45 protein-coding genes (1 of these 45 cut by a window edge) are annotated in these 57671 nt (G+C 44.3%); 32 read left to right on the top strand and 13 right to left on the bottom strand.

Features of this window, described 5'->3' with window-relative positions; all coding sequences use genetic code 11:
• The 3 genes from htpG to G633_RS0115965 form a co-directional block, all read left to right on the top strand.
• Nucleotides 1-1817, top strand: the 3' portion of a protein-coding gene (gene htpG, locus G633_RS0115975; RefSeq protein WP_022768573.1) for a molecular chaperone HtpG. Its footprint begins 334 nt before the window's first position; 1817 of the gene's 2151 nt are visible here — the last part of the coding sequence; the start codon falls outside the window, past its left edge; it ends in the stop codon at nt 1815-1817.
• A gap of 65 nt (nt 1818-1882) precedes the next feature.
• Nucleotides 1883-2899: a hypothetical protein gene (locus tag G633_RS0115970; protein WP_022768572.1), complete on the top strand. Its 1017-nt coding sequence runs from the start codon at nt 1883-1885 to the stop codon at nt 2897-2899.
• Entirely contained in the window at nt 2884-4071 is a 1188-nt protein-coding gene (locus tag G633_RS0115965) for a hypothetical protein (RefSeq protein WP_026520535.1), read from the top strand. The genes G633_RS0115970 and G633_RS0115965 overlap by 16 nt, the downstream gene beginning before the upstream one ends.
• Before the next feature lie 59 nt (nt 4072-4130).
• Here G633_RS0115965 and G633_RS0115960 read toward each other — a convergent pair whose 3' ends face one another.
• Nucleotides 4131-4313 carry a DUF4250 domain-containing protein gene (locus G633_RS0115960; RefSeq protein WP_026520534.1) on the bottom strand — a complete coding sequence of 61 codons (183 nt, stop codon included), beginning with the start codon at nt 4311-4313 and terminating at the stop codon, nt 4131-4133.
• A gap of 180 nt (nt 4314-4493) precedes the next feature.
• On the opposite strand from G633_RS0115960, the gene G633_RS0115955 reads away from it, so the two are divergent.
• The 13 genes from G633_RS0115955 (at nt 4494) to G633_RS18810 (ending at nt 19011) form a co-directional block, all read left to right on the top strand.
• Nucleotides 4494-5228 carry a CpsB/CapC family capsule biosynthesis tyrosine phosphatase gene (locus G633_RS0115955; RefSeq protein WP_026520533.1) on the top strand — a complete coding sequence of 245 codons (735 nt, stop codon included), beginning with the start codon at nt 4494-4496 and terminating at the stop codon, nt 5226-5228.
• An 11-nt stretch (nt 5229-5239) separates the two neighbouring features.
• Nucleotides 5240-5971: a YveK family protein gene (locus G633_RS0115950; protein ID WP_022768568.1), complete on the top strand. Its 732-nt coding sequence runs from the start codon at nt 5240-5242 to the stop codon at nt 5969-5971.
• A 9-nt stretch (nt 5972-5980) separates the two neighbouring features.
• Nucleotides 5981-6814 carry a polysaccharide biosynthesis tyrosine autokinase gene (locus G633_RS0115945; RefSeq protein ID WP_022768567.1) on the top strand — a complete coding sequence of 278 codons (834 nt, stop codon included), beginning with the start codon at nt 5981-5983 and terminating at the stop codon, nt 6812-6814.
• Nucleotides 6815-6825: 11 nt separating this feature from the next.
• Nucleotides 6826-7329 (top strand): hypothetical protein, encoded by a 504-nt coding sequence (locus G633_RS18820; RefSeq protein ID WP_022768566.1) that lies wholly within the window; start codon nt 6826-6828, stop codon nt 7327-7329.
• A 2-nt stretch (nt 7330-7331) separates the two neighbouring features.
• Nucleotides 7332-8390, top strand: a complete 1059-nt coding sequence (locus G633_RS0115935; protein ID WP_026520532.1) for an LCP family protein — start codon at nt 7332-7334, stop codon at nt 8388-8390.
• 70 nt (nt 8391-8460) lie between these two features.
• Nucleotides 8461-9171 carry a class B sortase gene (locus G633_RS18815; RefSeq protein ID WP_051200319.1) on the top strand — a complete coding sequence of 237 codons (711 nt, stop codon included), beginning with the start codon at nt 8461-8463 and terminating at the stop codon, nt 9169-9171.
• A gap of 53 nt (nt 9172-9224) precedes the next feature.
• On the top strand, nt 9225-9875 hold the full coding sequence (locus G633_RS0115925) for a hypothetical protein (RefSeq protein WP_026520531.1): 651 nt from the start codon (nt 9225-9227) through the stop codon (nt 9873-9875).
• Between the two features lie 123 nt (nt 9876-9998).
• Nucleotides 9999-11048: a LacI family DNA-binding transcriptional regulator gene (locus tag G633_RS0115920; RefSeq protein WP_022768562.1), complete on the top strand. Its 1050-nt coding sequence runs from the start codon at nt 9999-10001 to the stop codon at nt 11046-11048.
• A 229-nt stretch (nt 11049-11277) separates the two neighbouring features.
• The gene (locus tag G633_RS0115915) at nt 11278-12231 is read left to right on the top strand and encodes an ABC transporter permease (protein WP_026520530.1); all 954 of its coding nucleotides are present in this window, start codon (nt 11278-11280) and stop codon (nt 12229-12231) included.
• Between the two features lie 21 nt (nt 12232-12252).
• A complete protein-coding gene (locus G633_RS0115910; RefSeq protein WP_026520529.1) occupies nt 12253-13179 on the top strand; it encodes a carbohydrate ABC transporter permease in 927 nt (308 codons plus the stop codon).
• Between the two features lie 79 nt (nt 13180-13258).
• Nucleotides 13259-14923, top strand: a complete 1665-nt coding sequence (locus G633_RS0115905; RefSeq protein WP_026520528.1) for an ABC transporter substrate-binding protein — start codon at nt 13259-13261, stop codon at nt 14921-14923.
• 91 nt (nt 14924-15014) lie between these two features.
• On the top strand, nt 15015-16883 hold the full coding sequence (locus G633_RS0115900; protein WP_026520527.1) for a glycoside hydrolase family 35 protein: 1869 nt from the start codon (nt 15015-15017) through the stop codon (nt 16881-16883).
• Nucleotides 16884-16887: 4 nt separating this feature from the next.
• Nucleotides 16888-19011 carry a glycoside hydrolase family 2 TIM barrel-domain containing protein gene (locus G633_RS18810; RefSeq protein WP_051200317.1) on the top strand — a complete coding sequence of 708 codons (2124 nt, stop codon included), beginning with the start codon at nt 16888-16890 and terminating at the stop codon, nt 19009-19011.
• Nucleotides 19012-19511: 500 nt separating this feature from the next.
• On the opposite strand, the gene G633_RS0115885 is transcribed toward G633_RS18810, so the two are convergent.
• The 4 genes from G633_RS0115885 to G633_RS0115870 form a co-directional block, all read right to left on the bottom strand.
• Nucleotides 19512-20381: a carbohydrate ABC transporter permease gene (locus G633_RS0115885; RefSeq protein ID WP_051200316.1), complete on the bottom strand. Its 870-nt coding sequence runs from the start codon at nt 20379-20381 to the stop codon at nt 19512-19514.
• The gene (locus G633_RS0115880) at nt 20381-21478 is read right to left on the bottom strand and encodes a carbohydrate ABC transporter permease (protein ID WP_022768555.1); all 1098 of its coding nucleotides are present in this window, start codon (nt 21476-21478) and stop codon (nt 20381-20383) included. Before G633_RS0115880 ends, G633_RS0115885 begins: the two co-directional genes overlap by 1 nt.
• A 127-nt stretch (nt 21479-21605) precedes the next feature.
• Nucleotides 21606-22961 carry an ABC transporter substrate-binding protein gene (locus G633_RS0115875; RefSeq protein WP_022768554.1) on the bottom strand — a complete coding sequence of 452 codons (1356 nt, stop codon included), beginning with the start codon at nt 22959-22961 and terminating at the stop codon, nt 21606-21608.
• 306 nt (nt 22962-23267) lie between these two features.
• Nucleotides 23268-24281: a LacI family DNA-binding transcriptional regulator gene (locus G633_RS0115870; protein WP_026520524.1), complete on the bottom strand. Its 1014-nt coding sequence runs from the start codon at nt 24279-24281 to the stop codon at nt 23268-23270.
• Between the two features lie 149 nt (nt 24282-24430).
• On the opposite strand from G633_RS0115870, the gene G633_RS0115865 reads away from it, so the two are divergent.
• Both G633_RS0115865 and G633_RS0115860 read left to right on the top strand, forming a co-directional pair.
• Nucleotides 24431-25405 carry an adenylylsulfate kinase gene (locus tag G633_RS0115865; protein ID WP_196804284.1) on the top strand — a complete coding sequence of 325 codons (975 nt, stop codon included), beginning with the start codon at nt 24431-24433 and terminating at the stop codon, nt 25403-25405.
• Between the two features lie 73 nt (nt 25406-25478).
• Nucleotides 25479-27137 carry a glycosidase gene (locus G633_RS0115860; RefSeq protein ID WP_026520522.1) on the top strand — a complete coding sequence of 553 codons (1659 nt, stop codon included), beginning with the start codon at nt 25479-25481 and terminating at the stop codon, nt 27135-27137.
• Here the strand turns inward: G633_RS0115860 and G633_RS0115855 are convergent.
• From G633_RS0115855 to G633_RS18805, 4 genes are all read right to left on the bottom strand, one after another.
• Nucleotides 27124-28296, bottom strand: a complete 1173-nt coding sequence (locus tag G633_RS0115855; RefSeq protein ID WP_026520521.1) for a hypothetical protein — start codon at nt 28294-28296, stop codon at nt 27124-27126. The genes G633_RS0115860 and G633_RS0115855 overlap by 14 nt on opposite strands.
• 10 nt (nt 28297-28306) lie before the next feature.
• A complete protein-coding gene (locus G633_RS0115850) occupies nt 28307-29089 on the bottom strand; it encodes a formate/nitrite transporter family protein (RefSeq protein ID WP_026520520.1) in 783 nt (260 codons plus the stop codon).
• Between the two features lie 196 nt (nt 29090-29285).
• Nucleotides 29286-30629, bottom strand: a complete 1344-nt coding sequence (locus G633_RS0115845) for an MATE family efflux transporter (RefSeq protein WP_026520519.1) — start codon at nt 30627-30629, stop codon at nt 29286-29288.
• Nucleotides 30630-30649: 20 nt separating this feature from the next.
• Complete coding sequence (locus G633_RS18805; protein WP_051200314.1) at nt 30650-31105, bottom strand: MerR family transcriptional regulator; 456 nt, start codon at nt 31103-31105, stop codon at nt 30650-30652.
• Nucleotides 31106-31233: 128 nt separating this feature from the next.
• Here G633_RS18805 and G633_RS0115835 point away from each other — a divergent pair, with 128 nt between their 5' ends.
• Entirely contained in the window at nt 31234-32226 is a 993-nt protein-coding gene (locus G633_RS0115835) for an aldo/keto reductase (RefSeq protein WP_026520518.1), read from the top strand.
• Nucleotides 32227-33104: 878 nt separating this feature from the next.
• Here G633_RS0115835 and G633_RS19585 read toward each other — a convergent pair.
• On the bottom strand, nt 33105-34223 hold the full coding sequence (locus G633_RS19585) for a helix-turn-helix domain-containing protein (RefSeq protein WP_051200312.1): 1119 nt from the start codon (nt 34221-34223) through the stop codon (nt 33105-33107).
• 11 nt (nt 34224-34234) lie between these two features.
• Nucleotides 34235-34378, bottom strand: a complete 144-nt coding sequence (locus tag G633_RS20015) for a hypothetical protein (protein ID WP_155834983.1) — start codon at nt 34376-34378, stop codon at nt 34235-34237.
• Between the two features lie 237 nt (nt 34379-34615).
• Here G633_RS20015 and G633_RS0115820 point away from each other — a divergent pair, with 237 nt between their 5' ends.
• The 10 genes from G633_RS0115820 (at nt 34616) to G633_RS19575 (ending at nt 50667) form a co-directional block, all read left to right on the top strand.
• The gene (locus G633_RS0115820; RefSeq protein ID WP_022768543.1) at nt 34616-35320 is read left to right on the top strand and encodes an ABC transporter ATP-binding protein; all 705 of its coding nucleotides are present in this window, start codon (nt 34616-34618) and stop codon (nt 35318-35320) included.
• 44 nt (nt 35321-35364) lie between these two features.
• Nucleotides 35365-36927: an efflux RND transporter periplasmic adaptor subunit gene (locus G633_RS0115815; RefSeq protein WP_026520517.1), complete on the top strand. Its 1563-nt coding sequence runs from the start codon at nt 35365-35367 to the stop codon at nt 36925-36927.
• 4 nt (nt 36928-36931) lie between these two features.
• Nucleotides 36932-38140 (top strand): ABC transporter permease, encoded by a 1209-nt coding sequence (locus G633_RS0115810; RefSeq protein ID WP_026520516.1) that lies wholly within the window; start codon nt 36932-36934, stop codon nt 38138-38140.
• A gap of 25 nt (nt 38141-38165) precedes the next feature.
• Nucleotides 38166-39383: an ABC transporter permease gene (locus G633_RS0115805; RefSeq protein ID WP_026520515.1), complete on the top strand. Its 1218-nt coding sequence runs from the start codon at nt 38166-38168 to the stop codon at nt 39381-39383.
• Between the two features lie 46 nt (nt 39384-39429).
• On the top strand, nt 39430-43020 hold the full coding sequence (locus tag G633_RS0115800; protein WP_155834982.1) for a DUF5717 family protein: 3591 nt from the start codon (nt 39430-39432) through the stop codon (nt 43018-43020).
• A gap of 6 nt (nt 43021-43026) precedes the next feature.
• A complete protein-coding gene (locus G633_RS0115795; RefSeq protein WP_026520513.1) occupies nt 43027-44325 on the top strand; it encodes a DUF5716 family protein in 1299 nt (432 codons plus the stop codon).
• Between the two features lie 6 nt (nt 44326-44331).
• Nucleotides 44332-45174: a hypothetical protein gene (locus G633_RS0115790; protein WP_026520512.1), complete on the top strand. Its 843-nt coding sequence runs from the start codon at nt 44332-44334 to the stop codon at nt 45172-45174.
• Entirely contained in the window at nt 45174-46352 is a 1179-nt protein-coding gene (locus G633_RS0115785) for a hypothetical protein (protein ID WP_026520511.1), read from the top strand. The genes G633_RS0115790 and G633_RS0115785 overlap by 1 nt, the downstream gene beginning before the upstream one ends.
• A gap of 239 nt (nt 46353-46591) precedes the next feature.
• Entirely contained in the window at nt 46592-46939 is a 348-nt protein-coding gene (locus G633_RS19580) for a PepSY domain-containing protein (RefSeq protein ID WP_022768535.1), read from the top strand.
• A gap of 248 nt (nt 46940-47187) precedes the next feature.
• Nucleotides 47188-50667 (top strand): sensor domain-containing diguanylate cyclase, encoded by a 3480-nt coding sequence (locus tag G633_RS19575; protein ID WP_022768534.1) that lies wholly within the window; start codon nt 47188-47190, stop codon nt 50665-50667.
• A 17-nt stretch (nt 50668-50684) separates the two neighbouring features.
• On the opposite strand, the gene G633_RS0115770 is transcribed toward G633_RS19575, so the two are convergent.
• Nucleotides 50685-52526: a diguanylate cyclase gene (locus G633_RS0115770; protein ID WP_022768533.1), complete on the bottom strand. Its 1842-nt coding sequence runs from the start codon at nt 52524-52526 to the stop codon at nt 50685-50687.
• 71 nt (nt 52527-52597) lie between these two features.
• Nucleotides 52598-53779, bottom strand: coding sequence for an aldo/keto reductase (locus tag G633_RS0115765; RefSeq protein WP_026520510.1), 1182 nt, complete (start codon nt 53777-53779; stop codon nt 52598-52600).
• A 132-nt stretch (nt 53780-53911) separates the two neighbouring features.
• On the opposite strand from G633_RS0115765, the gene G633_RS0115760 reads away from it, so the two are divergent.
• From G633_RS0115760 to G633_RS18785, 3 genes are all read left to right on the top strand, one after another.
• Entirely contained in the window at nt 53912-55033 is a 1122-nt protein-coding gene (locus tag G633_RS0115760; protein WP_026520509.1) for an aldo/keto reductase, read from the top strand.
• Nucleotides 55034-55160: 127 nt separating this feature from the next.
• On the top strand, nt 55161-56690 hold the full coding sequence (locus G633_RS0115755; RefSeq protein ID WP_035771682.1) for a Na+/H+ antiporter NhaC family protein: 1530 nt from the start codon (nt 55161-55163) through the stop codon (nt 56688-56690).
• A 10-nt stretch (nt 56691-56700) separates the two neighbouring features.
• Nucleotides 56701-57651: a GTP-binding protein gene (locus tag G633_RS18785; RefSeq protein ID WP_051200311.1), complete on the top strand. Its 951-nt coding sequence runs from the start codon at nt 56701-56703 to the stop codon at nt 57649-57651.
• The last annotated feature ends 20 nt before the right edge of the window (nt 57652-57671 follow it).

Raw genomic sequence — 57671 nt, 5'->3', positions numbered from 1 at the left:
CCAATGCCGATCAGATCATCGGTCATTTCGGACTCGGTTTTTACTCAACCTTCATGGTTTCTGATTCAGTAGATATCGATACTCTTTCATACAAGGGTGGCACACCTGTGCACTGGACCTGCGATGGCGGTTCGGACTTTGAGATGGATGACGGCACCAAGGCAGAAGTTGGTACAACAGTAACACTTCACCTCTCAGAGGATTGCCTTGAGTTCTGCAATGAGTACAAGGCAAGAGAAGTTATCCAGAAATACTGCTCATTCATGCCTTACGAGATCTATCTGTCAAAAGAGAATGAAGAGGGAACACAGACTATCAAGGCTTCAGAGAAGCTTGATTCAGATACTGTGATCGAAGAGGTTCATCCCGAGAAGAAGGAAGGCGAGACTGAGGAGCCTGAACTTCAGTACAAGATAAAGAGAAGACCTGAGCTTTTGAACGATATCCATCCTCTTTGGGCTAAGACCCCCAAGGACTGCACAGACGAGGAGTACAAGGAGTTCTACAGAAAGGTCTTCAGAGACTACAAGGAGCCACTTTTCTGGATCCACCTCAACATGGATTATCCTTTCAACTTAAAGGGTATCCTGTACTTCCCTAAGATCAACATGGAGTTTGAATCCATCGAGGGAACAATCAAGCTCTACAACAACCAGGTATTTATCGCAGATAACATCAAGGAAGTAATTCCTGAGTATCTGATGCTCCTTAAGGGTGTTATCGATTGTCCTGACCTTCCTCTTAACGTATCAAGATCAGCTCTTCAGAACGATGGTTTTGTCAAGAAGATCTCTGAGTACATTTCAAAGAAGGTTGCAGAGAAGCTTGCAGGTCTTTGCAAGACTGATAAAGAGAACTATGACAAGTACTGGGATGACATCAGCCCATTCATCAAGTATGGTTGCCTTCGCGATGACAAGTTCTGCGAGAAGATGACAGACTACATCCTCTTTAAGAACCTGGATGGCAAGTACCTTACAACTCCTGAGGCTCTTCAGATCAACAAAGAGGCTGAGGATGGAGCGACATCCGACGATCCAGAGGGAGTCGCTGATGGCGCCCATGCCAATGATTCCGAAGAGTCAAGCCAGAATGGCGCAGACGATTCGCTGAATCAGACGGCTAGAGGCGAAAACGGAGAAAAGATTGAAGCTGAGGTTGTAGACGATGGCAAGAAGGTTGAATCAGTAAAAGAGATCAAGGAGCCTCGCACCATCTACTACGTAACAGATGAGCAGCAGCAGAGCCAGTACATCAACATGTTCAAGGCTCAGAAGATGGAAGCTTTTGTTATGAAGCACAACATCGATGTTCCTTTCATGGAGCAGCTTGAGCGCAAGAACGAGGGCATCCGCTTCAAGAGGATCGATGCTGACCTTACAGATACCTTTAAGTCCAGAACTTCCAAGAAGGCAGCAGCTGAGCTTGAAGAGAAGGAGAAAGAGCTCTCAGAGAAGATCAAGAAAGCTCTTAAGAACGACAAGCTCACTGTTAAGCTTGAGAAGCTTAAAGATAAGAAGGTTTCATCAATGCTTACTGTATCAGAGGAATCCCGTCGTATGGCAGAGATGATGAAGATGTATGCCATGAACGGTATGGGAATGGGCGACTTCGGAGCAGAGGGACAGACCCTTATCTTAAATGCTAATCATCCTCTTGTTCAGTATGTGATGGAGCATGAAGACGGCGAGAACACCAAGACCATCTGCGAGCAGCTCTATGATCTTGCACGCATCCAGAATGCACCTCTTGAGGGCGAAGCAATGACCAAGTTTGTACAGAGAAGCAACGAGATCATGATGATCCTTGCTAAATAAGATTTAGATATTTAGGGAAACGCTCTCTAAAGCGTTTCCCTTATTTGCGTTAGATAGGATTTTTTATGTGGAATTATATTAAAGGTCTTTTAACCATTTTGTCATCCTTTAGAATTGCATCGCCGGTTCCTTACTGGGGAAAGCTCTTTGGTCTGGATGCGATTTTTAAGCTCCTTGCTGAGGATAAGTTTTCGCCTTATATAACGAAAGACGGCTATAAGTGCAATGATGTTCTGGTAAGTGAAAGCGGAAGATGGGTCATGATCGTGGGAGAAATTTATCCGATACCCCTTATTAAGGGACTTTCCGGACTTGAAAATGAGTTTGAAATGATAGACGGCGAATCGGTTATGATAAATGTCAAGACGCTCAGGCCGGGACTTGTCAAAATGGCTCTCAGAGAGCTCTTTCCACCACTGGCACTTAGAATTGATGATACTACCTATGATGATCTTCCGAGTAATCGCGCCAAAGCTTTTAAGAAAGTATGGCCCGGAGATTACAAAGAACTGGCCTATGCTGACTGGTTTGAAGTAAGATACCTTTGGGAGAGGGAGTATTCAAAGCTTCTTAGTGGAAAGGCCACTGATGAGGAAATAGAAGAATCCCTTAAAGAGATTACCGAGGAACACATCGTCTACAAGCAGATGTTTCGAAGAGTCCTTCTTGATGATGAGCTCAAGACCATTGCAAAGGCTATCAAAAATGGCGAGATAGAAAGGCCGTATGCTCTTTTTGACATAACAAACTATTCCGATGAGTACTGTGTATGTAATGGAATAAATGTCCTCAAAAGGATCGGATATCCTGCAAATAAGGAATGGATGGGATTTCTTTTTGATTGCCTTAAGGATATTAAGAAGTCATACTTTAATGATGCGATTGCTGTTCTTAAGAATATGTTTCCTAAGGATGAACTTATCGCTCGTATTGATGCGGATATAGTAAAGGCCCATGATGCCGACGATCTTGTCTGGGCAGCAGGACTCATAAGCTTGTCAAAAGAGATCGGATATGAGATAACTCTTAAAGAAGCAGATAAAGAAAAGGAAAAAGCAGTAAGCACATGTGGAACTATTTAAAAGGGTATTTCAGGAGCGGAGAATTATTCAAAAAGATTTACTGGGTATTTGTAACTCTTCTTTGTTCCTTTATAGCATTGGCATCAATGCCGATCGGACTTCTGATATTTGGTGCTCCGGCAGTTCTTTTAATAAAACATACAGCAGAGAGATTTGCTCATGACCAGGTGGTACCTTACTGGGGAGATAAGTTCCTTAAGAGTGAGATATACAGACTTCTCGCAGGAGAGAAATTTCGCCCCTACGTGACAAGTAAAGGCAAGAAAGTTAAGGATGTACAAGTAAGCAGCAGCGGAAGGTGGGTATACATCAAAGGAAAGTACTATCCGCTTGCATTGGTCAAGAGATTTGATTTTAGAAGCAATGATAATAAATGTTTTGTTTACATGATTGATGGAGTATATGGCGGTGAGCAGGAGTGGTCCGGAAACAAAATGATAACAGAAGCTCTGAAGGAACTTATGGGTACTGTATCAGACTATCCGAAAGAAATATGCAAAGAGGCTTTTGACGCTGTCAAGGCAGACATGCGCCTTTCAACTTCCAGATTTGCTACCGCGGACTGGAATGAATTCAGGTATCAGTGGGAACAGAAGTGCCGTGCGAAATTTAATGGCATTGAAAAAGATAACCTTGGGAAGAAGCGAATAAAAACGCTGATATCCCCGGATAATATCAAACCGGTATTTTTCAAGAAGACTCTGACCGATCTTGAAATTGCATCAATATGTGAAGGAATAAAATCCGGCAAGGTCAACAATGGTGATGCTTTTGCGGATTTAGGCAGATATACCAAGGATATCTATGTTCTCAACGGAGTAAAGCTCTATGAAAAGCTGGGTTATCCTGACAACTTAAAGGCGGAAGATTTCCTCTTTGACTGTATTAGGAACATTGAGAAGCCCTACTTTGATGATGCTATCAGGGTGCTTTCGGAATTTCCTAGAGAACACCTTATTGCAAGTATAGAAAGATATGTGAAAAAGGCCCATGATGATGGGGACTACGTTTTCGGCGCAGGACTTATCGCCCTCGCAAGAGCAATAGACTATGAGATCAGCCTGGAAAAAGAGACTGCAGAAGGATTTTCGGCAGAAGATGCGAAAGAGTTTGAGACTACTGCGCAAGGCGAGCAGCAACAGGGCGCTGTAGCTGTGAAGTTCCAGGCGTGAGTCACCGGGGACGTTTCAGTTTGACTCAAAATGAGTCAAACTGAAACGTCCCCAGTGACTCACTTGAACTGATTTACCTCTTCATCATATTTATACCCTACACCTTCAAGTCTCCCCACCATCTCTTTTACCTCTTCCTCGCTCATATCAAGGCCTTCAGCGAGTTTATCAAGGCTCGAGTAGTTGTCTCTCAGCTGCGTATTTACATAGCTCAAAAGTATGATCGGATCCTGCGGAAGCATATCATTTTTCTCCTTTTTCTAACATGGTTTTGATAATAATTAAATCATACCATATCTTGATAAAATTTCTATAAATCACCACAGAATGTTGAAACCACGCGATTTGCTGTAGTATAATTATTATGATATATTGTATTATTTTATAACAATTTATGGTGAGGAATTGCTTTTCATCAATTTATGAGTAAACTTGAGCCGACTATTGATATACATTGTCACATCCTGCCGGGGGTCGATGACGGGTCTCCGGACATGGCGACGAGCCTGGAAATGCTGAGGATTGCTGACAAAAACGGGATCACACATCTGATACTGACTCCGCATCACAAGCCCATGCATCACAATGTGAGCCCACAGCATAACGCAGCCTACAGGAAAAAGCTCCAGGAGGCTGCCAAGGAAGCAGGTATAAAGGCAAAGCTCTTTTCCGGAAATGAGATCTACTATAGCGATGAGACCATGGAGGAGCTTATGGAGGGCAAGATATGTTCTCTTGCCGGGAGCGACTATGTGCTTGTGGAGTTTCATCCGACCAACCCTTACAAGGCGATACAAAATGCCGTGAGCAGGGTCCAGGCAGCGGGTTTTATTCCCATAATAGCCCATGTGGAGAGGTACAGCGATATCGTATCACATCCGGCCAGGGTAAAAGACCTTATTGAAATGGGAAGTTTAATACAGGTTAACGCATCCAGCATAATGGGCAAGTATGGATTTGGCATAAGCCATTTTACAAAGAAGCTCTTAAAGGAAGAGCTGGTGCATTTTGTGGCATCCGACGCCCACGATACCGGGCGCAGAGCACCTAATCTTCTTGATTGCAGGAACTATGTAGAGAGAAAGTATGGCGAAGATTACGGGAAGAAGCTCTTTTTCACCAATCCCGCCAATGTGATAAGAAATGAACTAATCTAAGAGGAGTGTCCATGGGGAATAGGGACGACATAATTGAAATCAATCTGGGGGAACTATTTTCGGTACTTCTGGGCAGGGCCTTTCTGATCATCAGCGCAGGTATCTTTTTTGGCCTTGCGGGGCTTTTTGTCAGCAAGTTTGTATTGCACCCTGTCTACGATTCTACCACCAAGATCTACATCCTTAACAAAGAAGAAAACCAGACCGTAACATATTCCGACGTGCAGATATCAACGCAGCTCACCCAGGACTATGCGGAGCTGATAAAGAGCAGATATGTTATTGAGGAGGTCATCCAGAGACTCAACCTTGTGGATGTAGACTATGAGGATCTTTCAAAGGTTCTCAAGGTCGATACGCCTTCCGATACCCGAATAGTTGCAATAACTGCCAGGGATGAGGATCCTTTGATGGCTATGCAGATAGCCAACTGCATCAGAGAAGTGGCGAGTGAGCACATCACCAACGTTATGGATATCGATGCCATCAACGTTGCTGAGACAGCTAATGTTCCAACGCAGAAGTCCGGCCCCAGCGTCACGAGATGGACCATAATTGCAGGATTTTTGGGAGCTGTCATTATTGCTTTCTTCGCAATCCTTGAATACCTTTTGGATGACACAATTAAGAGCAATGACGACGTTGAGAGATACCTTGGGCTCAGCACCCTTGCTCTTGTTCCGCTGACAACAGAAGAGACGGATAAAAAGAAATCCAAGAAGAAAGATAAGAAGAAAAAGTAAGGGGGATATATGCAGAGCGCGAAGCTTCATTTTAGTCAGTCAGAAAACAACTATCAGATAAAAGAAGCATATAAGACCCTTCGAAGCAACGTGGAATTCAGCGGACAGAACGTCAGAGTGATTTCCGTTACCAGCTGTACTCCGGGAGAGGGCAAGACCACCGTGGCTATGGCACTTGCAAGAGCCTTTGCGGAAGCGGGTAAAAAGACTGTTCTGGTGGATGCCGATATGCGTAAGTCAGTTTTGGTGGGCAGATACCGTACAGGCTCAGTAAGGCTCGGCCTTACCCATTGCCTGGTTGGAAGAGAGAGGCTCTCGAGTGTTATCTGCGAGACCGACACTCCAAACCTCTACGTTGTCTTTGCAGGACCTGTTCCGCCAAACCCCAGTGAGCTTCTGGGCGGAAGGATTTTCGGAAAAGTCCTTGAGAATATGAAACAGGTATTTGATTACGTCATCATAGATACGCCGCCTCTGGGAAGCGTTATCGACGCGGCGGTTGTAGCCAAGCAGTGCGATGGAACCATCATGGTAATTGAGAGTAATTCCATCAGCTACAGATTTGCTCAGAGAGTTAAGGACCAGCTTGATAAGGCAGGTGCCAAGATGCTGGGCGTTGTACTCAACAAGGTTGATATCTCCGGCAAGGGATATTACGGACATTACGGCAGCTACTATGGCAAGTACTACGGCAAGTATTACGGCAAGTACTATGGCAAGTACGGAGAGGATAATCCCGAGACTTCGGGAAGGCCAAGACCCGCTCCGGTAGCGGATATAGAGCCTGATGACGATGACCTTAACGAGCTTAATTATCTATCGGGAGTAACGAGGAAAGATTGAGGGGATTGTAAGTGAGAGGAAATATTCTTGGAATATTCTTTTCCATATTGAGTGGGGTACTGATTTTTCTCATAGTGGTGGCCTACACAAGGAGCGACCGCACAGCTCCGGAGTTTAGGTTTTCTGCAACGGACATCATCTATGATTCGCAGACCACGGACAACAACTTAAAGGTCGGAATAAATGCCTACGATTCCAAGGACGGAGACCTTACCAGTAGGATTGTTGTAGAGAAGGTAGTACTTAACAGGGAAAAAGAGACTGCGGTTGTATATTATGCAGTCGCAGATTACAGCGGAAACGTCACCAAGCAGTCCAGAGTTTTTCCTGCAGACATTGCAGACATAGACAGCTTCGGAGATTCCTCCGAGACCATGGAGGATCCGATGTTTCCAAACATAGCTGCGCCTGATGTTGAGAACTTATCAGGTGAAGAAGAGACATCTACAGGAGAACAGGAAGCCGGCCAGGAAGCTTCATCTACTGAAAATTCTGCCGGCAATCAGGAGCCGTAAACATGCGAGGAAAAGGCAGAGTCTTTCTCATTATCTGGGCCAGTGTCATGACACTTATCGTGCTTGCCATGGCAGGGTTTGAGGCAGTGAGATTCTTTGGAAAATCGAATCTTAGTTCCAAATCTGCAACCAGCACGCCCATGCTTGTGCAGGAGGAAGCGCCTGTAACTGAAGCTGCGGGCGTAGAATGGCAATCGGACTGGGTGCGATATGACGGCTCTGTTTATGATTATAACGAAAACATCACAACCTTCCTGATCATGGGAATAGATAAGAAAGATGAGGTTGTGACGCCGGTCGCCGAGGGAATGGACGGAGGACAGGCTGATGCGCTGTTCTTGCTGGTTTTAAATCCCGACGATGAGACCATTAAGATAATCGGCATTAACCGTAATTCCATGACCAATGTTGACATCTACGATGAATACGGAAGATATCAGAACACAATTGTGGCACAGATTGCAATTCAACATGGCTTTGGCGATGGAATGGAAAAGAGCTGTGAATATCAGGTGAAGGCTGTTTCAAGCATGTTCTATCAGCTTCCGATCCACGGCTACGCGGCCATCAACATGAGTGCGATCCCTGAGATCAATGATCAGATCGGCGGAGTTGATGTAAGTGTAATAGAAGACATGACCAAGTGGGATAAGTCTCTTTATGAAGGCGCACAGGTTCACCTGACGGGAGAGCAGGCATTTATTTATCTTAAGAACAGAGATATGTCCAAGTCCGGCGGAAGCGATAAAAGACTTGAAAGGCAGCGCCAGTACCTCAATGCCTTTATTGATGCAGCAAGGGAAAAGAGCCTTCAGGATCCCAATGCGGCTGTAGAACTGTTTACAGCTATTAAAGACAAGATGGTTACGGATATAACGGTTGACGAGATCAGCTATCTTGCACCGGACCTTACCAAATATAAGTTTGATGATACTGATTTCAAGATGATCAAAGGAAAAACACAGATAAATGACATCTATGATGAATTTATCGTAGATGACGACGACCTGTACAAAACCATCATCGAGACATTTTACAAAAAAATTGATTACCTGGACTAAACTAATGTCGAAAATATGCCGATACAAACATATAGATAGGTATGCCTTCGGGAAAGTACTTGCAGTGCTCATGGCTTTGTTATTACTTAGCGGATGCTCAGCAAAGCAGCAGAATGCAGTATCGGTGGGAGTAACCGGAGATGAAAGCTCGGAGCCCCATGTAGATATCGCAAAGCTAAGAGAGACCAATGAAGATATCTTCGCATGGATAAACGTTCCGAACACCTCAATCGATTATCCTGTTCTGCAAAGCTCCGATGGTGATGACTCTTTTTACATAAACCATAATGTGAATAAAGAGGCAGATCCAAAGGGTGCCATATATACCGAGTGTGCAAACTTAAAGGACATGTGTGATTTCAATGAAGTTCTTCATGGCTCATCACCTGAGGACGGAACCATGTTCGCAGATGTAGAGAAGTTTCTCGACAGAAAGTATTTTGAAGAACATCCTTACATATATGTGTATATGGAAGGAAATGCACTTATATATTATGCCTTCGCAGCTTATAGCCGCAGTAACACAAGGCTTTTGCAGGAGTACGATTTTACCTGTGTATCAGGCTGTCAGGCATTTCTGGATGAGATTTATAACTCAAGGTCCATGACCAAGAACATCCGAAGTGGATGGGAAGGGGCTGTGGCACCTGAGAATTTCATCATAACTCTGACTACTACTGACAGTACTGATCCTTCAAAGCAGATCATCGTTGTGGGATGCCTTGTGGGTGATGTAATGGGCAAGATAGACAGAGAAATAGATTACTCTGAGCCGGAATGATATTACTAATCATGGGAATATAGATTCTAGAAAGAAAGTATGGAGGCGCGAAAATGAAAAAAATCATAGCACTTGCACTCGCATCGGTTCTCTTTGTTACATCATCTATCTGCGTATTTGCAGCTGATGAAGTAAGTAGTGTACAGAGTCCAACGCCAAAAGAGATCATGGAAAAGCTCGAAGAACTTGAAAAAGAAAATGCAGAACTCAGAAAGAGCATCTCAGATCTTACTAAGGCCGTACAGGCTAGAAACAAAGGCGGCGGCGGAGGCGGTGGCGGCGGCTCATCAAAACCTTCAGCTCCTTCAAGCGATGGAAACTACGTTAATTTCGGCGGAACCATGACATATCAGGGTGGCAAGATTGAGATAAACGGCGGCAAAAGTAATGTTACCTTCACTATAAAGGCACCTGCAGGCGGAACAATCACATCAGCAAACAGCCTGGCGGGAAAGGTTGGTGGAAACCTTGTAAGCTGCATTGAGACAAGTTCACCAGGTGTTGCATTCTCAACAGCTAAGGTTAACTTCTTCGTAAGCGGCGTTCAGCCCGGCGACAACATTGCTGTATACCAGGCTCAGGGCAACAACTGGGTGCAGCTTCCTGTTGTAGAGATTCGTAAAGACCATGTTGTGGTTAATATGACACGTCACGGAAGTATTGCATTTATCAGAGTTCCTGTATTGGCTACAATTACACAGTAAGATTGATTTCAAAAGAGGGCGCAGCCTATGTGCCCTCTTTTTTTGTGCTATCTTGACAGCTTTTATTCAATCCCGTAATATTAATTTTGAAATCGGTTTCAAAGAGCTTATGACGGAGTGATTATGGACAAAGACAAAACGGGCAATGGCAAGACGATTACGATCTACGACATAGCAGAGGAGGCGGGAGTTTCTGCGTCCACTGTTTCCCGCGTGCTCAACGGAAGCGCTTCTGTACGCAAGGAAAAGAAAGAAAGAATACAGAAGCTCATTGAGAAATACAACTTTAAACCCAATGCCCTGGCCAAGGGATTATCTGATACTGCCACGAAGAATATCGGAATTATAGCTGCAGATGTCAGAAACCCTTATTATTCCGCACTTTTTGTAGCCTGTGAGCTGGCTGCCGAGAAGGCCGGCTATAGCGTTGTGCTCTCTAACAGCTTTGGCGAAATTGAAAGAGAAAAGGCTCAGCTGGATATCATGCTGCAGCAAAAGGTTGATGCCATCATACAGATGGGGGGAAGAGTCGATGACCTTATCACAGATGAGGACTATGCTCTTAAGGTGAGAGGAATTTGTGAGAAGACACCTGTCGTTGTTACCGGTAAGCTGGATAAGACTTCTGTGCACAGCGTTGTCATAGATGAATCCGGAGCTATGGATACTGTAATGGAACACCTCATAGGACTGGGACATCAGAAGATTGCCCTTGTGGGTGGAGAGATGAGGGTTACTTCCACTTATAACAAGTACCTGAAATATCAGGAAGTCTTAAGAAAACATGGGATAAAAGAGAAGGGTGAATATGTCATCAACGGTACATACGATCCTGAATCGGGTTATGAGTGTACCAACAGAATACTTGAACTGGAAGACAGACCGACAGCCATTATAGCAATCAACGACTTTGCTGCCAGTGGCGCTGTCAGAAGTATTCGTGAACATGGCCTTAGAATTCCGGAAGATATATCACTGGTCAGCTTTGATAATACCTATATAGCAGATCTTACCATTCCTAAGCTCACCAGTATTGATTACGATTATGAGAACTACGGAAGAGTTCTTATTGATACAGCGATTGCAGCTGCCAGGGGAGAAGAAGTAGAAGCAGTTCAGATCATTACTCCGAAGCTTGTTATAAGGGAGAGCTCGGGAGAGGTTAACAATTAATATAAACATACAATGTTTTGATATTGTAAATAATTACGGCGAAGTCAACAAAATGACTTCGCTTTTTTGTTGCATATTGCCAAAATTGCAATCGGTTTCAGAAATACTGTTGACTTTCATAGTGCAAACATGATTAAATCTAAGTATGAAATCGGTTGCAAATAGTAATAATGCACAATAAAGATGGCTTTTATGACAGCAGCCGGAAACATGGCAGTGGGAGGAAGATATGAGTAACAAGACAGGGAAGGCTTCTACGGGAGTTAAAAAGCGTGGAGTTTTAGAGACACTCTGGAGATACAGGGTCCTTGAACTTATGTGTCTGCCTGCAATTGTCTTTTTCTTTATGTTCAGCTATATGCCAATGCCCGGTATATGGGTTGCTTTTGTAAAGTACAACTACCGCAAGGGCATATTCGGAAGTAAGTTCGTCGGACTTCAGAATTTCGAATTCCTGGCAGAGTCGGGAAAGCTCTTTTCCCTGACCAGAAATACCGTCCTTTATAATCTGGCGTTTATCATTCTTGGTAATCTTGTAGCGGTTATCATAGCAATACTGCTTAACGAGATCAGAGCCAAGATGTTCAAGAAGGTGTCACAGACACTGATGTTTCTGCCTTATTTCATTTCACAGGTTCTTGTAGGCCTTTTGGTTTACTCGCTTTTGAACTATGATACAGGTTTTGTTAATGAGATACTTGTAGCTCTCGGCAAGGCTAAATGGCAGCCGTACTCAGACCCGTCGGTATGGCCGTGGCTGATAGTGCTGATCCATTTGTGGCAGCAGACCGGTTACAACTCAGTTGTTTACTTTGCTGCTATCTGCGGTATTGATGCCGAGATAATCGAAGCTGCCAAGGTTGACGGAGCCAATGCTTTCCAGCGTATCAGATACATCATTCTGCCATCGCTTCGTCCTACAATTGTAATCCTTATCCTGTTTGCTCTTGGCGGAATCGTAAGAGGTAACTTCGGATTGTTCTGGAACATCATCGGATCCAACTCAGTTCTTTATGAGACAACGGATATTATTGAGACCTTCGTTTACAGAGCTACGATGTCGGACTTCAATTTCTCAACTGCATCAGCAGTTGGTTTCTATCAGTCACTGGTTGGTTTTGCAATTGTAATGCTTGCTAACTTCGCAGTCAAGAAGATAGATCCTGACTACTCGCTATTCTGATGATAAGGAGCAACCAAGATAATGGCTAAGAATAAAGAAATTGAGTTTGAGGCTTCAAACTCCAAGATAAAACTGGGAACTTCGGATTACATAGTAAGAGGCATCGGATATGTTCTTGTAACACTCTATGCCGTAGCCTGTGTTTTTCCTTTCCTTATAATAATCGGAACTTCATTTACAAGTGAGTCGTATATAAGAACCCATGGTGTTCAGCTCTTTCCAAGGGAATTTACACTCAAGGCTTACGAGATGGTAATCGGAAGCGGAAATATCTGGAAGTCCTATCTTCTTACAATAGCGTTGACTCTTATCGGTACTGTATGCGGACTTCTGATCATAGCCATGACAGGTTATGCGCTTCAGAGAAAAGACTTCCCGTTTAGAAATGCAATTTCTTTCTATATTTACTTCACGAGTCTGTTTAGTGCGGGACTTGCTCCCTACTATTTGCTCATGACACAGACCTACAAGCTTCTTGACAGCTATCTGGCGGTTTTGCTTCCGCTTATGATGTCGCCCTGGCTCATAATTCTTATGAAGAATTTCATCAAGCAGATTCCTCATGAGATAACGGAGTCCGGCAAGATAGACGGCGCGGGGGATATGACAATCTTTGTATATCTGATCCTCCCTATGATCAAACCCGCGCTTGCAACAATAGGTCTTTTCCTGGCTCTGGGTTATTGGAATGAGTGGTATCAGTCTTCACTGTTCCTTACAGCCAAGGTTACGGTTAAGCCTCTTCAGTACACTCTTTATGAAATTGTTAATAAGCTTGATGCTTTACGTAATTCAGTTGCAGGACAGTACGTAACTCTTACTGACATTCCTGAGCAGAGTGTTAAGATGGCCAACGCGGTTCTTGCTACCGGCCCGATCGTACTTCTTTATCCTTTCGTTCAGAAGTACTTCATTGGTGGTATTACTGTTGGCGCGGTTAAAGGTTAAGAGCACTTCCTTATTAGTAGAGCGCTTCCTTGTTACGACAAGGTTGATAAATAAAAGAAATGTTTAAAGGAGGAAAGAAATGAAGAAGAAGTTATTGGCAACATTACTTAGCGTAAGCATGGTAATGGGACTTGCTGCCTGTGGTTCATCTACAGCCGACAGCACAACAACCGGAGCTGACACTACAGGGGCACAGACTCAGTCAGCAGACACAGCAAAGACAGACACATCTGCAGGGGCAGATGCAGCTGCAATCGATACATCAGAGCATGTGGTTATCTCTTATATGACCACAGGAGATCCGCCGGAGTCAGGAAGTGAGAAGGAAGCTAACCTTAACGCAATGCTAGATGAGCTCAATGCAATCCTTACAGAGAAGGTTAATGCAGAGCTTGAGATCTACTATATTCCTTGGACAGATTATCTTTCAAACTACAACCTTACACTTGCTCGTATGGACGGCAGCGTAGACCTTGTCGGAACAGCTTCTGACTGGCTTGATGCTTGGCCAAATGCTAAGAACGGTGCTTTCCTTGAGCTTTCAGAAGAGATGCTTCAGACCTATGCACCTCAGACATGGGCAAGCGTTCCTGCTGATCACTGGGAACTTTGCAAATATGATGGTGATATTTATCTGATGCCTGAGGACAACTATGCACAGTGGACTAACCACGGCTGGATCTATCGTCTTGACTGGGCTAAAGAGGCAGGACTTGCAAATGGTGTTCATAGCTGGGAAGATATGACAACATATGTAAAGTGGTGCAAAGAGAACAAGACAGATCTTAAATATGTATGGGATTCAGACGGAACACAGTACGCACAGATGGCTAACGGTTGGATCGCTTCACATACAGACTTCGTGCCTATCGATGGTATCTGCTCAGGTGCTCTTTGGGGCGGTTCTAAGGACGACCTTTACACAATCACAACTCCTGCTCTTACAGAGACAGAGTCACTTGTTGAGTATGCTAAGCTCATGAAGGAATGGGCTGAGGCAGGTGTATGGCCTACAGACGTACTTAACAACACATCAGGAAGTAACCGTGATGAGTTCCGTGTAGGCGATGTTGCTGTTGAGCAGCACCACACACAGACATGGACAGATCTTTGCTCAGCAACACCTGCAAACACAATTTTCCAGGATGATCCTGATGCAGAAGTTGGAATGTTCTACTGGGGCGAGGAGACAGGAAACGTTATCGCACTTTCAATCACACACGGTGCAATGGCTGTTTCTGCAGGAAGTGATAACCCTGAGCGTGCGCTTATGGTTTATGACCTTATCAGAAACGATCCTGAGTGCTACGACCTCTTCTGCTATGGTATTAAGGGTGTTTCATGGGATCTTGATGACAACGGACTTCGTATTACTCCAGAGGGATTCAATGCAGATACACAGAACATCAATGGTATGACCAACTACTGGTGGGGCAGAAATGATGACCTTGAGATCAAGGATGCTACCAGAAACTGGGATGCGATCGACAAGCTCTATGCTGAATATGACAAGATCAAGATTGACTATCCTTATGGACAGTTCGTTCCTGATGTAGACAGTATTCAGGGCAAGATCGACAACTGCAACGAGCAGTATACAAATTATATGAAGCAGATTTCTTATGGTCTTTACAACGGAAGCGCTGAGGATATCGTAGCTGAGATGCAGGCAGCACTTAAGACTGCAGGTATCGAGGATGTAACAGCAGAACTTCAGACTCAGTTTGATGCTCTTTACAAGTAATTAACTGCCGAAAATAAACTATAGCAAAAATAAAAAAGGAATACTGTTTCATTATTGGAGCAGTATTCCTTTTGATTAGAGTAGAGAAATTATGGGAAAATTTGAAATCAGAGATACTTTCTACCTGAATGATAAACCTTTTAAAGTAATAGCAGGCTCTTTTCACTATTTCAGAACTATGCCTGAATACTGGGAAGACAGATTATTGAAACTTAAGGCTCTTGGATGCAACACGGTTGAAACCTACATTCCATGGAACCTGACAGAGCCAAAGAAGGGCGAGTTTAATTTCGAAGGGCTCTGTGATGTTGAAAGCTTTATCAAGCTGGCCACTGAACTGGGGCTTTACATTATACTCAGGCCATCACCATACATCTGCGCAGAATGGGAATTTGGCGGGCTTCCGGCATGGCTTTTAAAGGACAGAAACATGCGCCTTAGAGTCAGCTATAAACCCTTTATGGATGCTGTGGAAGACTACTACAAAGTACTGATGCCAAGGATCACTAAGTACCAGATTGATAATGGCGGCAATGTTATACTCATGCAGGTTGAGAATGAGTATGGTTACTATGCCAATGACCATGAGTACATGAAATTCATGGTTGACCTTATGAGAAAGCTTGGCGTTACCGTACCTCTTATAACCTCCGACGGACCATATCATGAGAGCTATCGCGGCGGCTATGCTGAGGGTGCTCATCCTACCGGCAATTTTGGCTCCAGAACAAAAGAGAGATTTGAAGTATTAAAGGAGTACACAGCTGATGGCCCTTTGATGTGCGCAGAATTCTGGGTTGGCTGGTTTGACCATTGGGGCAACGGCGGACACATGAAGGGCAATCTCGTTCAGAGCTGCGAGGACCTTGAGAAGATGCTTGAGCTTGGAAACGTGAGCATCTATATGTTCCAGGGTGGTACTAATTTCGGATTTACAAACGGATCGAATTATTACGACGAGCTTACCCCGGATGTTACGAGTTATGACTATGACGGAATCCTTACAGAGGATGGCAGGATTACCGAGAAGTATATAAAGTACAAAGAAATTATTTCAAAATATACAGATATTCCACAGGTTCAGCTTCCTGCAGAGGTAAAGAGAAAGAACTACGGCAAGCTGACATGCAAAGAGAAGGTAAGTCTGTTTAACGTAGTGGATGATATCAGCACAGCAGTGCACCTTTCATATACGGTAAGCATGGAGGAGCTTGATCAGAACTATGGATATATCCTGTATAGGACAACGCTACATTCCGAGGCGGGAATTGCAAAGCTGAAACTTTGGGAGACAGCGGACAGAGCAAATGTATTTGTTGAGGAAAATCCTCTCATTACTCTTTACGACCATGAACTTGATGCCGAGCATGACATTCCTCTTGAGAAATATCTTGCCTGCAGCAAACCTGCGCAGTTCCTTGCCGGTAAGTTTATGATGGAGAGAGGACTTACTCCCGAACAGGCTCCTGCTGCAATTGGCGAGGCCGGACTTTCCACAGGCTCTCTGCTTGGCCTTAACGAGAAGTTCGACGTTCTCGTTGAAAACATGGGCAGAGTCAATTTCGGACCTCGCATGGAACTTCAGAGAAAAGGTATTGGACGATGCGTTCAGATCAACGGCCATATTCACAACGGCTGGGACATTTACACACTGCCTCTTGATAATGTGGATAAGGTTGACTTTAGTAAGGAATACAAAGAGGGAACTCCTGCGTTCTACCGCTTTACATTTGATGTGGACGAAAAGGGCGATACATTCATTGACTTTGATGGCTGGGGAAAAGGCGCCATTTTCATCAACGGATTTAACCTCGGAAGGTTCTGGGAGATAGGACCACAAAAGAGATTATACCTTCCCGCTCCTCTTCTTAAGGAGGGAGAAAATGAGATCATCGTCTTTGAAACAGACGGTAAATGCGCAGACAGTATAGAGCTGAAGGACGAGCCGGATTTGGGCTGAAACTATGGATACTGAGAGAATAATTCTTACTGATAACTGGAAATTTCATTATGGCGAATGCGAAGAGGCATGGTACAAGGGCTATGATGACAGCACCTGGGAAGAAGTTACAATTCCTCACGACTTTTCCGTGAAGGCTCCTTTTTCAAAAGAGTTTTCCAGCGGAACCGGGTATCTTCGCGGCGGAATCGCATGGTATAGGACAAGCGTGAGGATTCCGGAGGAATATCGTGGCAAAAGGATCACTTTGACCTTTGATGGAATCTACAAGAACAGCTATGTATGGGTCAACAGCTATTTCCTTGGGAAAAGACCCAGTGGCTATGCACAGATCAGCTATGACATCTCTGACCGGGCGAGTTTTGGAGATGATAAGCTTCAGATCAGCGTCAAGGTAGTTCATACCGACATTGCGGATTCCAGATGGTTTACCGGCAGCGGAATAACGCGTAAAGTCAGCATTGTGGTTTCCGAGAAAACAGCGCCGGCTGTGGATGGAATATTCTTTAAGTGCGACAGTGTTGAAACTGACGGAGGTAGGACACTGGCCAAAGTGTCTGTCAGAAACGAGATTCTGACGGCAGAGGCGGATAGCATAGTAGTATCTAATGCGCTGCTTGATGCAGACGGGAACACTGTTCTTACCATGGAAAGTGAGCCCTCCGCGCCGGAAGGAGATATGGTAGTGATAAACCTTTCGGGAAGCCTAAATGATCCGAAGCTATGGAGTCCGGATTCTCCATATCTGTACACCCTGGAAACCAGGATAACTGCAGGAGATACGAGCTATGTGGCGGACAGGAAAAAGGTTGGCATAAGGACATTTTCTTTTGACCCGGATGAAGGCTTTTTCTTAAACGGAGAGAGCATGAAGTTCAAAGGAGTCTGCGTTCATCATGACGGCGGATGCCTTGGTGCAGCCATGAAAAAGGAAGTGTGGAGAAGGCGCCTTGAGCTTCTGAAGAAATCCGGTTGCAATGCCATAAGGTGCAGCCACAATCCTCACATGCCCGAGCTCTATGACCTGTGTGATGAAATGGGCTTTATGATGATGGATGAGGCCTTTGACGAATGGGAGAATCCGAAGAATAAGTGGTCAACAGGCCACAACGTTTATCCTCCAAAGCACCAGGGATATTACGAGGACTTTCCTGCGTGGCATGAGACTGACCTTCGGACGATGGTCAGGAGAGATAGAAACCATCCGTCGGTTATTCTTTACAGTATAGGCAATGAGATAGATTATCCCAATGATCCTTACTGTCATCCCATGTTCTCTGAGATGACAGGTAATAATGATCATAATAAACCTGCGGCTGAAAGGCAGTATGACGCTAACAAGCCAAACATGGAGAGACTTGCTGTTTTGGCAAAAGAGCTTGTGGCTATAGTCAGGGATGAGGATGATTCAAGGCCTGTGACTGTGGCAGCAGCATTTCCTGAGCTGTCAAGCAGGATTGGCTTTATAGATGAAATGGATGTGGTAGGGTACAATTACAAGGAACATCTATATGAAGAGGATCACAAACGATTCCCCCAAAAGACATTTCTTGGAAGCGAAAATGGCCACAGTCCTGAAGCCTGGAAGATTGTAGAAGATAACAGCTACGTGTGCGGACAGTTTATCTGGACCGGAATCGATTATCTGGGAGAAGCTCACGGATGGCCTATCAGAGGATCATCGGCTGGGTTTATTACCACAGCAGGCTTTGCCAAGGAAGAGTTTAATGTAAGAAGTAAGCTCTGGGGAGGCGAAGGGCTTTCCGAAAAAGAAACTGATGAAGTATCTGTAGAGCTTTGGAAGCCAGACCTTTTGAACGCTGCTTGCTTGGATAATGAGTTTGCAGATGATTGCAATGAAACGGGCTACATCTATCAGATTCTTGTGAAGCTTCCAAAGGGTCTTTTGGAAAAAGATATTATGGCTAAGGTCACCGGAGCAGGAGAACTTGCAGGAATTGATAATGGCAATTTATCTGACCTTACTCCTTACACTGAAGATCACAGAGAAACCTATGAAGGAAGGCTTGTAATATATGTAAGACGCTTATCAGCAGGAGACATAAAAGTTTCTGTTATGGAACTGTTAAGCGATAAGACGGAGCTTATTACAACTGTAAAAATATAATGAAGAAACTGAAAGTTGAAGAGACTGCTCACTGGGCAGTCTCTTTTTAAAGCCAGTTCCACTACAAATTAAATATATGAGTAAATGCAGTGGAGGATTACAGGAATAATTTAAAGGAAGATCCACTGCAAATTAAATATATGAGTAAATGCAGTGGATGATTTCGGGAATAATTTGAAGAAAGTTCCACTGCAAATTAAATATATGGTAAATGCAGTGGATGATTTCAAGAATAATTTAGAGGAAGATCCACTGCAAATTAAATATATGAGTAAATGTAGTGGAAGATTGCTAAGAACATTCAAAGGAAGATCCACTGCAAATTAAATATTTGCACAAATGCGGTGGAAGCTTACTTGCTTTGCTGCAGAATCACCTGCTCAGGGCTAACATTGGTTTCATACACTGCAGAGCCCTCTTTGTCTGCATGCAAAATCCCGGCATTCTTGCGAATGTCGGGATTTTTTTATGTATATATGAAGTTATTGGTAATAAGGAAGTTAGCCCTTTACAGCACCCTCTATCATACCTTCCATGATCTGTTTCTGCGCGATAAGGAATATGATAATCATTGGAATGATAGCAAGCAGTGCAGCGGGAAGAATTCTATCCCAACGCTTTACATAAGATCCAACGAACTTCTGGATAGCGATCGGGATTGTCATTACCTTACCGTTCTGTCCAAGCATCATTGAAGGAAGAAGGTAGTCGTTCCAGATCCACATACCATTGAGGATTGTAACTGTTGTGATAACAGGTGTGAGCAGAGGGAAGATGATCTGGAAGAATGTCTGCTCAGGTGTACATCCGTCGATGGAAGCTGCTTCCTCAAGGTCGAAGGGAACGCCCTTGATAAAGCCGTTTAAGATAAACACTGTCATGGCTCCGCCGAATCCCAGATAAGCAAATACAATACCGGGAACTGACTGAAGCATTGGAATTCCGATAAACTTTCCTACATCACGGAAGGTAGAAATAAGTGGAAGCATTACTACCTGGAAAGGAATGATCATTGATGCGATGAAAGTAAAGTAAATAATTGTTGACCAAACTGTCTTGTTTCTGCAGATAACCCAGGCTGCCATTGATCCGAATAATGAGAGCAGAACCAGGGATACAACCGTGATCAGTGCTGAATATCCAAAGGATTTCCAGAACAGGAAGTTAGGGTCATTGATAACTTCGTGAATGTTGAATCTGAACTGTCCAAGGCTTGATCCTGCAAGGCTTACAGGATTAGCTGTGATATTGGAAGTCTCTTTTCCTGAGTTAATAACAAGCAGGAGGAATGGGAACAATACATAAGCTGCGATAATTATAGCAATTACTAATCTTATAGCTACGGCTGCCGGTTTTTCTTTTGTATGCATTATAATTCCACCTCCTTCTTATTAGATATACGTACCTGCATGATAGATACAGCTGCCAGGATGATGAAGAACAGAACCGCTTTGGCCTGGCCCAGAGCATAGTCGTTATTGATTACCGCAGTGGAGTAGATGTTCAGTGCGAGCATCTCTGTACCGTTTGCGATATACTCTCCTAGGAACTGAACTGATCCCTTACCATTTGTGAGAGCAAGGTTTACATCGAACTGCTTGAAGGCTGATGTAAGAGTAAGGAATGTACATATTGTAATAGTAGGAGCGATCATAGGAATCTTTATATTGAAAAGAGTCTGCAGAGGATTAGCTCCGTCGATGGCTGATGCCTCAAGTACATCTCCGGGGATTGTGTTAAGTCCTGTGATGTAGATGAGCATGATGTAACCTGCATACTGCCATATATATACGATGATGATAGCGATGAAGGCTGTCTTTGTGTCCGAAAGCATTGAGTAAGTACCGGTAAACTTCGTGACAACGTTACTGAAAATGAACTGCCAGATGTAACCAAGTACGATTCCTCCGATAAGGTTGGGGAGGAAGTAAGCTGCTCTGAAGAACCCAAGGCCTTTGATCCTTGATGTGCAAAGAAGAGCAAGTAAGAATGCAACCAGGTTAACCAGGATCATGTTGAATACAACGAACAGGAATGTAAGAAGTATTGACCAAAGGAAAGCGGTCTGATTAAACATTCTTGCGTAGTTGCCAAAGCCTACGAACTGGTGCATCAGGATTCCGTTCCAGTCGGTGAAGGAATATCCGATACCGAGGAATAGTGGAATGATTACTGTTACGCCAAATGCGAAGAGCAGTGGGAACAGGAAAATGATGTTTACGATTGCGCGATGATGTTTGAATGTAGGGAACAGATATAGGCCTACGAAGAACAGGACTATACCAATTACGAACATAGCGCCTCTTCCGAAGATAATAGGTGTTGGTGTTCCGTTAATGGGCAACGTACCTAAGATAAGGTCGCCTGCTCCGGTCATGGAAAGTCCAAGTCCGGCAATCGTAAGCACAAGTCCCAGGATAAGGCTACCAAAAGAAGCAACCTTTCTGCCGGTAGAAAATGTACCCATTAGAAAATCCCCCTTTCTTTAAATAGAAGAAAAAATTTTGTGATGTTCATTTTAAAACGGGCAGGGTAGAAATGATCCCTGCCCGTAAATAAAACCTTAATTAGAAATACCTTGTAGCTTCCCCTAATTACTGAGCGTAGTAGCTTGAGATTACCTGAGCCATTGTTGAAACAAATCCGTCAGCATCAAGCTTGCCCTTTGCATAATCTGCAAATACGTTACATGTCTGGTTCTGGAGACCGTCCTTCTTGAGCATTGTGTGCCATCCTGAGTAGTTACCTGCTGTGATGTAGCTGTTCATGCTCTTGTAGAATGGGTTAACTGCCTCATACTGGCAATCGTCGAAAGGAGATACAAGACCAGCATCGTTTACAAGGATGTTCTGAGCTGAATCGCCTGCGCACCAGTTGAAGAATGCCTTAGCACCGTCTACGTTACCGTTTGAATATGCTACCCAGTATGAAGGTGGTCCAGCGATGATTGTGTTGATTCCATCCTCAAATGCATAAGGAGCAAATCCACACTCGAAGCTTACATCGTCAGGAGATGTTACACACCAGTTACCCTGTGTGATGAATGCATACTTGCCTTCCTTAAATCCTGCAACCTGTGTGTCATATGTTCCGTCGATAAGAAGAGCAGGATCTGAGTACTGGTTCATCATTCCGATGAACTCTGCGAAGTCCTTCATTCTTGCTTCATCAATCTTTCCACCGTCGTTAAGAAGATCGATGTATGTTGTGTCGTCGGCCTTAAGACCTGCATCAAGATACTGACCAAATACGTGTGTACCTGAAGACCATCCAAGGTTTGTAGGCTCTGCACACCATCCGAATACAGCTGTGAGACCAAGCTCATCCTTCTTAGCATCAAGTGTCTCGCAAGCTGTCTTCCAAGCATCAGGGCTTGTAAGAGAAGCAGGATCAACACCTGCAGCCTTAAGAACATCAGCGTTGTAACCAAGAGCTGTTGCCTCAACTGTGTAAGGGAATCCGATTGTTCCCATTGTGTCGTTTGTAAGTTCAAAACCTGTCTTGTTTGTCCAGTCTTCACCGGCGAGATCAGCAAGCATGCCGTCCCAGTTAGCTGCCTGGTTAGCTTCGATTACGAAGATGTCAGGCATGTTGTCAGCCTGATACATTTTCTTGAGCTCGTCAGATGCGTTTGTGTCGCCACCGATTGTCTCAACAATAAGAGTGTTGCCTGTCTCCTCGTTGTACTTAGCTGCAAGAGCCTGCATCTGATCATTGATCTCAGGCTTACCGTTAAGAAGACGAACCTCTCCAAGATCACCTGTAGCTTCTGTGGCAGCGGGAGCCTCAGTAGCTGCTGTATCTGCAGGAGCTGCTTCCTGTGTTGTAGCCTCTGCGTTGTCAGCAGGGGCAGCTGTTGTGTCGGTACCGGTAGTACCTGTAGTTCCACAAGCTGCAAGTGAAAGAACCATTGCGCTTGCAAGAACTGCTGAGATGAGTTTCTTTTTCATTTTGTTTCCTCCTTTTGTGCATTCTGCCATAACATGCAAAAGTTTTGGCGGTTACTTTTGCGCATAAGTTGTACGCTAAATTCAAAATATCACACTTCTGTACAAAATTCAATAGAACTAATCTAAAAAGTCTCGGCTCTTTGCATACTTATGCGCAAAAGTTGGCGTGCCTAGCGGGCTTAAACGATTACGCTAAAAACTAAAAAAATAATAAAACGTTTATAAAGTTTATGAAAAAGCATAAAAAAGACCAACTTATGCGTTTAAGCTTAAGTTGGTCAAGTTTAACAATGGGTTATGGATCTTTTAGTTGATCTTTCTGACAGTATCACGAATAACCAGGTGAGTCGGAAGCTTTATCTGGTTAGGTGTCTTGTGTCCTGCGAGCTGCTTAAGAAGAGTATCTGCAGCAGTAATACCTTTTGCTTTTACATCCTGATGGACTGTGGTGAGCGCCGGTCTGTGGAGCTGACCCAGCATATTGTCATCAAATCCAACAATGGATATTTCTTCGGGAACATTAATGCCTCTGTCTGTCAGCGCACTTATAAGAGTTATTGCATAAAGGTCTGATACGCAGAAGATAGCGGTAAACTCTTTTGACCTGTCACAGATCTCCGCGAGGGATTCGTCAATCTCATCACTCTTTGGATGGATCTGCAAGAAGTTTGAACTCTTGTACTTGATACCTGCATCCTTCAGGGCTTTCTTGTAACCGTTAAGTCTTGCCAGATCGACACCGCTCTGGTTATCGGAGAGGAATGCGATCTTTTTGTGCCCCTGGGATATAAGATACTTGATCATGTCGTAGGTGCCCTGTTCATCGTCGAGGCCGACATTGGTGAAATGCTTAAGGCCTTCGAGTGAGTAGGTGTCTATGCAGACGATTGGCTTTTTGTATTTCTCGCTGACTCTTATACCGTCATCGTTGAGCATACCAAAGAGGATCAGTCCGTCCACGTTCCAGGTGGACACATGTCTCATGATCTCATCTGTATCACTTGAGATATAGAGCATCATGAAGTAACCGGCGTTTCTGATGGTCTCCTCAACACCTCCGATAAGTACCGAGACGAAGGGATCCATGATCAGGTTCTCGTATTTATCAGCACGGGCCTTCAGGGCCAGTCCGATGATCTTTGACTCATTCTGTGCAAGGTTCCTGGCATTTATGTTTGGAACGTAGTCGACTTTTTTTAAAAATTCCTCGACCTTTCTCTTGGTATCGTCAGAGACTTCTCCGGCTTTTCCGTGAATAACATTTGAGACCGTCGTAGTGCTCATATTTAGTTGTTTGGCGATTTCTTTGATCGTGATCATTTTTTCAATTGGCTCTTTACAAACAAAAAAAGTTAGTGTATTTTGTCTTCAGCACGAGGAGAAATTTTTCACCCCGTCTTTTTTTTCAACATAACATGCAATAATACAAGTTGTCAAAAACTAAATTTCAAAGAGGAGAAAACGAAAACATGAACACTAAATATAACAAAGTGACTGTTTTTAAAGACACTGATGATAAGCTTTCAAAAGCTGCAACAATTGTTTCTAATATAAGTATTCCCGATGACATTCCCCACGGTGATATGCCCGGAGATAAGATCGAGATCGGAGAGAGTCACATCGCCAAGGCCAGAACAATCTTTCCTTTATTGGTAAAAGAGCTTTCGGAGAAGATGGCAGCTAATCCTTATAAAAGAGCTGTTGTTGCCGTATGCGGAGGATCCGGAGTCGGAAAATCCGAAATTGCATCACTCCTGTCATATTTACTGGAAAGCGCAGGAATAGGCAGCTACACAATGTCCGGTGACAATTACCCACACAGAATTCCAATGTACAATGATGCTGAAAGGCTTCATACATTTAGAAAAGAAGGCATCAGAGGAATGGTTGACGCAGGTGTCATGAATGCTGATACAGTAGCTAAGATCAGAGAGTGGCAGGCAGCTGATGATGACGCAAACAAGGCACATTTAGAGACTGACACATGGTTCAGAAGCTACCTTGAAGCAGGTTCTAAGGGACTTGATGAGTACCTTGGTACACCCAATGAAACAGACTTTGCTGAAGTAGACCAGATAATGAAGGCATTTAAGGACGGAGCAGACAAGCTCTGGCTTAAGAGAATGGGACGTGATGAAGCATCCCTGTGGTATGACGAAGTAGACATGTCAGAGAAGCAGGTTTTAATAGTAGAGTGGACTCACGGCAATAGTGACTACATGAGTCAAGTTGATATTCCGGTACTTTTAAACAGCACTCCTGCTGAGACTTTGGAGCACAGAAGATCAAGAAACCGTGACGGCAAGCTGGACAGCCCATTCACAATGCTGGTTCTCGAGCTTGAACAGGCTAAACTTGTTAAGCAGGCTCACAAGGCAAAGATCATCATTTCAAAAGCCGGAGATATAATCAGTTTTGATCAGTTCCAGGAACTTATGAAATAACATTTTGACAGGTTTGGTAATGGGTAAAATCACACATATCAACACCCTCTTTTAAATAATGGAGTGAATAATTATGAAAAAAAATTTCGTAGACAATGGTCCGATGCTAAATGCTTACCCCGATAGTATGGGTGGAACAATGGCAGATATTGTTTCTGTCCTTTCAAAAGAAGAGTTTAAAGATGTATTTCAGTCTTTTTACATTCTCCCAAGTATTTTTAACACAGACCTGGACAGAGGATTTTCTGTAATTGACTACAGCATCAATGAAGAGATGGCAAGCGCCTCTGATATTGATAAGCTCGGCGAGCTCGGAATTGACCTTAAGCTGGACTTTATCTTAAATCATGCATCAGTTCTTTCTCCCCAGTTCCAGGATCTTTTAAAGAACGGTGAGAATTCTAAGTACAAGGACTTCTTCATCAACTGGAATAAGTTCTGGGAAGGCTACGGAGAGATAACTCCTGAGGGTTACATCCAGCCCGAAGAGAAATATATCAAGGATATGTTCTTCAGAAAGCCCGGACTTCCGATCCTTATGGTGAGAATGCCCGATGGAAAAGACGTTCCTTACTGGAACACCTTCTATCAGGAAGTTCAGTACAAGCGCCCTGATGCTCAGGACCTCATGGAGAAGATGGATATTCAGTACCTGGCAGCAGACAGACTCTCAAAGAGAATCTGCTCCGGCCTTGATGAGGGCAAGAAGCCTTCAGAGATTGATTTTACAGGTTATGAGAAATATAAGGATGCAGTAGTAGAGCTCCTTGAGTCCGGAAGACGTTATCTTGGTCAGATGGACCTCAACATCAAGTCAGACCTTGTTTGGGAGCACTACAGAAATACATTAAAGAGCCTTTCAGGCTACGGCGCAAGGATTGTAAGACTTGATGCCTTTGCCTATGCCCCTAAGGAGCCCGGCAAGAAGAATTTCTTAAATGAGCCTGATACCTGGGATGTTCTCGAGAGGGTAAAAGAGCTTGCTGACGAGTTTGGAGTATCTCTCCTTCCCGAGATTCATGCAAGTTACAGCGAAAAGATTTATGAGACCGTTGCAAACAAGGGCTACATGACCTACGACTTCTTCCTTCCCGGACTTCTTATCTATGCAATTGAGAACAGGGACGGTTCTGTCCTTGAGAAGTGGGCAAACGAGATCCAGGAAAAGAAAATCCGCGTAGTCAACATGCTTGGCTGCCACGACGGTATTCCGCTTCTTGACCTTAAGGGAATCCTTGCAGAGGAAGATATTCAGAAGATGATAGATACAATCGTCGGCAGAGGAGGCTTTGTAAAAGACCTTCACGGTGCCAAGAATATGTACTATCAGGTAAATGCTACATATTACAGCGCTCTTGGAGATGATGACAAGAAGATGCTCTTTGCAAGAGCAATCCAGATGTTCATGCCCGGTAAACCTCAGGTTTGGTACCTCGACCTTTTTGCAGGTAAGAATGACCACGAGGCAGTTAAGAGAGCCGGAGCAGGTGGACATAAGGAGATCAACAGAACAAACCTTACTATGGATCAGATTGCTGATGCCATGAATAAGGATGTTGTTAAGAAGCAGCTTGAACTTCTCAGATTCAGAAACACAAATCCTGCCTTTGGATTTGATGCGAAGCTGGATATAAAGACTGATGGAAGCGTTATGACCTTCACCTGGACAAACGGTGATAATAAGGCCAGCCTTAAGGCAGATTTCTCAGACTATAGCTTTACGATCGAGTAAAAGACTGCACCTGAAGCATAGGTTCAGCTTCATTCATCTCTTTTGCCAGAGAAATTTCATAACCGATTCTTTTTGAAAGATATATAAGGCCTGCGCCCCAGAGGACATCTCCTGTGGCGTGGGCTGTTTCTACGTTACTCTCTATTCTTGCAACGAGTTCATCATGAGGGTATTTTTCAAGGACAGCAACTGCTTCCTCAAAGTAAGGCTTCTGGATATCTTTCAGGCAGTCAAAGAGGAACTGTACACCCACTTTATTTGCCGGATATCCGAGATTTTTAAGGAGCTTAACACCGTTGCAGATGCACATATCATCTTTGAAAGCTTCCATTTTAAACCATTCCGAGATGTTTTTTATCAAATTCTGATTGATCGCATAGGCAATCTCATGTATCTCCTCGTCCATCAGAACTCTGCTGTGGAGAGCTTCATCCGCAATACGCTTGTTGCGCAATGCTTTGGCGTGGTCCCTTGAATTTTGTGCATTCATGTTTCTTACTTCAATTTCTGAGAGCTCTTTTTCCCATCTGTATCTGAACTCATCCCAGTCAGCTGTTGCGAGGTTCTGGTAATTTCCCTGATGGATTCTTTTAAAAGCACGTGCACAGTCACCGGTGGAGATCATTGTGTGGTAGGCATTATCCAGGCGAAGTGTCCTATCAGCATTCAGGTATTCCATGAGACCACCGATGAGAATGGAGTCGAACCTCCAGTCGCCGGCTCTGACCTGCGTTCCGTCAATCATGGTAATATCGCCGGTTGCTCCGTTGTAGTCATAAACCAGATAAGTGGGGTAGTACTGGCCTTTAATGCAGAACCATCTGCCGCTTTCACTTACCTCTAATCCGCGAACTTTCCTGCCTTTTTTATTTACATAAGGCTTAAACTTGTCCTCTGACAGGAGTCTGATACAAAGATCGCGCCCGAATTTGTTGCCCCAGTAGGGAACGGTCTCGATATTTTTAAAGTAATTTGCTACACGATTTTTGTACTTCTTAAAAAATGAAAAGCCGCCTATTGCCAAAAATGGCAGAGAATCCTTCCCAGCAGTGCCAAAGAATGCTAAAAGAGTCATGACTGCAACAAAGACAAATGAGCCAAAAAGAAATTTCGTTAAGAGGCTTCCGTTCCTGATAAGTCCTTTTATATAATTCCACATTTCTAAACAATCAATCCTTTAAATAAATCAAATAATACATTGCTCCCACGCAGAGAGCGCCACCTATTATATTCCCAAGTGTAACGGGAATCAAGTTGGTGACAAAATACCCAAATAATGAAAGTCCATCTGCAGCGATTCCGTAAACGGATGTAGCGATCATGCCTGCAGGGATAAAGTACATATTGGCAACGCAGTGCTCGAATCCGCCTATGATAAAGAGCATAACGGGAAGCCAGAGGGCGAGCACTTTTCCTGCCAGTTCATCTGCTGCAAAGGAGCACCAGACAGCCATGCAGACCAATATGTTACAGAGAATTCCCTTGAGCACTCCATCGGTAAAAGAGATACCGGACTTAGCGACAGCTGTGCTGACAACAGCCTTGGCAAGAGCCCCGTCTGCAAAGGCATAGGTATGCGAGAAATTCGCAAGAAGAGCGATGATAAGTCCGCCCACCATATTTCCGAAATAAACGATAAGCCAGTTCCTGAGCATTCCCGAGAGCTTAGCTTTTTTACTAAGTACAGGAATGATGATAAGGCAGTTACCTGTAAAGAGCTCAGCGCCACCCACAAGCACCATGAAAAGACCTATTGGGAAAACCGCGCTGCTGACAAGCCTTCCTGTTGACGGATCCGGAGCACATACCGATGCGATCTGGCTTCCGAGACCTCCCAGAGCAATGAAAGCTCCCGCCAGTATTCCCAAAAGGAACGTCTTTCTGAAGTTCATGTTGGTTTTAGCGGTTCCGACAGTTTCATAAGTGGTTGCGATAGCAGCAGGTGATTTCATGAAGAGCTCCTTTCAGACGTGTGGTGGTGTGTCAGTGGGGTGTTTTCAGTTTGGTGAGTCAGTGGGGACGTTTCAGTTTGACTCATTTTGTTTAGCAAAATGAGTCAAACTGAAACGTCCCCACTGACTCACCAAACTGAACCACTGACTTCTACATCATATAGTAGCTCAAAATAATACGAAATACAAGATATAGTTATACGGTCTTTTCGCGCAGCTGCTTCATGACAAAGACATATAGTATGATTGAGAATACGCCTGCTGTGACCCAGGCAGCAGCATCACCTGCAACAGCCATATTAAAGCTGTGGAGCTTCATTGACAAAAATGCAGTTCCAAATCTTGCAAGCAGTTCCACAATGCCCAGCATAAGGGCAGTCTTACCGTATCCACAGGCCTGCATAGCATTCCTGTAGATAAAGATCATTGCCAGCGGAATGTAGAAAGGAACGCAGGCATATACATAAGCTCTTGCATAGGGCAGGTAAGATGCCACATCAACTCCGGGATCAAAGAAGAATCCGATGATCACCGGAAGAAGAACAACGCTCAGGATTCCGTTGATGACAGAGTACACGGCTGCTATCTTCATGGCATCCTTGGTGCCCTGATTTACCCTGTCAAGATCGCCGTAGCCGAAGTTCTGTCCGGCATAGGCAGCAATTGTCTGGCCTATGGAAGGCATTCCTGCGGTCATGAGGTTTACAACCTTACCTGCTGCGGTAAATCCTGTCACAGCAGTCGATCCGTAGATGTTGATGGAAGACTGCATGACCATCGTTCCTGACGCGGTTATACCAAACTGAAGAGCCATGGGAATACCGATGTTGAGCTGCTTAAGCGAATATTCTTTGTGCAGATGCCAGTCCCTGGCCTTGGGGCGAAGTACGGAAACCTTTCTTACAATATAGAACATGCAAAGGACAGCAGAAGCAGCCTGTGAAAGATCTGTCGCCAGCGCAGCACCGAAGGTCCCAAGATGAAATACTACGATAAATACCAGATCAAGAACAATGTTCAAAAGAGCTGAGAAAATCAGAAAGTACAACGGAGTTCTGCTGTTTCCGATGGCTCTTAAGGACGCGGCAAGAAGGTTATATCCAATAAGCGCGATACTTCCTGCGCAGATTGTGGAGATATAAGCATAAGCATCATTGTAAATATCCGCCGGTGTGTTCATCAGCCTGAGGAGCGGATGCATAACAGAGAGCGCAATAACAGTAACTACTGCGGTACTGATGATTCCAAGCAGGATCGCATTAACAAAGGCAATTCTTGCACCTTCATAATCCTCTGCACCGTACTTCTGGCTGATCAGCACGGTGTAACCTGTTGTCATTCCGTTTGCCAGTCCCATGATCATGAACATGATCGTTCCCGTGGATCCAACGGCCGCAAGAGCAGTGGGAGACACATATCTTCCTACAATAACGGTGTCCACCATGTTGTAGAACTGCTGAAATATAAACCCTAAGAATATAGGGAGAACGAACTTTAGTAAAAGAGTAAGCGGCTTACCCTTTGTCATAGATGATTCCATAATTATCCTCCGAAAAACAGTCAGCTTATCCTGTCTAAAATAGTATCAAGCGCATTTTGGTGATAGTCTTTTTTATCAAACTTTGCCCACTTCGGAAGCTCTTTTCCCTGCTTGAGAGCCTTCTCGATATGGCCGTAGTAATCAAGCTTTTTGAGAATATGTTCATAGGACTCGTAAGCCTCTGCGAATTCCTCCAGCATGATCTCGCTTCGCCTTTTTAAAAGACTCATCATATCATCGATACTTTTTGCTTCATCTTTTTCATATTCAAAAAAGTCTTTTATCTCATTGATGGACATCCCGGCCTTCTTAAAGCAGTTTATGGCCTCGAGTTTTCCGATATGATCTTCTGAATAAATTCTGTGTCCACTCTCAGCTCTTTCTACATTTTTAAGGAGCCCCAAGTCTTCATAGTATCTCAGGGTAGATGCTGCAACGCCGAATTTCTCTGATATCTGCGCTATTGTATATGTCATTTTTACCTCCTGAAAATTTCCCCGATTTCCCCGAAAAATGTTGTTGACTTCAAGTGTACTTTAAGTATTAAGCTTTGTAAAGAATCAAAAAAAGAAATAAAATTGTATATAGATAAGGGAGGTTTACCATGTATACAGCAAACGAAAACAGATATGAAAAGATGCAGTACAATCGCTGCGGAAACAGCGGTCTTAAGCTTCCGGCAGTGTCTCTTGGACTTTGGCATAACTTCGGTGATACAGGAAATTTTGAGAATATGAAGCAGATGTGCTTTACTGCTTTTGACAACGGTATCACACATTTTGACCTTGCCAACAACTACGGTCCTGCAGAGGGCAGTGCTGAGAGAAACTTTGGCAAGATTTTAAAAGACGATATGGCTTCCTACAGAGATGAGATGATCATTTCAACCAAGGCAGGCTACTACATGTGGCCGGGACCTTACGGCGAGTGGGGGAGCAGGAAGTACCTCATCGCAAGCCTTGATCAGTCCCTTCAGAGAATGGGCCTTGAATATGTTGATATCTTCTATCATCACAGACCTGACCCCGAGACACCTCTCGAGGAGACTATGGAGGCACTTGCACAGATCGTCAGAAGCGGAAAGGCACTCTATGCCGGCATTTCCAACTACGACGGCCCTACACTTGAGAAGGCAACAGCTATTCTGACTGACCTTCATGTTCCGTTTGTGATTAACCAGAACCGCTACAACATCTTCGACAGAACTATCGAGAAGAACGGTCTTAAAGAGAAGGCAAAAGAGCTGAATAAGGGCATCATCTGCTTCTCACCTCTTGCGCAGGGTCTTTTATCCGACAGATATCTTCAGGGAATTCCTGAGGACAGCAGAGTTCGCACAGACGGCAGATTCCTTCAGGAGAACAGGATCAATGAGGATGTACTTGCCAAGGTAAGAGCCCTCAACGACATCGCTGCAAAGCGCGGACAGACTCTTGCTGAGATGGCACTTGCATGGATCCTTAAGGACGGCTATGTAACATCAGTTCTTGTCGGAGCATCCAAGCCTTCACAGATCCTTGATAACATCAAGGCTATTGAGAACATCACATTCTCAGAGGAAGAGTTAAAAGAGATTGACAGAATATCTCAGGGCTAATTAGTAAAGTGGAAAAAAAGACCTCTATATCAGAAATGGTATAGAGGATTTTTGATTTGGCCCATAGGGACGGGGATAGGGGACGTTTTGGGGAGTATACCTTTACCAGCCCGCCGCCTTGAGATTGTGGTTCATATAAATACCGGCGTCAAGGGCTGCCCGGGCGCCAAAGGGCGGCGCCCAGCGTACTGTCCCTTGACGCCGGTATTTATATGAACAATCGGTCACTAAGGCGGGCAGGATAAAGGGGCGTGACTTGGGCAGTCTATCAGCTGCAACGATTAGGGGGCTTTTCTGCGTTTTCTACTTATATGTTCAGAAGTAGCCTATGGGCGTAGAAAGCCGAAGGGAGAAAATTTTACATAAGGGGTTATTTTCTACCTATACGGATAAAAGTCGCTTGTGGGTGTAGAATGCCCTGAGAGTTTTTCTACCTATATCCGAAAAAGTTGTCCGTGGTCGTATAAAAAAAGAGGTATTTAGATTTATACATGAAAATCCTTCTACCTATATTGTGAAAAGTTTCTTCTGGGCGTAGAAAATCTTGGATTCTGAGGATTTTCTATATATATGGATCAAAATGGGTTTGGAGTATGGAAAATGCAGAAGAGTAAAAAGTTTGATTCTTGATATTTCTATATATGACTCTAAAACTTGCCTTGCGGTATGGAAAAATGTTGGAAAGCCAGAATAGATTTCTATATATATGAGTAAAAGTAAACATTGGGTATAGAAAAAAGGCCATCCAAAGTTTTTGTGCTAATTTCATTTCTATATATATCAAGTAAACTCATCGCAGGGTATAGAAAATACGACAGACAAAAAGTTTTGGAGCTAAGCTGCGAGTCATGAAGGTTGGGCATAGAGTCATCTTTACTTTATAAAGATGACTCTTTTAACTTGTTCCATTCATCTATAACTTTGCCCATGTATTTGTATATCTTGGCGGTTACGACGCTCTGGTCATCTTCAAACATTGATTCAATACCTGACACAGCTCCGGCGCCGGTGGAGTCGAAGGAGTAAGCTTTATCTTCGGAAAAGTAGAATCTGACACTTCCGGAGAGTTCGTTACTTGATGCTGATCTGTCATAAAGATTTGCCAAATCCCACATCTCTTTTACACAGGCTTTCATAGCCGCATCGTCGCCAAGAGCGGAGAGCCACCAGGATTTAAGGAGCAGCATGATGGTCTGAAGTTTATGAAAATATGTAATCTGGTCCGGTTTACTGTAGAGCTTGGTGAGAGCTATGTTCATATCAGCCAGTTCTATGGCTTTTTCAAGATCTTTTTTACGGCCGCTTGCTGCAAGTGTCATGGCCATGTTTGTGATCACCCCGTATTGATCGGCGCATATCCTGATTATGGCCATAGTCCCGTACTTTAGCGACTCCTCAAATTTGCCGGAGTTCATAAGGACGGAAGCGATGGAACTGTCGTTGCAACCGTCGTAGTTGATCTGTTTGAGTTCATCCAGAGCTTTCTCCGGGTCTTTTTTGGTATAGAGCTTGGCAATCCTTCGACGTATGGAGTACTCGCTGATATGCGGATCTGTATTCTGCGAAAGGTGTTCCATGCTGCGTTGGTAAAGGCTTATGGCTGTATCTCGATCTTTATCGTCATCGCCTTCTGTATATTTAAGGAAAAAGAGCTCTGCGCAGCAGTACAGTATCTTGAAAGTGTGCGGATAGCGCACCAGCGCATTGTTTGCTTCGCTCACTGCCTCGTCAAACCTGTAGGCATGATACAGGTCTTCTATGGAATCAACCATGTCATCGATATTCTTGGAGGACATATCATAGCCCAGTAGTTCATCGACTGAGACATTGAAGAAGTTTGCAAGCTCCATCAGGGTCAAGATGTCCGGTACATTGTTGCCGTTTTCCCACTTGGAAACTGCACCGATGGTCACTCCAAAGGCCTCAGAGAGTCCTTCCTGGGTCAGACCCATTTCTTTTCTGTGCTTCTTTATGTTTTCTGATAGCTTTAATTGCATCGCATCCTCTTTTACATTATTGTTCTTGATCTCATGGAGTAGTTGAAACCACCGTTCATGAGATTTCTGTAATTTTCCTGTTCGCGGCTTTTATCTGCTGCAAATCCGTTTGTTAAGTTGCTGATCATAGTCTTGAAATTTACCATCTTTGTCATAACTTTCTCCTTCTCTCTGTGTGCTCTCGTGAGCAGTTCTTTGTTATGACTTAATGATACAGGGCTATATAAAGAATATTAACACACTATTTGTACAATTAGTATATAAAAAACTTTCCAACATGGAAAGTGAATTTCATAAAAATTTCATAAGTTTGTAAACGTTTACGCTTTCATTTATTGTAGTAATGAAGTACAATAATGAGTTGTACACAATCTATATTATTGAGGAGAATTATGAAGAAACTTGTAGAGATAAAGGATGTATGTAAGATATACAATCCCGGTGAGAACGAAGTCAGGGCGCTAAATCATGTGTCACTGACCATAGGTGAGGGCGAGTTCGTTGCCATAATCGGACAGTCCGGTTCCGGTAAGTCTACTCTTATGAATATGCTCGGATGCCTTGATACTCCCACCAGTGGCAAGTATTTCCTGCATGGCCAGGATGTATCGCACATGACTGATGACGAGCAGTCTGACATAAGAAACAGAGAAATTGGATTTATATTCCAGGGCTTTAACCTGATCCCTTCACTTACTGCTCTTGAAAATGTTGAGCTTCCTCTTATATATAGAGGAGTAAGTAAGAAAGAGAGAGTAAGACTTGCAAGCGCAGCGTTGAACAGCGTAGGTCTTGCAAAGCGTATGACCCACAAGCCCAACGAGATGTCCGGTGGACAGCAGCAGAGAGTTGCCATAGCAAGAGCCATAGCTCAGGCACCGCCGATACTTCTTGCGGATGAGCCCACAGGTAACCTTGATACCGGCTCGACAAAAGAGATAATCACAATAATAAAAAGGCTCTACCACGAGGGAAGAACCGTTATTATAATCACTCATGACCCCGGCATTGCCAAGCAGGCCAAGAGGATCATAACCATATCCGACGGAATGATCCAGAGTGATATTGCAAATCCGGATTATAAAGACGAAATCTGAGAATAGAAAAAGTTTTGTTAATGAAAGTTTATGGAGGAATTTTGATGTCTGAGAAGGAAAACAAAAATAAGGAAATTCAGGAGAGCGTTACTACAGTTCCTGAAGCAAATAATGAGATCAAAGAGACCACCGGTGCGGATATGGAGGTCTACGATGATTATGATGTAACAGATCTTGCAGATTCTGTTAAGAAGAAAAAGAGATTTAAGAAGAGATATGCTGTGATCGGAATAGCAGCTCTTTTGATCGCAGCCTTTGTTATCTATCGCATAAATGCAGCCAAGAATGCGGTTGTCATGGTTGAAACTCAGGGTGTGGCTCTTGGCAGTATTGAGAACATTCTTTCAATCTCAGGTACTGTGCAGAGTGGTGAGACCAAGAATTACTATTCGGATGTTACAGCACCTGTCGAGAAGATCAATGTTAAGGTCGGAGATAAGGTCTCAGAAGGATATGAGCTCTTAACCTATGATACAGAAGCGCTTGATCTTGCGCAGCAGAATGCCGAGCTTGCAATCAAGCAGGCCAAAGGTACATACAGTGCAACAGCTGCAGGTGCCACAATAGCAGATTCAGCTGAAAACTATGCTCAGAATATGACTCTTGATCAGATCAACAACAGGATAGATCAGATAACTGATGAAAAAGAGGCTATTCAGAAAAAGATCACTGAAAAGAAGAACAGGATCAGCCAGACAATTGATGAGCTTAATAAGGTTCAGCTGGATTACAATCAGAACAGAGTAAGTGATGGCGCAGAAGCATACAATCACTACGACAGAAAAGACGATGACGGCAATGAAATGTATCTTCAGACGCAGGAAGCGCTCACTGATGCACAGGCTGCTCTCACAAGAGACCCTGAGCTTATTGCATGGCAGGATCAGATCACAGCGCTTACTGATGAAGCCAGTCGCCTTTCTTCCGCACGAAGCCTTAAGGTCAGCGGAGGAACCTTATCTGCTCAGAAGGCAGCACTTGATACAACACAGCTCAATCAGGGCGATACACTTACTAAGATTGAAGCAGCCAAGGAAGGAATTAAGGCCGAATTTGACGGCGTTGTTACAGCAATCCCCGCAAATGTTGCAGAGGGTGCAACCCTGGCAGCAGGTGCACAGATCCTTTCCATAGCAAACCTTGAGGATGTACAGGTTACCATTCAGGTTTCAAAGAGCGATCTTCCCAAGATATCACTCGGACAGAAGGTAGATGTCACAATAAACGGAAAGCCATATAATGGCGAAGTAACAAAGATTTCCGGAAATGCCACCAAGAACGCCAACGGTGTAGCAGTGGTTGATACTGTCATCAAAGTAACAAACCCCGATTCAGATATTATTTTCGGAGTAGAAGCAAACAATAAGATTCATGCTCAGAAGGCTGACAACACCATCGTTCTTCCCTATGAGTATGTTCAGACAGATTCAACAGGCGATTACGTATATGTGCTTGCAGCAGATAACACAGTACAGAGAAAAGATGTTGTGATCGGCATTTCTACATCTACAGATGCCCAGATCATTGAAGGACTTGAAGTTGGTGACAAGGTTATTACTTCGGATGTAAGCCTGCTCACAGAAGGAATGACTGTAGTAGCACAGTAAAATAATGGGAAAATTTTCAGAGTATTTAAAAAGTGCAATTAAACAGATAATAGGTAATGGCTACAGAACCCTGATGACCATGCTTGGTATTGTTATCGGTATTGCAGCGGTTATTGCGGTAGTTGCTCTTGGAAACGGCATGAGCAGTTTCGTTAAGAGCTCTCTTAACGATCTTGCCGGCAACTACGGCATTTTGTCCGTAAATGCCTCCAAGACCTCAGAGAGACTAACCAGGAATGACATGTATGCAATTGAGGAGGCGCTTCCGAATGCAAAGGGAGTCTCCCCGAATCTAACAGGCTATGGCAAGGTTGAAGGCAGAAAAGGGACTTTCACAGCCGTCGTTAACGGTGGTTCCGAGGCATATCAGTACTCCTTAAGTAATGAAATAGTTAAGGGACAGTACTTTACCAGGCAGCAGGTGGAGTCGGGACAGAGAGTCTGTGTAATGCTCCTTGATGACGCCAAGACACTCTTTGGAACCGAGGATGTAATAGGATTTGAGGTGGAGCTTACCATCTATGGCAAGACAGCCACTTACACTATTGTTGGCCTTCGTGATCACATGAATAGAATGTATCAGTTCATCATGGAAGGCCAGGATTACTATGCGCAGCTGGAAGTGCCCTACACAGCATTGGGTGCGGATTTTGACTATGATACCGAGAATTTCACTCAGCTGATGCTCTTTGATGCACAGGAAACTTTGTCGGAATCGGTTCAGACGGCAAAAGACATCCTGGTCAATGCCCACGGACTAAGAGGCTCCTCAGCTCTTACAGCCCAGAGTATGGCGGATTTTTCCGATCAGCTCAATCAGATCCTTGGCTATGCCCAGAGCTTCCTTCTCCTGGTATCGGTCATCTCCCTGATTGTAGGTGGAATCGGTGTTATGAATATCATGCTGGTGTCAGTTACAGAGAGAACCAGAGAAATTGGAATCAGAAAGTCAATTGGAGCCAGCACCGGAGCCATCATGACGCAGTTCCTTGCAGAAGCTGCGATCTTAACGCTCCTTGGAGGAATAGTGGGTATCATACTTGGAATTATAGTTGCCCATGTGATATGCACAGCCATTGGTTTTGACGTTATCATCACGCCGACATCGGTTCTCGGGGCAGCATTTTTCTCGGTGATGATAGGTCTTTTCTTCGGAATCTATCCCGCCAGGAAGGCAGCCAAGATGAAACCTATCGACGCACTTCGCTTATGATTAAGGCGCAGCAAAGGAAAGTTTAATGGGAACATTTGGAGAGTATATAAAAAGTGCTCTGTCAAGCATACGCACCAACAAGGGAAGATCATTTCTTACCATGCTTGGCATCATCATAGGTATTTCAGCGGTACTTATCGTGCTCATCATAGGCGATGGCATGAAGGCTACTGTCAACAGTGAGATTGATTCCCTGGGAGCTGCTACAATAACAGTTTCTTTGGATGACACCAAGACTGATAAAACCTTTACTAGACAGCAGTTTGAGAACATAGAAGAAAACATTGATAACATCTACGGAGTATCGCCCTCTCTTTCTGTTTGGGGAAATACCAAAGGAAAAAAGCAGGAAATTTATGAAGTGAGTATAGATGGCGGAGATACTGCCTCACAGTATGCTTCGGGTATGGAAATGCTTCACGGAAGATACTACAATGAAGCAGATGTGGAAGACGGCAAGAAAGTCCTTGTAGTAAGCCAGATGTTTGCAAATCTTGTATTCGGCTATGAAGAGGTAGTCGGACAGACTCTGGAGATTACGGCATATGATATCACACAGGAGTTTACCATAGTCGGAGTAAGAGAAGATACTCCTTTGGATGTTGCATATGCAAGCTTTGGCGAGGATACGATCATCGGCGCAAACGCCCCTTATACAAGTCTTTGCGAAGCCTATAAATTTGATGTGGATAAAGAGTTCAATTCATTCAAGATATATCTGGACAGCGACTATAAGGATGCGGTTCTGGGCCAGACCAGAGCAGTTGTTGAAAACATCATGGAGCTCAGGGGAGAGAACTGTGTAAAGATCTCATCCGGCGCAGGCTTTGATCAGACCACCAACAGTATTCTTAACATCATCACATCAGTAGTTGCCATAATTGCAGCGATATCTCTTTTGGTAGGCGGAATCGGGGTTATGAATATCATGACGGTTTCCGTTACTGAGAGAACAAGAGAGATCGGAATCAGGAAGTCCCTCGGAGCAAGGACATCTTCAATTCTTACCCAGTTCCTTGCGGAGGCATCAATCCTGACTTTTACCGGCGGAATCATAGGAATTATCTTTGGAATAAGTGTATCTTTCCTTATTTGTAAGATAATCGGTTTCTCGTTCTCGGTAAATCCGCTTCTGGTACTTGCAGTCGTTGCCATTTCAACCGCCATCGGACTGTTCTTTGGCATTTATCCCGCCAAAAGAGCAGCAAATCTTGATCCTATAGAAGCACTCCGTACTGAGTAAATTTATGGTATACTTAACACTATAAATTGTTTTTTTGGGGTGAATCGTGAGAGAAATTATTGATCAGCTTTTACAGGGGAAATATATGTATGCCCAGAGAAGTTTGGACTTCTCAACGGGCCGTGTTGAGCTGAATTTAGAGCCCGGAGAGATCATCGAGGGCTCTTTTACCATATTTGGACCTGAGAATACGCCGATCTACGGCAAGGTTTCATCAACAGAGATCAGAATGGAAGTCCTCACCGGAGATTTTTCGGGATCTCCTTACGAGGTTTCTTACAGGTTTAATGCCAAGGGAATGTCCCAGGGGGATGTTCTTAAGGGGCAGTTCAGGATCATATCCAATCAGGGAGAATTCGTTCTTCCCTTCGTAGCCACTGTGCGTCTGGATCACATAGCATCCAGTCTCGGTGACATCAAGAATCTATTTCATTTTGCAAATTTAGCCAAGACAAATTGGGATGAGGCGGTAAGCCTCTTTTATTCACGTGACTTCATTTCGGTCTTCAAGGGAAACGATGCTCAGTATGAGAGCCTCTACAGAGGTCTGTGTGTTGGCAGTGATAACGTTCAGAACGTTGAGGAGTTCCTCATCTCCATCAACAAGAAACAGCCGGTCCAGTTCATGCCGGATCAGGAGGAACTTCAGATAGACTTCACAGGTCTTTCCCATGAACAAGGGATTCTCATCACCAGAAACGGCTGGGGATACACGCATCTTTTGGCTGACGTAGACGGAGACTTCATTACGCTGGATAAATATGAGATCGGAGAGGATGACTTTACCGGTTCTTCCTGCAGACTCAAAGTAAGGCTGCGCACAGACAAGCTCCATGAGGGCAACAACTTCGGCAGGATCACTTTCCACAATAACTTTGTGAAGGTAGTGCTTCCCGTGACCGTATCTGTTGAGCTTGAACAGAGGCATCTTACAGCCGACTATCAGGAGATGAAGAAACTCACGGTAGAGCTGGTCAAGGTCTACGAGAACTTCAGCTGCAAGAAGATCACATCAAGGGCATGGCTGTCTGAAACCGGCAAGATAATTGCCAAGATGAATGCCATCGACGATAAGGACTTAGAGGTCAGGCTCTACACAGCTCATTATTACATCACAGCCGGCAGGACCAACGAGGGCAAGTGGATCCTTGATCAGGCGGCAAAAGAGGCACTGGAAGCCCCGGGAGATACCCTCTACAGCTACTATCTCTACCTGACAACTCTCTGCAGCAGAGAGGATGCCTTCATCAATGATGTTTCCGAGAGACTTGAGGGAATCTTTAGAAGAAATCCTGACAACTGGCGAATCGCCTGGCTCTTACAATACATTTCGGATGAGTACACCACCAGCAGTCCCAGAAAGTGGATGATGCTGGAGGAACAGTTTACTCTGGGCTGCAGAAGTCCAATCCTGTACCTTGAGGCCATGAATCTTTTAAATGATTCACCCTCAATATTAACTCGCCTCGATGAATACGAGCTCTACGTTCTTGAGTACGGAGCCAAGAAGCAGATAATCAGCTTAAATCTGATAGACCAGATCGTATATCTTGCTATCCGTGTCCGCAACTTTGACAAGAGGCTCTTCAGGATACTTAAGGCCTGCTACGAGATCAAGGAAAACGACGAGGTCTTAGAGTCCATCGTCTCTCTCCTTATCAAGGGCGGTAAGACCGAAAGCTTCGCCTTCGAGTGGTACAGAAAGGGCGTTGAGAGAGAACTTCGCATAACAAGGCTCTACGAGTACTACATGATGTCCATCTACACTGATGAGAATGGGCTTCTTCCGTGCGAGATAAACAAGATGGTTTTGATGTATTTCTCGTACCAGAGCGATCTTGAATACGACAAGAATGCAATACTTTACAGATATATCCACGAGCACAGGGAGGACTATCCTGAGCTCTACGAGTCATACGTGCCTCAGATCGAGAAGTACCTCATGGCTCAGCTGGACAAGGGCAGAGTTACCAAGGACCTTGGCTATCTTTACAAGAACCTTCTCACAAGACAGATGGTTGACGCAGCCAATGCTTCCAAGGTGCTCTCAGTTCTTTATACCTCACAGATCATTGTCCCGGATAAAAGAATTAACGGTGTGATCGTAGTCTACGACAAGTGCGAGAGAGAGATGCGCTATCCGGTAGTCGACGGAGAGGCCTTCGTTCCGCTTTATGGCAGCGACTATGCAGTTCTTTTGACTGATCACGAGGACAACAGGTATGCATCCAGCATTCCTTACACAAACATAAGGCTCATGCTTCCGGGCAAGCTTTCTTCATACGCGATTCCATATATCCAGAAGGGAAAAGAAAATCTGGATCTGTTTTTGTGCGACCTTGGTAAGAACGCCTACACCATCGATATGGACAACGTCGGCAGATACAGAGATCTTGCCAGCTCGGAACTGGTGCGCAAGAGCTGCAGGAACGAGATAAGAGGAAACCTCGTTCACTTCTACTACGACAACGATTTTACAAGGCAGCTCACAGAGTATCTGCTTGATATAAGTCCTGAAGACCTCACAACTACTGAGCGCGGAGAGATCCTGGAACTCATGGTAATGGCAGGGCTTTATGAGAGAGCGCTTGAATGGGTCAAGGAATATGGCACTTACGGCATAGATGCCAAGGTAATACTTCGTCTGTGCGTAAGGCTACTTGACAGGGGAATGCTTGATTTTGGGGCAAAAGAGCTTGAGATCGCCCACTACGCTTTTGCAAACGGAAAGTATGACGAGCAGCTCCTTAGCTACCTCATTTCCGGATATAACGGAACCATCAAGGAGATGAGGGATATCTGGAAGGCATCCGAGTCCTTTGGACTTGATACCTATAACCTGGCTGAGAGAATGCTTGTTCAGATGCTCTTTAGCGGATCCTACATCGGAGAGAAGATCGATGTGTTCAGGAACTATGTAAGCAGCGGAGCCAATACGGACATCGAGATGGCTTTTATAACTCAGAGTGCCTATGACTACTTCGTACACGGGACAGTCATCGACAGATATATATTCGACCGCACAGAAAAGCTCACGCTTGAAAACATGAGATTGGCTGAGGTGTGCAAGCTGGCATATCTTCGCTATTACGCTACAGATAAAAGGTCTGATGAGGAAATCAACGAGAAGGTTGCTGCAGCCTATATGAGGGAGCTTCTTTCAAAAGAGATATTCTTCCCCTTTTATACAGAGTACGAGGAACTGCTTCCCGATATGGTGCAGTTTATTGATAAGACCATGATAGAGTACAGGACTGTTCCGGGAAGACACTGCATCGTTCATTACAGACTCGATGATGATGCTCTGGGCGAGTACAGAACGTCTGAGATGAAAGAGATGTTTGAAGGCATCTATGTCACTGAGTTTATTCTTTTCTTTGGCGAGCAGATGCAATACTACATCACCGAGGACGGCCAGGAAGAGGGAGCTTTAACTGAGAGCGGAACAATCCAGAAGAGTGACATCACAGGAGGCCGCATGGCATCAAGATACAGCCTTATCAACGACATCATGATAGGTGAGACTCTTCAGGATTATGATACCGTGGATGCTTTGATCAGTGAATACTACAAGAAGAAATACATTTGCGAGAAACTGTTCACCCCGCTTGATCAGCAGCTGAGTGAGGAAGGATAAGATTTTATGTTGTTTGGAAATTCTGATACAAGGCGCTTTGTGCTGGGATATGATCTGGGAGAGAAGGTCTCTCAGATAAGCTATCTGGCATCTGATGCAGATATGCCTGAGACTCTCTCGGTACTGGCCGGCTCAGAACTTTATAATATTCCCACGATCCTTTGTAAGAGGAAGGACGTAAATCAGTGGTTCTACGGCAAAGAAGCCGTAAGGCACATCGATGACGGTGACGGATACGAGGTGAGCGGACTTATCGCAGCAGCCAAGGAAGGAAAGCCTGTTGCTGTGGGAAACACCGAGTATGATCCGATAGCTCTTTTGACCCTGTTTGTGAAAAGAAGTTTATCCCTTCTGTCCATGGAAGTTTCTCTTGATAACGTGGATGCGATCATGTTTACTGTCAGGAGCCTCGACCACAGAATGGTGCAGGTTTTAAATGCTGTGACAACAGCGCTTGAGCTTAAGACGCCAAATGTCTTTTACCAGAGCCACGAGGAGAGTTTCTACAACTATATGCTCTATCAGCCTGAGGACCTTACTCATCACACAGTCCTTGCATGCGACTACGACCATGAGGAACTCTCTGTATATGAGATGGACCTCAACTACAATACAAAACCCGTTGTTGCAACCATAGACGTTAAGACCTTCGATGATCTGTGGCTTGATGAGGGCTTTCCAAAGGAGGCAGCTCTTTTCCACAAGACCTGTGAGAGGCTCGATGACGAGTTCCTTACCATTATGCAGAAGGTCTGCGGCGAGAAGATCATCTCAACAATCTTCCTTTTGGGAGACGGCTTCAGGGAGAAGTGGCCAAAGAGATCCCTTGAGTTCCTCTGCAGGACCAGAAGGGTTTTTCAGGGCAACAACCTCTTTAGCAAGGGAGCCAGCATTGCTGCAAGAGAGAGAATACGACCCAGTGGCAATGCTAACAGATTCGTTTTCCTTGGTGAGGACAAGCTTAAGGCCAACCTTGGAATGAAGCTTTTAAAGTGCGGAACGGAAGTTTATCACGCGCTTCTTGATGCCGGTGTTAACTGGTATGAGGCCGGTACAAGCTTTGATATAATCATGGACCCCAGCGGAATCTTGAATATTGAGGTAACGCCCCTTACAGGCAAGACTCCGAGGATTGTCCAGTTATATCTGGATGGCCTTGAAAAGAGACCTCCGAGGGCTACAAGACTTCGCATTGCGCTCAGCATGGGAAGTGTGAATGAAGTAAATGTCAAGGTCACGGATCTTGGCTTTGGTGAGCTGTTCCCGGCCACCGGAAAAGTATGGGAGCAGACGATTGAGGTGTGATAGTTTATGAGTAAACCAATTCTTTGCATAGGACGATATGCAGAAAATCCATATCACATAGAGAAGATTGGCAGAAACGTGTACTGCATCGAAGAGCTTTGCTATTGCATCGTTCAGAATGCGTTCCTTCTGGATGAAGATAGCTTTGATGAAGAGCTCTTTGACTGGATCGAATCAGAGTGCTGTCTTCAGAAGCTTGCCGATGAACTTAGAAGCATGGCGGCCAAGAGGTGCTCCATGGCTTCACTTGCAGGAACCATCCTTGATTACGTAGGGTACAACACCAGGAAAGAGGTGGACAAGACCGAGGAAATCCTTAGAGGCAATGCCGGCATGGACGTCTACAAAAAGAAACTCCAGCGTGCTGATTTCCTTATGAAGAATGACAGGTTCACACAGGCGTTCAAGGAGTATGAATTTCTTTTGCATAATACTCCGGACATTGATCTGAAGCTCAGGGCCTATATCAAGCACAACGAGGGAGTTATGTATGCAAGGCTGTTTTTGTTCGACAAGGCAGCAGCCGTGTTTAAATCTGCTTACGAGGACAGCGGGAACAGGGAATCCTATCTGCAGTATCTGGCAGCGATCAGGATGAGCCTGTCGAATAAAGAGTATGTGTCTTTTATTGCAGATTCAGACGAAGCCTTTGAGGCATCAATGGAGCTTGAGAGCAGGATGAAGGAAGCGGAGGAGCTCTATGCATCAAGCAAGGACAACCTGATGCTCAGGACCCTGGCTGTGTACAAGGCTGAGAGCAAGATGCACGAGTATTATGATCAGGTGGGCGAGATCACCGATGAGATGAAACTTACATACAAAGAACTGGTAAAAGATAAGGTGAAGTGATGGGCTTATTTGATATCTTAAAAAGCAGCGACAAACGCGACGACTGGGCAAAAGAAACCAAGCTCCAGGACTGGAACGACATCGTCTATACCCGAAAAGATGTGGATATAGATGATCCGGTCCAGAGAAGGGAGTATATAGGGAGCTGTCTGCAGCAGATGCAGGAAGCTTCAAGAGAACTCGACGCCCTGGAAATGGAGTACAATGATGTGACTTCGCACCTTCGTGACATGGAGGAGATTGATGCTCTTCCGCCGGAGCAGAGGGCGGAGATCAATGAGTGCGCCAAAAAGATCTTAGAGTCTCAGGAGCAGCAGGATAAGTTTGACAGGCGAAAGAGCCGCATGACGGATGCGGAGTTTGAGCATATGGAACGTCTTCAGTCCGATGCCAAGGAAGGCGCCAAGAAGCTTGCTGAAGCCGAAGATTACCAGAAAAAGATAAGGAACGACTTAAAGCGTCTGGACAGTGAGCGTGAGGCCTATATTTATCAGGAGGACGATATCCTTACCGCGGTGGAAAATGACAGGAAGCTTATAATTGCTATCTCCATTGCACTGGTGGTTATCATGATCTTCCTATTGTTCCTGCAGTTCGGACTGGGACTGAATGTTGTCTATGGCTACATGGTGACATTCCTTCTTGCAGCAGTGGCAGTGACATATCTGTACATCCATCAGAGCAACGCTGCATCTGAGCTCAAGGTGGTCACTAAGTCCATTTCAAGGCTCATCATGCTGCAGAATCAGGTCAAGATACGATACGTCAACAATACGAACCTTATAGATTACCTGTGCCTTAAGTACGGTGTGAATACGTCAAAAGAGCTTACGGACATGTACGGCAAATATCTCCAGGAGAGAAATGAGCGCGCCAAGGTTGAGGATGCAAGAAGGCTTCTTGATTCCAACCAGAAGGACCTCGTCTATATGCTTAGGCACTTCAGAGTCAAGGATCCTGACATCTGGATCCATCAGGTGGAGGCACTTCTTGATCACAACGAAGAAGTTGAAATAAGACACAGCCTCAATGTACAGCGTCAGTCCCTGCGAAAGCGCATGGAGTACAACCGCGATATTGTAGCCGGCAATGCCAAGGCTGAGATCGAGGATATGGCAAGACAGTATCCCAAGTATACGCAGGAGATACTGGATATGGTTTCAAGATATGAAGATTGATTTACCGGAGCCTTCGGGCTCCGGTTTTTTGTTTGAAGAGTCAGTGAGTCAGTGGGGACGTTTCAGTTTGACTCATTTTGCGCGGCAAAATGAGTCAAACTGAAACGTCCCCACTGACTCACTGACTCTTCAAAACCTGTGTGACAGTTGTGTGATATTGGCGGTGATAAGATTACATCAAGATAAAACAAAACAAACCAAGCAACACAAAAGTCGCACAGAGAAAAGGAGAAAAAGTTATGAAGAAGATTATCGCATTGGCAGCAGCAATTGTTACATCATTAGTTATCGTATTACCTATCGTTCCACCAACAAAAGCACTTGCAGCAACACCTGAAGCAGTTAAGACAGTAGCTCCCATGAAGGTTGCAGGAGTAGCATCCGGAGTTACAAAGAGCCAGGCTCTTGAGATCGCATTAAAGGATGCCGGATATGAGATGGCAGACACTCTTTATACAAAAGTTAAAAAAGACCGTGATGACGGCATGGAAGTTTACGAAGTAGAATTCAGAGTTGGATTCGTAGAGTATGAATATGAGATAGAAGTAGCTTCCGGTCTGATCATCAGCTTTGACATAGATGACTGAGTTTTAACTCAGCAGAGAAATTGATTACGATTTTACCGAACACTTCTTAATCATAATTTTCTCTCTCTCTTAGGAAACAGGGAACGCCATCATGGCGCTCCCTGTTTCCATGTTAAGACGGCCTAAATAAGTTTATTACATTTTAATATATTAATATATTACCTTGCCTAAAATTTTGTCACCTGTTTACCGTTTGTGATAAAATGTAATATAGATAATGATGTGCATCTAAATGTCGGAGGCTTTAAGTGGAAAAATATCGGTATGACAGCACGACATTCAAAATATTGGAGAGCACCAGCGTACCTTTTGCTGTATATCAGTATATAAACAAGCGTCTGGTGACCATTCTATTATCTCAGGGATTCCTGGACTTTTACGGATATGAAAACAAACAGGACACCTATGATCTGATGGATAACGACATGTTCAGGGATATTCATCCCGACGATGTGGCGTTTATTGCTGATGCTTCACATAGGTTTTTGGAAGATGATGATCCCTATGATGTAATCTACAGATCGAAGATTCATGGTGAGTACAGGATAATTCATTCCTACGGAAGACATATCTACAAAGAAGACGGCACAAGGCTTGAGATGTGCTGGTACACGGACCACGGCCCATTTGTTGAAAGTTCGGAATTTAAAGAAGATGGAAGTATAGCATCAGCACTTAGCATTGCCATCATGGATAGGAGTGCAAACAGAACCTTAAGCTATGACTATCTGACGGGCTTCCCTTCAATGACAAACTACTTTGAGCTTGCGAATGAAGGCTGCAGGGTCATGAGAGAAAGTGGCAGGACACCTGTCATCTTGTTCCTTGATTTTAATGGCATGAAGAGCTACAACCAGAAATACGGCATGGAAGAGGGAGACCGTTTTCTGGTAGCTTTTTCAAGAATCCTTATAGATCATTTCAGCAGCAATAACTGCAGTAGGTTCAGCGCGGATCACTTCTGCGTCTACACGGATTCTGAGGGTGTAGAGGATGTCTGCCAGACTATCATCGAACAGTCCAAGAATATCAATGGCGGCAAAACAATGCCTCTTAGAGTCGGTGTCTATTACTATGACAGCGACGATGTCACCATAAGTGCAGCCTGTGACAGGGCCAAGCTTGCCTGCGATTCTGACAAGAAGACTTATGATGCCCATATCTATTACTTTGATAAGGCCATGATCGCTGCCCTTGATAAGCAGCGCTATATCGTGGAAAATCTGGACAGAGCCCTGGAAGAAGAGTGGATTCAGGTTTATCATCAGCCTATCTTCAGAGCAGCCAACGACCATATCTGTAACGAGGAGGCTCTTGCAAGATGGATCGATCCGGAGAAAGGCCTGATAAGCCCTCAGGATTTTGTTCCTGTGCTTGAGGAAGCCAACAGTGTATATAAGCTCGACCTTTACATGGTTGATAAAGTCCTTGAAAAGATGCAGGGACAGATGGCACACGGAGTTTATGTGGTGCCTGAATCCGTCAATTTCTCCAGGTCTGATTTCTATACCTGCGATCTTGTGGAGGAAATAAGAAGCCGTGTCGATAAATCAGGGCTTGGCAGGGATAAGCTGATCATTGAGATTACTGAAAGTGCCCTGGCAGACGACATTGATTACATGACCGTTCAGATAAAAAGGTTTAAAGAGCTTGGATTTACTGTGTGGATGGATGACTATGGCAGTGGATATTCATCACCTGTAATTTTGCTGAAGATCCCATTTGACCTTATTAAGCTGGATATGCTCTTTGTGAGCCAGATTGATGAGAGCAGGAGTGGAAGGATCATAGTCACAGAGATTGTGAGAATGGCTATGGCTCTTGGACTGGAGACTATCGCCGAGGGTGTGGAGACTGAAAAACAGGCGGAGTTCCTTAAGGAAATCGGCTGTACGAAGCTACAGGGCTTCTTATTTGCAAAACCGCTCTCACTGGATGAAATATTCGAAAAGAGAGAGACGATAAGTGCAGAGATGTTCGAAAATCCTGCAGAGACGGATTACTATGCTCAGATTGGTAATGTCAATCTCTACGATCTGTCTATCTCCAAGTCGGATGATGATAAGCTGTTAAATTACTTTGATACCATGCCAATGGTACTGGTAGAGGTTGGGGAAAAGACATTATCCATTTGCAGATGTAATGAATCCTTCAAGAAGTTCTTAGATAAATCCTTCCCGGGACGCCTTGAAAGAAGAAAATTCAATGTCGGAAAATATGAGAATATTCCGGGAAACTATACGCTTAATGCAATCGTTCAGTGCGCTATAGAGGGAAGAAGAACCTTTATAGATGATATAACAGAAGATGGCAGAAGCATTCAGCTGTTCATGAGAAGAGTTGCCGTCAATCCTATTACAGGTGACAGTGCAGTTGCAATTGTTATTCTGTCTATTTCTGATGGTTCTAAAGCTGATACAGGCCTTACCTACAATTATATTGCCCGTGCTCTTTCTGAGGACTATGTAAATATGTACTTTGTAAAGATGGATACCGGCGATTTCATAGAATATGCTCCGGATGGTTATAACAGTGAAATAACAGTGGAAAGACACGGCAATAACTTCTTTGAAGAATGCAAGAAGGATGCTCAGAAACAGCTATATAAGGATGATATAGATGAGTTCTTCAATGTTTTCAACAAGGAGTACATCGAAAAGAGTCTTAAGGAGAACGGCACTTTTACACATACCTACAGGCTTATGAGAGATGGTGAACCTGTTTATGTTAACATGAAGATTGTTGCGATAAGAAACAGGAAGAATGAGATCATTATTGGTGTTAACAATGTTGATGCCCAGATGAAACAGAAGGAAGCCATCGAAAAGCTCAGGGAGGAGAGTCTTATATATTCAAGGATCAGTGCTCTTTCCGGAGATTATATGGCTATCTACATCATTGATCCTGCGACAGATGAATACGCGCTGTACAGCTCCAAGGAATTCTACGCAACTTTAGGTACTCCGGAACAGGGACCTGACTTTTTCAATAAAGCCGTAAAGGCCGGTGAAAAAGTCATCTTCAAGGATGATTATGCGCTCTTTAGCAGCAGACTTAACAAGGAGAATGTACTAAGGCACATAGAGGAAGACGGTATCTTTACACTTAATTACAGGCTGATGATAGATAAAAAGCCTGTATACGTCCAGATAAGAGCGAACCTTATCCATGAGAATTCCGAAGACCGAATCATTATGGGAATTTTAAATGTTGATAGGGAGACCAGGAAGGAACAGGAATATAACTTCAATCTGATGGCAGCAAGGGAAGAAGCCAACATTGATGAGCTTACAGGAGTAAAGAATAAGCATGCCTACCTGGATATGGAAGAGGTCATCAATAATCAGATTAATGAAGGTGCATGTCCTGAATTTGCCATTGCAGTCTTTGATCTCAATAACCTTAAGGCCATAAATGATACTAAGGGACATCAGGCCGGTGACAGATATATCAAGGACGGATGCAAGATCATCTGCAAGACATTTACCCACAGCCCGGTATTCAGGCTTGGAGGCGATGAGTTCGCTGTTATAGTAGACGGCGAAGACTATGATAATCTGGAAGCAAATATGGAAAAGATCGCAAAGATCAATCAAAAGAACATGACCACCGGAAAGGTCGTGATCGCAGCCGGAGCCTCCAGATTTGCCAGAGACAAAAATGTGGCCGCTGTATTTAAGAGAGCGGACAAGAGCATGTATGAAAATAAGGCAGAGCTTAAAAGCTAAATAAGAAAAGCAGTCGATCATCTCGACTGCTTTTTTATTTTATACATTTCTTCATCAGCGGCATTGATAGCCTTATTAAGGTCCATATTACTATCAAATTTTGTGACGTAATAACCTATGGCGGCTGAGACCTTAAGGCCAAGCTCCTTGGAGTCTTTCTGAAGGTCTTTATCAACGCCGGCTTTTATCTTTTCGGGATCGCAGGGACCTATGATAAAAGCAACCATTTCATCGCCTCCGTGCCTGAGGCACAGAGCATCCTCCGGACAATTGTCTTTTAACCTGGTTGCTACAGCCTTTATGGCAGAATCACCTGCCGAGTGGCCAAGGTTATCATTTATCTTCTTAAGGCCGTTTAGATCGGCCATGATGACCGTGGCATCTTTTCCGATGTTTTCCGGGTTTTCCTTCAAGTCCTCATACTTGGAGTAGAAGGCAAGTCTTGTATAGAATCCTGTGAGTGCGTCGTTCTGATACATTCGCTGGATCTTATCACGGATAAAGAGCTGGTAGCGCATGTTTATATAGCTGCCAAGACCCATGCCGATGGTGCTGGTAAGACTGGAAGTCTTGGAGTAATCGATCATGTCGTATCTTGGGAAGGAGTAGCAAATATAGCCCGGTGATTTGCTCATGTATTCAAGGGCGTTGAATATCAGAGGATATCCCTTTTCTATCAGCTCATCAAGATGTGGCACAACGGTATCCGGATCAAAAGGAGTTACTCTGTCCTCATCTATATATGAGTCATAAATGAGGATTTTATCTGTGGTGTCAGTATCTTCAAGGAAATAGTTAACTTCCTTGTTGAGGCAGGCAGCATCAAGAATGATACACATATTATTCGACAGAGGGCTTCGCAGGAAATCCAGGCAGTCCTCAAGAGAGTTACTGCTTATGATCCTGGAAGTGAAATCCTGCATTATATGGATGTCATCCTGGTGATGATAAAATCTGTTGTTAAAGCTGTGAACCGCGGAGATGGCGCTTGGAGTCATGCGCGGACAGCCACAGGATTCATTGGGCAAAAACTCAGGTATAACAGACTGATGCTGCAAACCTTTGCCTGCAAAAGTGTCTTTTACAACCTGTATAACAACCTTGGCAAGATCTACACTGCTGCATTTGGCGGTGGTAACGCCGGGGGTTGCAAGGGACGCTTCGTCAAGTCCGTCAAAACCAGTAACCATAACTTCCCCGGGAACCATGATCATGTGCGTGGTAAGAACATCACAGACGTTGATGGCCATGATGTCGTTGGCGCAGATGATGGCATCCGGAAGAACATCCCTTTTAATGATCTCTTCGGTAGCAGCTCTTGCAGGAACTGACCAGAAATCTCCGTAACTTAGCATGGAGTCATCGAAAGGAATGTTGTTCTCGGCAAGAACCTGTTTGAAAACATCAATTCGTTCGTCAGAGAATTTATTGTTATGCTTGCCGGCCATGAAATGAGGGCGCCTTGCCCCGTGCTCTTCAATGACATGCCTTACAACGGTCTCAAACCCCTTCCTGTAATCGAAGTTTATTGTGGACACATCGTCATACTCACCATCTATTACGATGGCCGGAACATTCGCCTTTTTTGCATTGTCGATGATCTTTCGAACAGTCTCTCTGCTCTTGATTTTCTCGTCCATTATGACGACAGCATCTACTTTATCAAAAGGAATGAGGTCATATACGGATGTTTCCGCAAGAAAGCCACACTTGTTGCCAATCTCGGCGTTTATGGCATAGATAAAAAGACGGCAGTCAAACTTACTTAAAAGGTTACTGAACTCCGTGATAAAGGTAAAAACCTGGGAGTCATGTATTCTGTATGTACATAAAGCAACAATTTTCTTACCGTTGATCATGATATTTACCTCTAGAGAAAATTATAACATAAAAACGTGGAGCAAATTAAGACTTACTCCACGTTTTATAGTTAACTTCTTAACATAAATTTCCTCACAATATTTATGCCGATCCTGTATGGAAGCGGGCGGATAACTCTGTCGGCTTCCTTTATTTTCTCTCTGATTGGAATGCTCTGTGGACAGTGCTGTTCACACTTTCCGCAGCCGATGCACTGTGTGGCAAAGGCCGGATCCTTTTTAAGACCAACAGTCTGAGCATACTCAAATCTTGCTGAGGACTTGCTGTCGACAGCTGTCATGTTGTAGCTCCTGAACAGTGCCGGAATATCTACGCCTCTTGGACACGGCATGCAGTATCTGCATCCGGTGCAGCCCACAAGCTCTGACTCTGAGATTATCTGTTTTACCTTATCTATGACTTCGAAGTCTTTTTCGGTAAAAGAGTCTGCTTTGGCCGATGATGCGATCCTGCAGTTTTCTTCTACCATCTCTATGGAATTCATTCCTGAAAGAACACAGGTTACTTCTTTCTGATTCCAGAGCCAGCGAAGACCATATTCAGCGGGTGTGTAGCCATTGTCCTGAGAAGCTATAAGGTCTTTTGCCTTCTGAGGAAGCTGATTTACAAGCTTACCACCGCGAAGAGGCTCCATGATCACAACAGGAATATTCTTCTCTGCAGCATGTAAAAGACCTTTCCTTCCTGCCTGGGAGTGCTCATCAACGTAGTTGTACTGGATCTGGCAGAAGTCCCAGTCATAGGCGTCAAGGATTCCGATGAAATCTTCAGTGTTTCCGTGATAGGAAAATCCGATGTTCCTGATCTGGCCGGAAGCTTTCTTCTCGGCAATCCAGTCCTTGATTCCGACGTTCTCAAGCTTGTCCCACTGGTTCATGGCTGTCATGTGGTGCATGAGATAGTAGTCCACATGATCTGTGCGGAGGCGACGGAGCTCCTCATCAAAGTACCTGTCCAGTGCAGCTCTGCTTCCAACAAGGTATTGGGGAAGCTTGGTGGCGATGTTAATCTTGTCTCTGATGCCGTTGCGCTCTAAGATCTCGCCCAGCGCAGCTTCGCTTCCGGAATAAACATAGGCGGTATCGAAGTAATTGACACCGGCGTTGTAGGCGGCCATTATCTCTTTTTCTGCCTTATCGATGTCAATGCTGCCACCCTTTGTGGTGAATCTCATACATCCGTAGCCAAGGATGGATATGGGTTCACCGGTCTTACTTTGCCTGTACTCCATAATTGAAATCCCCTTTTATAAAAATAAAAAAATGGTCGTGTTAGCACAATATAATTGCATAAAATAGATACATTAATTTATAATGTCTATTGGCAATATTGTCAAGATAGTAGAGAAAAAAGGAGAATGACTATGAGTATTGATCTGAGCAAGATGCCAAAGCTTGGCTTTGGACTGATGAGACTGCCTGAGAATGACGGTGTTATCGATCATGAGCAGGTGTGCAGAATGGTGGATAAGTATCTTGAGGCAGGACTTACCTACTTCGATACAGCTTATGTTTACCACGGCGGAAAGAGCGAAGTTGAGGCAAGAGAAGCGCTTGTTAAGCGCCATCCCAGAGAGAGCTTTACACTGGCAACCAAGCTTCCTGCATGGGAGATCAAGAAGGAAGAGGATGTTGAGAGAATCTTTAATGAACAGCTTGAGAGAGCAGGCGTAGACTTTTTTGACTTCTATCTTCTTCATTCCATCGAGGAAGGCAACAACTACGACACTTATGTTAAGTACAACTGCTTTGAGTGGGGCGTTAAGAAGAGAGAAGAGGGCAAGATAAAGCACTTTGGTTTTTCTTTCCACGGAAGCCCTGAGCTCCTTACAGAGATTGTCGACAATCATCCTGAGATCGAATTTGTACAGATCCAGTACAACTATCTGGACAGATCAAATCCTGTTGTAAGAAGCCAGGAGCTTTACGAGATCCTCAAGGCAAGAAATATCCCCATGGTCATCATGGAGCCTGTTAAGGGCGGAGCTCTTGCCAAGATGGTACCTGAAGCAGAGGAGATGTTTAAGGCGGTAAGACCTGAAAGCTCAATTGCTTCCTGGGCTCTTAGATTTGTTGCATCACAGCCCGGCGTTATGACAATCCTTTCAGGTATGTCCGATGAGGCACAGATGGAGGATAACCTTAATACCTTCAAGAATTTCGAGCCTCTTTCAGAAGAAGAGCTTGCAGTAGTTAATAAGGTTACAGAGAAGCTCCTTGAGGTTCCTCAGATTGGCTGTACAGCCTGCAAGTACTGCTGCGACGGATGCCCGATGCAGATCAGCATTCCTGATGTATTCAGGACTATCAACACACTCCGTCGTCACCCGGATGACTGGAGATCCAAGAACTTCTACTCAGGACTTATCCAGAGAAGCGGAAAAGCCTCTGATTGTATAGCCTGTGGCCAGTGTGAGGGCGTATGTCCTCAGCATCTTCCTATCATCGATCTCATGAAGGAAGCAGCAGAAATACTGGGCCAGTAATCAGTAAATGGCAGATAGCGGGAGAAGACTGTAGGGTCTTCTCCCATTTTAGTGCTTTAAAGTATAGAAATTTCACCGCAGTAGATATATAATGGTTTTCATATAGTATATAAGGGGGAGAAAGAATATGTTTATTAACAGCTTCTGGTCACTGTTGCCGGCGATCATAGCCATCGCTTTGGCACTTATCACAAAAGAGGTTTATTCATCTCTTTTCATCGGAATTGTTGTCGGCGGAATGCTCTATTCGGGCTTTTCATTCACCGGTACCATCGAGCACGTCTTTGTGGACGGCATGATCACACAGCTATCTGACAGCTGGAATGTGGGTATCCTCATTTTCCTGGTTGTTCTGGGAAGTATGGTTATGCTCATGAACCGTGCAGGTGGTTCTGCAGCCTTCGGAAAATGGGCGGTAGAGCATGTTAAGACCAAGGCCGGCGCTCAGATCGCCACAATTCTACTTGGTGTTCTCATCTTCATCGATGACTATTTCAACTGCCTCACAGTTGGTTCTGTTATGAGGCCTCTCACAGACAAACACAAGATCTCAAGAGAAAAGCTCGCATACCTTATCGACGCAACAGCAGCACCTGTCTGCATCATCGCACCTATTTCCTCATGGGCAGCAGCTGTTACAGGTTTCGTTGACGGGGCAAACGGACTGACTCTTTTCGTAAGGGCTATCCCCTACAATTTCTATGCAATCTTAACCATCGCAATGATGCTTACACTCACTCTTGCTGATTTCGACTTTGGTCCAATGAAGAAGGTTGAGAGAGATTCTTTAAAAGAGCTTAAGGAAATGGCAGCAGGAAAAGAAGAACCTGCCCCCGGTATGTCCGGTGCTACAGATCAGCCCCATCCTCCTGTTTCTACAAAGGGTAAGGTTATTCACCTGGTACTTCCCATCGTTGCACTCATCGTCTGCTGTGTAATCGGCATGATCTATACCGGCGGATTCTTTGAGGGCGAGAGCTTTATTGATGCTTTTTCAAATTCAGATGCTTCAGTCGGACTGGTTTACGGTTCTGTTGCAGCTCTTTTGATAACACAGATATTCTTCATGGCTACCAAGGTGCTCAACTTCACAGAGTGCATGAACACAATTTCAGAAGGCTTTAAGAGCATGGTTCCCGCCATCCTCATCCTTACATTTGCATGGACACTTAAGTCTATGACTGATTCACTCGGTGCAGCTGATTATGTTGCCGGAATGGTGCAGAATGTAGCCGGAAACGGTGCATTCATGAACTTCCTGCCTGCAATCGTATTTGCAGTAGGCGCATTCCTTGCCTTCGCTACAGGTACATCCTGGGGAACCTTCGGAATCCTTATCCCGATCGTAGTTAATGTATTTGGTGGCGATATGAATAACGAGCTCATGATCATTGCCATTTCTGCATGTATGGCAGGCGCTGTATGCGGAGATCACTGCTCACCTATTTCAGATACAACAATCATGGCAAGTGCAGGAGCTCAGTGCAACCACATCGGTCACGTTTCAACACAGCTTCCTTATGCACTTACAGCTGCTATTGTTTCAATGGTTGCATATATCTTTGCCGGCTTTATCAGAAACTGGCTCATCTGTCTGCCAATAGGCATTGCTCTTATGGTAGTTACGCTTCTGGCAATTAAAAAGGCGGATGCATAGGAGTCTGTAAATGGTCAAGATAGATCTGATAACGGGTTTTCTCGGATCAGGAAAAACTACATTCATTAAGGAATATGCCGGATACCTCATCTCAAAAGGTGAGAAGATCTGCATAATAGAGAACGACTATGGCGCTGTGAACATCGATATGGTCATGCTTCAGGACCTTCTTTCGGATAACTGCAACCTCGAGATGATCGTTGGAGGAGACGGCAAGGAGGCCCACAGAAGGCGATTCAGGACCAAGCTGATATCCATGGGCATGAGCGGATATGACAGAGTGCTGATCGAGCCCTCGGGCATATATGACGTGGACGAGTTCTTCGATGTTCTCTATGACGAGCCACTGGATAGGTGGTACGAGATAGGTAACGTCATTTCCCTGGTGGACGCAGAAGCTGTTTTTGATCTCGGTGATTTTGAGAGATACATCTTCATGTCTGAGATCGCCTCTGCCGGGAAGCTTGTCTTTTCCAAACTGGATATGGTATCTGACAAAAAGGCTGTTCTTGATGCTGTAAATAAGATCATGGACGAGTTTGGCGGTAAGAGCTTTGATATGTCAAAAGACATTGTGGCAAAGCCTATAGATGAGTTTACACCGGATGACTTTGAAGCTCTTTGCAGCTGCGGATATCGGCATGCTTCTTACGTTAAGCTCCCCATAGAGGATAAGCAGTTTACACCGCTTTTTTATTTCGATGTAGCTATGCCTTTGGACAAGCTAAGGGAGATTGCAAAAGGTCTTTTAACCGATGCAAAAGCAGGGCATGTCATCAGGATCAAGGGCTTTGTTCAAATATCTGAGAATGAGCAGACAGAGCTTAACGCCACGGAAAAAGAGATTAAGACAACTCCGATAGTAAGCAGCAGAAATGTACTAATCGTGATCGGAGAGGGCCTTGATAAGGCATACATCAACAGTATTTTTAAAGATTATTGCTCAGTTGTGTCACTATAAGATTTGTGAAAGGGAAATGG

The sequence above is a fragment of the Butyrivibrio sp. FCS006 genome, from assembly GCF_000424525.1.
Lineage (GTDB): Bacteria > Bacillota > Clostridia > Lachnospirales > Lachnospiraceae > Butyrivibrio.
This window is presented reverse-complemented; position numbering and strand designations above follow the sequence as displayed.

What these genes read in the sequence shown, in the direction of transcription:
- G633_RS0115870 (WP_026520524.1), bottom strand. Translation starts at nt 24,281, where the DNA reads ATGATCACGATCAAAGAAATCGCCAAACAACTAAATATGAGCACTACG.
- G633_RS0115765 (WP_026520510.1), bottom strand. Translation starts at nt 53,779, where the DNA reads ATGGAGTACAGGCAAAGTAAGACCGGTGAACCCATATCCATCCTTGGC.
- G633_RS18785 (WP_051200311.1), top strand. Translation starts at nt 56,701, where the DNA reads ATGGTCAAGATAGATCTGATAACGGGTTTTCTCGGATCAGGAAAAACT.
- G633_RS0115790 (WP_026520512.1), top strand. Translation starts at nt 44,332, where the DNA reads ATGAGTAAACCAATTCTTTGCATAGGACGATATGCAGAAAATCCATAT.
- G633_RS0115850 (WP_026520520.1), bottom strand. Translation starts at nt 29,089, where the DNA reads ATGAAATCACCTGCTGCTATCGCAACCACTTATGAAACTGTCGGAACC.
- G633_RS0115935 (WP_026520532.1), top strand. Translation starts at nt 7,332, where the DNA reads ATGCGAGGAAAAGGCAGAGTCTTTCTCATTATCTGGGCCAGTGTCATG.
- G633_RS0115770 (WP_022768533.1), bottom strand. Translation starts at nt 52,526, where the DNA reads ATGATCAACGGTAAGAAAATTGTTGCTTTATGTACATACAGAATACAT.
- G633_RS0115955 (WP_026520533.1), top strand. Translation starts at nt 4,494, where the DNA reads ATGAGTAAACTTGAGCCGACTATTGATATACATTGTCACATCCTGCCG.
- G633_RS19585 (WP_051200312.1), bottom strand. Translation starts at nt 34,223, where the DNA reads ATGCAATTAAAGCTATCAGAAAACATAAAGAAGCACAGAAAAGAAATG.
- G633_RS0115965 (WP_026520535.1), top strand. Translation starts at nt 2,884, where the DNA reads ATGTGGAACTATTTAAAAGGGTATTTCAGGAGCGGAGAATTATTCAAA.
- G633_RS18805 (WP_051200314.1), bottom strand. Translation starts at nt 31,105, where the DNA reads ATGACATATACAATAGCGCAGATATCAGAGAAATTCGGCGTTGCAGCA.
- G633_RS0115875 (WP_022768554.1), bottom strand. Translation starts at nt 22,961, where the DNA reads ATGAAAAAGAAACTCATCTCAGCAGTTCTTGCAAGCGCAATGGTTCTT.
- G633_RS0115805 (WP_026520515.1), top strand. Translation starts at nt 38,166, where the DNA reads ATGGGAACATTTGGAGAGTATATAAAAAGTGCTCTGTCAAGCATACGC.
- G633_RS18815 (WP_051200319.1), top strand. Translation starts at nt 8,461, where the DNA reads ATGGCTTTGTTATTACTTAGCGGATGCTCAGCAAAGCAGCAGAATGCA.
- G633_RS0115920 (WP_022768562.1), top strand. Translation starts at nt 9,999, where the DNA reads ATGGACAAAGACAAAACGGGCAATGGCAAGACGATTACGATCTACGAC.
- G633_RS0115865 (WP_196804284.1), top strand. Translation starts at nt 24,431, where the DNA reads ATGAACACTAAATATAACAAAGTGACTGTTTTTAAAGACACTGATGAT.
- G633_RS0115910 (WP_026520529.1), top strand. Translation starts at nt 12,253, where the DNA reads ATGGCTAAGAATAAAGAAATTGAGTTTGAGGCTTCAAACTCCAAGATA.
- G633_RS0115855 (WP_026520521.1), bottom strand. Translation starts at nt 28,296, where the DNA reads ATGTGGAATTATATAAAAGGACTTATCAGGAACGGAAGCCTCTTAACG.
- G633_RS0115915 (WP_026520530.1), top strand. Translation starts at nt 11,278, where the DNA reads ATGAGTAACAAGACAGGGAAGGCTTCTACGGGAGTTAAAAAGCGTGGA.
- G633_RS0115815 (WP_026520517.1), top strand. Translation starts at nt 35,365, where the DNA reads ATGTCTGAGAAGGAAAACAAAAATAAGGAAATTCAGGAGAGCGTTACT.
- G633_RS18810 (WP_051200317.1), top strand. Translation starts at nt 16,888, where the DNA reads ATGGATACTGAGAGAATAATTCTTACTGATAACTGGAAATTTCATTAT.
- G633_RS0115760 (WP_026520509.1), top strand. Translation starts at nt 53,912, where the DNA reads ATGAGTATTGATCTGAGCAAGATGCCAAAGCTTGGCTTTGGACTGATG.
- G633_RS0115795 (WP_026520513.1), top strand. Translation starts at nt 43,027, where the DNA reads ATGTTGTTTGGAAATTCTGATACAAGGCGCTTTGTGCTGGGATATGAT.
- G633_RS20015 (WP_155834983.1), bottom strand. Translation starts at nt 34,378, where the DNA reads ATGACAAAGATGGTAAATTTCAAGACTATGATCAGCAACTTAACAAAC.
- G633_RS0115950 (WP_022768568.1), top strand. Translation starts at nt 5,240, where the DNA reads ATGGGGAATAGGGACGACATAATTGAAATCAATCTGGGGGAACTATTT.
- G633_RS0115820 (WP_022768543.1), top strand. Translation starts at nt 34,616, where the DNA reads ATGAAGAAACTTGTAGAGATAAAGGATGTATGTAAGATATACAATCCC.
- G633_RS0115755 (WP_035771682.1), top strand. Translation starts at nt 55,161, where the DNA reads ATGTTTATTAACAGCTTCTGGTCACTGTTGCCGGCGATCATAGCCATC.
- G633_RS0115905 (WP_026520528.1), top strand. Translation starts at nt 13,259, where the DNA reads ATGAAGAAGAAGTTATTGGCAACATTACTTAGCGTAAGCATGGTAATG.
- G633_RS0115810 (WP_026520516.1), top strand. Translation starts at nt 36,932, where the DNA reads ATGGGAAAATTTTCAGAGTATTTAAAAAGTGCAATTAAACAGATAATA.
- G633_RS0115945 (WP_022768567.1), top strand. Translation starts at nt 5,981, where the DNA reads ATGCAGAGCGCGAAGCTTCATTTTAGTCAGTCAGAAAACAACTATCAG.
- G633_RS0115885 (WP_051200316.1), bottom strand. Translation starts at nt 20,381, where the DNA reads ATGCATACAAAAGAAAAACCGGCAGCCGTAGCTATAAGATTAGTAATT.
- G633_RS0115835 (WP_026520518.1), top strand. Translation starts at nt 31,234, where the DNA reads ATGTATACAGCAAACGAAAACAGATATGAAAAGATGCAGTACAATCGC.
- G633_RS0115880 (WP_022768555.1), bottom strand. Translation starts at nt 21,478, where the DNA reads ATGGGTACATTTTCTACCGGCAGAAAGGTTGCTTCTTTTGGTAGCCTT.
- G633_RS19580 (WP_022768535.1), top strand. Translation starts at nt 46,592, where the DNA reads ATGAAGAAGATTATCGCATTGGCAGCAGCAATTGTTACATCATTAGTT.
- G633_RS0115845 (WP_026520519.1), bottom strand. Translation starts at nt 30,629, where the DNA reads ATGGAATCATCTATGACAAAGGGTAAGCCGCTTACTCTTTTACTAAAG.
- G633_RS0115970 (WP_022768572.1), top strand. Translation starts at nt 1,883, where the DNA reads ATGTGGAATTATATTAAAGGTCTTTTAACCATTTTGTCATCCTTTAGA.
- G633_RS0115785 (WP_026520511.1), top strand. Translation starts at nt 45,174, where the DNA reads ATGGGCTTATTTGATATCTTAAAAAGCAGCGACAAACGCGACGACTGG.
- G633_RS0115860 (WP_026520522.1), top strand. Translation starts at nt 25,479, where the DNA reads ATGAAAAAAAATTTCGTAGACAATGGTCCGATGCTAAATGCTTACCCC.
- G633_RS0115925 (WP_026520531.1), top strand. Translation starts at nt 9,225, where the DNA reads ATGAAAAAAATCATAGCACTTGCACTCGCATCGGTTCTCTTTGTTACA.
- G633_RS0115960 (WP_026520534.1), bottom strand. Translation starts at nt 4,313, where the DNA reads ATGCTTCCGCAGGATCCGATCATACTTTTGAGCTATGTAAATACGCAG.
- G633_RS0115900 (WP_026520527.1), top strand. Translation starts at nt 15,015, where the DNA reads ATGGGAAAATTTGAAATCAGAGATACTTTCTACCTGAATGATAAACCT.